The 57,671-nt window shown below is 41.1% G+C and carries 48 protein-coding genes, 1 tRNA gene and 6 pseudogenes (2 of these 55 cut by a window edge); 24 read left to right on the top strand and 31 right to left on the bottom strand.

Annotated features, from left to right (window positions below):
- The 11 genes from NSTCB13_RS12710 to NSTCB13_RS12660 form a co-directional block, all read left to right on the top strand.
- Positions 1-296, top strand: the 3' portion of a protein-coding gene (locus NSTCB13_RS12710; protein ID WP_448272580.1) for a M23 family metallopeptidase. Its footprint begins 526 nt before the window's first position; the window shows 296 of its 822 coding nt (coding positions 527-822); the start codon falls outside the window, past its left edge; the stop codon is at positions 294-296.
- Between the two features lie 2 nt (positions 297-298).
- Positions 299-1,033, top strand: coding sequence for a phage baseplate assembly protein V (locus NSTCB13_RS12705; RefSeq protein WP_448272579.1), 735 nt, complete (start codon positions 299-301; stop codon positions 1,031-1,033).
- A 34-nt stretch (positions 1,034-1,067) separates the two neighbouring features.
- Positions 1,068-1,412 (top strand): hypothetical protein, encoded by a 345-nt coding sequence (locus tag NSTCB13_RS12700; protein WP_448272578.1) that lies wholly within the window; start codon positions 1,068-1,070, stop codon positions 1,410-1,412.
- A 3-nt stretch (positions 1,413-1,415) separates the two neighbouring features.
- Complete coding sequence (locus NSTCB13_RS12695) at positions 1,416-2,600, top strand: baseplate J/gp47 family protein (RefSeq protein WP_448272577.1); 1,185 nt, start codon at positions 1,416-1,418, stop codon at positions 2,598-2,600.
- The gene (locus NSTCB13_RS12690) at positions 2,600-3,154 is read left to right on the top strand and encodes a phage tail protein (RefSeq protein WP_448272576.1); all 555 of its coding nucleotides are present in this window, start codon (positions 2,600-2,602) and stop codon (positions 3,152-3,154) included. Before NSTCB13_RS12695 ends, NSTCB13_RS12690 begins: the two co-directional genes overlap by 1 nt.
- Before the next feature lie 19 nt (positions 3,155-3,173).
- Entirely contained in the window at positions 3,174-4,505 is a 1,332-nt protein-coding gene (locus NSTCB13_RS12685) for a hypothetical protein (protein ID WP_448272575.1), read from the top strand.
- 30 nt (positions 4,506-4,535) lie between these two features.
- Positions 4,536-5,726 carry a phage tail protein gene (locus tag NSTCB13_RS12680; RefSeq protein ID WP_448272574.1) on the top strand — a complete coding sequence of 397 codons (1,191 nt, stop codon included), beginning with the start codon at positions 4,536-4,538 and terminating at the stop codon, positions 5,724-5,726.
- Positions 5,727-5,782: 56 nt separating this feature from the next.
- Positions 5,783-7,522, top strand: a complete 1,740-nt coding sequence (locus NSTCB13_RS12675) for a hypothetical protein (RefSeq protein ID WP_448272573.1) — start codon at positions 5,783-5,785, stop codon at positions 7,520-7,522.
- 4 nt (positions 7,523-7,526) lie between these two features.
- Positions 7,527-9,128, top strand: a complete 1,602-nt coding sequence (locus NSTCB13_RS12670; protein WP_448272572.1) for a fibronectin type III domain-containing protein — start codon at positions 7,527-7,529, stop codon at positions 9,126-9,128.
- Between the two features lie 241 nt (positions 9,129-9,369).
- Positions 9,370-10,992 carry a BNR-4 repeat-containing protein gene (locus tag NSTCB13_RS12665; protein WP_448272571.1) on the top strand — a complete coding sequence of 541 codons (1,623 nt, stop codon included), beginning with the start codon at positions 9,370-9,372 and terminating at the stop codon, positions 10,990-10,992.
- A gap of 67 nt (positions 10,993-11,059) precedes the next feature.
- A complete protein-coding gene (locus NSTCB13_RS12660; RefSeq protein WP_448272570.1) occupies positions 11,060-11,494 on the top strand; it encodes a hypothetical protein in 435 nt (144 codons plus the stop codon).
- Positions 11,495-11,790: 296 nt separating this feature from the next.
- Here the strand turns inward: NSTCB13_RS12660 and NSTCB13_RS12655 are convergent, their stop codons facing one another.
- From NSTCB13_RS12655 to NSTCB13_RS12640, 4 genes are all read right to left on the bottom strand, one after another.
- On the bottom strand, positions 11,791-12,336 hold the full coding sequence (locus NSTCB13_RS12655) for a hypothetical protein (protein ID WP_448272569.1): 546 nt from the start codon (positions 12,334-12,336) through the stop codon (positions 11,791-11,793).
- 92 nt (positions 12,337-12,428) lie between these two features.
- Positions 12,429-12,971, bottom strand: a complete 543-nt coding sequence (locus tag NSTCB13_RS12650; protein ID WP_448272568.1) for a hypothetical protein — start codon at positions 12,969-12,971, stop codon at positions 12,429-12,431.
- A gap of 231 nt (positions 12,972-13,202) precedes the next feature.
- Positions 13,203-13,274, bottom strand: a tRNA-Val gene (locus NSTCB13_RS12645).
- A gap of 324 nt (positions 13,275-13,598) precedes the next feature.
- Positions 13,599-14,087, bottom strand: coding sequence for a DUF1499 domain-containing protein (locus NSTCB13_RS12640; RefSeq protein ID WP_448272567.1), 489 nt, complete (start codon positions 14,085-14,087; stop codon positions 13,599-13,601).
- A 160-nt stretch (positions 14,088-14,247) separates the two neighbouring features.
- Between NSTCB13_RS12640 and NSTCB13_RS12635 the strand changes: the two genes are divergently transcribed.
- The 6 genes and pseudogenes from NSTCB13_RS12635 to opcA all read left to right on the top strand — a co-directional run bounded on the left by NSTCB13_RS12635 (position 14,248) and on the right by opcA (position 21,032).
- The gene (locus tag NSTCB13_RS12635; RefSeq protein ID WP_448272566.1) at positions 14,248-14,379 is read left to right on the top strand and encodes a hypothetical protein; all 132 of its coding nucleotides are present in this window, start codon (positions 14,248-14,250) and stop codon (positions 14,377-14,379) included.
- Positions 14,376-14,639 carry a hypothetical protein gene (locus NSTCB13_RS12630; RefSeq protein WP_322674816.1) on the top strand — a complete coding sequence of 88 codons (264 nt, stop codon included), beginning with the start codon at positions 14,376-14,378 and terminating at the stop codon, positions 14,637-14,639. The genes NSTCB13_RS12635 and NSTCB13_RS12630 overlap by 4 nt, the downstream gene beginning before the upstream one ends.
- A 671-nt stretch (positions 14,640-15,310) precedes the next feature.
- Positions 15,311-16,361, top strand: a pseudogene (gene fbp / locus NSTCB13_RS12625) (class 1 fructose-bisphosphatase).
- Between the two features lie 287 nt (positions 16,362-16,648).
- A complete protein-coding gene (gene tal, locus NSTCB13_RS12620; RefSeq protein ID WP_448272565.1) occupies positions 16,649-17,794 on the top strand; it encodes a transaldolase in 1,146 nt (381 codons plus the stop codon).
- A 154-nt stretch (positions 17,795-17,948) separates the two neighbouring features.
- A pseudogene (gene zwf, locus NSTCB13_RS12615) lies at positions 17,949-19,479 on the top strand (glucose-6-phosphate dehydrogenase).
- A 170-nt stretch (positions 19,480-19,649) separates the two neighbouring features.
- Complete coding sequence (gene opcA / locus NSTCB13_RS12610) at positions 19,650-21,032, top strand: glucose-6-phosphate dehydrogenase assembly protein OpcA (protein WP_445628211.1); 1,383 nt, start codon at positions 19,650-19,652, stop codon at positions 21,030-21,032.
- Between the two features lie 1,148 nt (positions 21,033-22,180).
- On the opposite strand, the gene NSTCB13_RS12605 is transcribed toward opcA, so the two are convergent.
- Positions 22,181-22,816 (bottom strand): glutathione S-transferase family protein, encoded by a 636-nt coding sequence (locus tag NSTCB13_RS12605; protein WP_445628213.1) that lies wholly within the window; start codon positions 22,814-22,816, stop codon positions 22,181-22,183.
- A 238-nt stretch (positions 22,817-23,054) separates the two neighbouring features.
- On the opposite strand from NSTCB13_RS12605, the gene NSTCB13_RS12600 reads away from it, so the two are divergent.
- Entirely contained in the window at positions 23,055-24,734 is a 1,680-nt protein-coding gene (locus NSTCB13_RS12600) for a cobyrinate a,c-diamide synthase (protein ID WP_448272564.1), read from the top strand.
- 117 nt (positions 24,735-24,851) lie between these two features.
- On the opposite strand, the gene NSTCB13_RS12595 is transcribed toward NSTCB13_RS12600, so the two are convergent.
- The 9 genes and pseudogenes from NSTCB13_RS12595 to NSTCB13_RS12555 form a co-directional block, all read right to left on the bottom strand.
- Positions 24,852-25,274 (bottom strand): tellurite resistance TerB family protein, encoded by a 423-nt coding sequence (locus tag NSTCB13_RS12595; RefSeq protein ID WP_194043291.1) that lies wholly within the window; start codon positions 25,272-25,274, stop codon positions 24,852-24,854.
- A 57-nt stretch (positions 25,275-25,331) separates the two neighbouring features.
- Positions 25,332-26,261: pseudogene (gene rsmB / locus NSTCB13_RS12590) on the bottom strand (16S rRNA (cytosine(967)-C(5))-methyltransferase RsmB); the annotation flags it as partial.
- Between the two features lie 300 nt (positions 26,262-26,561).
- Positions 26,562-26,880, bottom strand: a pseudogene (locus tag NSTCB13_RS12585) (transcription antitermination factor NusB); the annotation flags it as partial.
- 140 nt (positions 26,881-27,020) lie between these two features.
- On the bottom strand, positions 27,021-28,472 hold the full coding sequence (locus NSTCB13_RS12580; RefSeq protein ID WP_445632214.1) for a glycoside hydrolase 100 family protein: 1,452 nt from the start codon (positions 28,470-28,472) through the stop codon (positions 27,021-27,023).
- A gap of 663 nt (positions 28,473-29,135) precedes the next feature.
- A pseudogene (locus tag NSTCB13_RS12575) lies at positions 29,136-29,820 on the bottom strand (Uma2 family endonuclease).
- A gap of 57 nt (positions 29,821-29,877) precedes the next feature.
- Entirely contained in the window at positions 29,878-31,617 is a 1,740-nt protein-coding gene (locus NSTCB13_RS12570) for a DnaJ domain-containing protein (protein ID WP_448272563.1), read from the bottom strand.
- Positions 31,601-32,455, bottom strand: a complete 855-nt coding sequence (locus tag NSTCB13_RS12565; protein WP_448272562.1) for a PspA/IM30 family protein — start codon at positions 32,453-32,455, stop codon at positions 31,601-31,603. Before NSTCB13_RS12565 ends, NSTCB13_RS12570 begins: the two co-directional genes overlap by 17 nt.
- A gap of 251 nt (positions 32,456-32,706) precedes the next feature.
- Entirely contained in the window at positions 32,707-32,961 is a 255-nt protein-coding gene (locus tag NSTCB13_RS12560; protein WP_448272561.1) for a ParE family toxin-like protein, read from the bottom strand.
- Entirely contained in the window at positions 32,961-33,161 is a 201-nt protein-coding gene (locus NSTCB13_RS12555) for a hypothetical protein (RefSeq protein ID WP_448265068.1), read from the bottom strand. Before NSTCB13_RS12555 ends, NSTCB13_RS12560 begins: the two co-directional genes overlap by 1 nt.
- 340 nt (positions 33,162-33,501) lie before the next feature.
- Between NSTCB13_RS12555 and NSTCB13_RS12550 the strand changes: the two genes are divergently transcribed.
- Positions 33,502-35,187, top strand: coding sequence for a SulP family inorganic anion transporter (locus NSTCB13_RS12550; protein WP_448265067.1), 1,686 nt, complete (start codon positions 33,502-33,504; stop codon positions 35,185-35,187).
- A 511-nt stretch (positions 35,188-35,698) separates the two neighbouring features.
- Here NSTCB13_RS12550 and NSTCB13_RS12545 read toward each other — a convergent pair.
- Positions 35,699-36,358, bottom strand: a complete 660-nt coding sequence (locus tag NSTCB13_RS12545) for a pentapeptide repeat-containing protein (protein ID WP_448273191.1) — start codon at positions 36,356-36,358, stop codon at positions 35,699-35,701.
- 244 nt (positions 36,359-36,602) lie between these two features.
- On the bottom strand, positions 36,603-37,277 hold the full coding sequence (locus NSTCB13_RS12540) for a cadmium resistance transporter (protein WP_448265065.1): 675 nt from the start codon (positions 37,275-37,277) through the stop codon (positions 36,603-36,605).
- 683 nt (positions 37,278-37,960) lie between these two features.
- Between NSTCB13_RS12540 and NSTCB13_RS12535 the strand changes: the two genes are divergently transcribed.
- Positions 37,961-38,401 (top strand): Crp/Fnr family transcriptional regulator, encoded by a 441-nt coding sequence (locus NSTCB13_RS12535; RefSeq protein ID WP_322696418.1) that lies wholly within the window; start codon positions 37,961-37,963, stop codon positions 38,399-38,401.
- Between the two features lie 127 nt (positions 38,402-38,528).
- Here NSTCB13_RS12535 and psb35 read toward each other — a convergent pair whose 3' ends face one another.
- From psb35 to NSTCB13_RS12490, 9 genes and pseudogenes are all read right to left on the bottom strand, one after another.
- A complete protein-coding gene (gene psb35 / locus NSTCB13_RS12530) occupies positions 38,529-38,756 on the bottom strand; it encodes a photosystem II assembly protein Psb35 (protein WP_322674798.1) in 228 nt (75 codons plus the stop codon).
- Positions 38,757-39,231: 475 nt separating this feature from the next.
- Positions 39,232-40,221, bottom strand: coding sequence for a D-alanine--D-alanine ligase family protein (locus NSTCB13_RS12525; RefSeq protein ID WP_445628223.1), 990 nt, complete (start codon positions 40,219-40,221; stop codon positions 39,232-39,234).
- A 90-nt stretch (positions 40,222-40,311) separates the two neighbouring features.
- The gene (locus NSTCB13_RS12520; RefSeq protein ID WP_445628224.1) at positions 40,312-40,698 is read right to left on the bottom strand and encodes an SET domain-containing protein; all 387 of its coding nucleotides are present in this window, start codon (positions 40,696-40,698) and stop codon (positions 40,312-40,314) included.
- A 112-nt stretch (positions 40,699-40,810) separates the two neighbouring features.
- Positions 40,811-41,965 (bottom strand): KamA family radical SAM protein, encoded by a 1,155-nt coding sequence (locus tag NSTCB13_RS12515; RefSeq protein WP_448265063.1) that lies wholly within the window; start codon positions 41,963-41,965, stop codon positions 40,811-40,813.
- A 579-nt stretch (positions 41,966-42,544) separates the two neighbouring features.
- Positions 42,545-42,850 carry a hypothetical protein gene (locus tag NSTCB13_RS12510; RefSeq protein WP_448265057.1) on the bottom strand — a complete coding sequence of 102 codons (306 nt, stop codon included), beginning with the start codon at positions 42,848-42,850 and terminating at the stop codon, positions 42,545-42,547.
- Positions 42,851-43,218: 368 nt separating this feature from the next.
- On the bottom strand, positions 43,219-43,815 hold the full coding sequence (coaE, locus tag NSTCB13_RS12505; RefSeq protein ID WP_448272560.1) for a dephospho-CoA kinase: 597 nt from the start codon (positions 43,813-43,815) through the stop codon (positions 43,219-43,221).
- 89 nt (positions 43,816-43,904) lie between these two features.
- Positions 43,905-45,495, bottom strand: a pseudogene (gene cobA, locus NSTCB13_RS12500) (uroporphyrinogen-III C-methyltransferase).
- A 118-nt stretch (positions 45,496-45,613) separates the two neighbouring features.
- Complete coding sequence (locus NSTCB13_RS12495; protein WP_448272559.1) at positions 45,614-46,840, bottom strand: tetratricopeptide repeat protein; 1,227 nt, start codon at positions 46,838-46,840, stop codon at positions 45,614-45,616.
- Between the two features lie 441 nt (positions 46,841-47,281).
- Positions 47,282-49,435 (bottom strand): ATP-binding protein, encoded by a 2,154-nt coding sequence (locus tag NSTCB13_RS12490; protein WP_448272558.1) that lies wholly within the window; start codon positions 49,433-49,435, stop codon positions 47,282-47,284.
- Positions 49,436-49,806: 371 nt separating this feature from the next.
- Here NSTCB13_RS12490 and NSTCB13_RS12485 point away from each other — a divergent pair, with 371 nt between their 5' ends.
- Positions 49,807-49,956 carry a hypothetical protein gene (locus tag NSTCB13_RS12485; RefSeq protein WP_448272557.1) on the top strand — a complete coding sequence of 50 codons (150 nt, stop codon included), beginning with the start codon at positions 49,807-49,809 and terminating at the stop codon, positions 49,954-49,956.
- Between the two features lie 43 nt (positions 49,957-49,999).
- Here NSTCB13_RS12485 and NSTCB13_RS12480 read toward each other — a convergent pair whose 3' ends face one another.
- Positions 50,000-50,473, bottom strand: coding sequence for a tetratricopeptide repeat protein (locus tag NSTCB13_RS12480; protein ID WP_448272556.1), 474 nt, complete (start codon positions 50,471-50,473; stop codon positions 50,000-50,002).
- Positions 50,474-50,476: 3 nt separating this feature from the next.
- Positions 50,477-51,514, bottom strand: a complete 1,038-nt coding sequence (locus tag NSTCB13_RS12475; protein ID WP_448272555.1) for a homogentisate phytyltransferase — start codon at positions 51,512-51,514, stop codon at positions 50,477-50,479.
- Between the two features lie 185 nt (positions 51,515-51,699).
- Here NSTCB13_RS12475 and NSTCB13_RS12470 point away from each other — a divergent pair, with 185 nt between their 5' ends.
- From NSTCB13_RS12470 to NSTCB13_RS12460, 3 genes are all read left to right on the top strand, one after another.
- A complete protein-coding gene (locus NSTCB13_RS12470) occupies positions 51,700-51,972 on the top strand; it encodes a glutaredoxin family protein (protein ID WP_445628232.1) in 273 nt (90 codons plus the stop codon).
- Positions 51,973-52,025: 53 nt separating this feature from the next.
- Entirely contained in the window at positions 52,026-53,525 is a 1,500-nt protein-coding gene (locus tag NSTCB13_RS12465; protein WP_448272554.1) for a UDP-N-acetylmuramoyl-L-alanyl-D-glutamate--2,6-diaminopimelate ligase, read from the top strand.
- Positions 53,526-53,752: 227 nt separating this feature from the next.
- Entirely contained in the window at positions 53,753-55,243 is a 1,491-nt protein-coding gene (locus NSTCB13_RS12460) for a DICT sensory domain-containing protein (protein ID WP_448272553.1), read from the top strand.
- Positions 55,244-55,481: 238 nt separating this feature from the next.
- On the opposite strand, the gene NSTCB13_RS12455 is transcribed toward NSTCB13_RS12460, so the two are convergent.
- The 4 genes from NSTCB13_RS12455 to mnmE all read right to left on the bottom strand — a co-directional run.
- Positions 55,482-56,036: a Uma2 family endonuclease gene (locus NSTCB13_RS12455; RefSeq protein ID WP_448272552.1), complete on the bottom strand. Its 555-nt coding sequence runs from the start codon at positions 56,034-56,036 to the stop codon at positions 55,482-55,484.
- A gap of 325 nt (positions 56,037-56,361) precedes the next feature.
- Complete coding sequence (locus NSTCB13_RS12450) at positions 56,362-56,877, bottom strand: GNAT family N-acetyltransferase (RefSeq protein WP_448272551.1); 516 nt, start codon at positions 56,875-56,877, stop codon at positions 56,362-56,364.
- A gap of 287 nt (positions 56,878-57,164) precedes the next feature.
- Entirely contained in the window at positions 57,165-57,389 is a 225-nt protein-coding gene (locus tag NSTCB13_RS12445) for a hypothetical protein (protein WP_448272550.1), read from the bottom strand.
- 70 nt (positions 57,390-57,459) lie between these two features.
- Positions 57,460-57,671 carry the end of a tRNA uridine-5-carboxymethylaminomethyl(34) synthesis GTPase MnmE gene (gene mnmE, locus NSTCB13_RS12440; protein ID WP_448272549.1) on the bottom strand. 1,183 nt of this gene lie beyond the right edge of the window, so 212 of the gene's 1,395 nt are visible here — the last part of the coding sequence; the start codon falls outside the window, past its right edge — the gene reads right to left on this strand; the stop codon is at positions 57,460-57,462.

The raw sequence follows: 57,671 nt of genomic DNA, 5'->3' as shown, positions 1-57,671 counted from the left end.
GAACTCCAATTCAAGCTGCTGCTGATGGAACTGTATCTTCTGTAGGAAATGCAAACGATGGTTATGGTAACAAAGTAATCATTGACCATGCAAATAATGAACAAACTGCTTATGCTCATACTAGTAAAGTTCTAGTTAGTAACGGTCAGCAAGTTAAACAAGGTCAAGTAATTGCATTAATGGGTAACACGGGCCATTCCTTCGGAAACCATTTGCATTGGGAAATTAGAGTAGCAGGTACCCCAATTAATCCAGGCTTGAGAGTAAAACTACCTAAAAAAGGTGATGCAATCTAATTATGAATAATATATTTGAAATCTTAAATCAAGCTCAAAAGGCTAGTCAAATAGCTATTGATCAGCAGGGGAGGATGCCTTACCCAACTTTGGCGATAGTTACCAATAATAAGGATGACCAAAATAAGCGCAGGATAAAAGTCTCCTTTCCATCATCTCCTTCTTTAGAAAGTGATTGGATTAGAAGACTTGTTTTTGCCCCTGAAGTAGATGCTAACTTACCACCTATTAACTCAACAGTATTAATTTTATTTGTAGATGGTTTAGAGTCCAATGCCTATTACCTTCCTATAATTAATGACACTAACCCACCTAAAGACAAAGAAGATATTGTTAATGATTATTACTCCTCCATTCCTGGAAGTAAAAATGTTTCAGTAAATGGGACTGATACTTTAAATGTAAGTGGGGAAGTGGTTATTAACTCTGAAAAAAGTGTAACTTCTGCAGCTACAGAAGATGTTAAAGCTTACTCTAAAAGAAACATTTTTATGCAAGCTTTACAGGCAATTACTTTAAGTGCAGCTCAATATGTACTTCTACAAGCAGGTACTTGGGCATTTAAGTTATACAGTAACGGAACAAGTGAAATGAGTGGTGGGGTATTAACTATTAATTGCGGTGGATTTGGAATTTCCTTCACTAACTGTTCCACTATGTCAATTAATGGTAAGCAGATTGCTACAGTTGATGCTACTGACTCCAGAGGCGATCATATCACAACAAAAGGTTGGTGATGGGACATTTATCTATAATAGATAACAGAAAATTATGATAACTCAAGGTATTAACTTTCCTCTTACTATTGACCCAGTGAGAGGAAATCTTGTTGTGACTAGTGAAGCTGATTTAATCAAAGGACATATCCTTAGCTGGCTTCAAACTGAAATTAATGAAAGAGTAATGGTTCCTAATTATGGGAGAACTGACTCTTTATTTACTAGCATTTCAAATATTAATCTTATCACTTCTGAATTTAAAACAGGGTTAGAAAAATATATTCCTGATGCTGAATTTGAAGTTGATGGAACAATCAATGACCAAGGTGAAGCTGTAATCTTAGTGTATTGGTCGTATGGAGAACTTGAACAAAATCCTATAAAAATAACTATTTAAATTATGGCTGACATTATTCTAGATTCCATTCTACTCGATCCAAAAAATGAAACAGACTTAGTAGAACAGGCTAAATTAAAGGTCTATAATGCCTCTGGGGGACTATTAAATGATTTCACTGAGAATTCCCCTATTGCAGCTTTAATTCAAGGTCAAGCTTTTGCTGGGGCTGAATTACTTTACTATGTAAATCAATTACCTTTAGCTTTAGTAATTGACTTTCTTAAAATTACTGGGGTTACACGCAGTTCTGGAACCAAAGCTAAAACCACCTTAACTTTTAGTATTAGCTCTCCTCAAAGTGTTATATTCACAATCCCTGAAGGGTTTGAAGTAGTTGACAGTCAAGGTAAACTTTCATTCTTCACTGACGCGCCTCTAGTAATTCCTGCTGGATTAGTTTCAGGTAGTGTAACTGCTACTGCTGAGGAAGTAGGTTCTGAGTACAACATCGCAGCATACTCTATTACTGGAATAACTCAACCGTTAACTTACCTTGCTGGTGTCACTAATATTGAAGCTGCATCAGGTGGCTCAGATTTAGAAAGTCAGGCTTCTGCTATTAACAGAGCGCTTACTCAAATTAGACTTAGAAACTTAGTAAGCGTCACTGATTATGAACAGGCTGCTGAAGCTTTATTAGGTGAAGGTTCAGTATGCAAAGCTATAGGTTTACTCGCTGGTGATAAAACCACAAGAGAATTAGGAGCAGTTCATTTATTTCTTCTAAACTCAAATGGTGAACCTGCAAATGATGCTCAAATTACTTATGTTAAATCTGAATTAGCAAAGAGAATTCAGTTAGGCACATCCCTTTATGCTAGTCCTATTGAACTATTACCTATTGTTGCAGAATTACAATATAATTTATCTCCTGGTGTAGACCCAGAAGAAGCCTTTGATATTTTATGGGAAGCGTACCAAGATTATTTAAATCCTAGTTATTATCCATTAAGTAAAGATATATTATTTTTTGAAGTTGGTTATGCCTTAAGGAACACAGGCGTAATTGTAGATGGAGGCACCCTCAGTATAAATGGAACTCCTTCAAATATTCCTATACCTAATGACTATACATTACCTTACCCTTATTCTCTATTCATGCAATTAGTAGATAAAAATGGTGTAGTGTATGAAGCTTTGAGGGGGGAAGGTGAATCTTTCTCTGAGTCTGGGGGATTTGTATAATGCAAACTTCTGAATCCTGGGCTACTAATAAACCTATATATAGTAGATTACCTGAGTGCTACCAGACTAATGAAATTACTGAATGGATTACAGGTTATTTTGATGAGTTATTAGTAGAAACTAAAGCAAAAGTTGATGACCTACCCAGGCAGCTAAATCCTCTCCTTTGCGACCCAGAATGGTTAGATTTCCTAGCACCCTTAACTGGTTTTACAGGAGATTATTGGGATAAAACCTGGGCAACCCAAACTAAAAGATTATTGATATCTAATTCATACACTAATATATGGCCTAATAAAGGATCTAAAGAGGTATTAAGTCTAGTATTAGATTGTTTTGATATAAGACACTTAATCACTTCCAGAGGTAATTTTATCATAGGAACTTCTGCTGTTGGAGATCCATTAGGAACTAGTGCTTGGGAATATATTATCTACTTACCTAATGCATATAAATATGGAGATAAATTTAAATTAACCCAAAAGCTTAATTCCTTATATGGGCCATGTTGGTGCAGTACTGAAATTATATTTAATGACGACTATATTCCTTAATTTTAAATAATATAAATAAATGACCCAAATTCTAGGAACATTAAAAGATTCTGCTGGAAATGGTATTACAGGTAAACTTATTGTTGTATTAGCTGGTAGCTTAATTGACGACTCTACCAATCCAGATACAATCTATCTACCTCAATCATATACATTTACTATAACGGCAGGTGCCCTTGATATAATACTGCCACAATCTGAAACTTCAAGAATTACTTATAATTTTCAATTCTTTAAAACTAATACAGATGGATCGTTAATTGAGCCAGCGTTAATTAATTTTAATGCTCTAGTTCCTAATGTTAGCCCAGTTCAATTTGCATCACTAGTACCTACTGGAATTACAAATGATGTTTTAGATACAGGGGCTTTACGTACTGCTAGGCTTATAGCTAGTACCCCTGCACTTGCTCAGTCAATTGGGGGTCCTTTTCCTCAAGGTGCTTACAATCCCTCTACTACATATAAGTTCAGAGATTTAGTAACTTACCTGAATAGAACTTACATCTCCAAAGACCTAAATCCTATCACAGGAGTAGTACCAACTAATACAACTAGCTGGATGGTTATACCTGTTGAGCCTAATGGTTCACTAATCCTAGCTGATGATACCCCTTATAGTTCTGCTTGGAATGGCTCAGGTAAATCTGCTTCACAAGATGCTGTATATGATGAAATAGAGTCTGTTAAGAGTACTGTTTATACAAAAGCAAATTTAGTTTCTCCCATCTTTTCAGGGGACGTAATTGTACCAAATCAAACATTAGGTGATGCTTCAACAAAAGCAGCTAACACTAATTTTGTTGCAGCAGGTTTGGCACTTAAAGCTAATTTAGCTTCGCCTACTTTTACTGGTACTGTTATTGCCCCAACCCCCACTATTAATGATAAAAGTACTAAGGTAGCTACAACTAGTTTTGTTAGCTCTCAAACTGATAGATATTTTAAAGTTATATTAACAAGTGATTTAATAACTAGTAGTGACTCTGTTATTAGTTGGTCAGCAGTAAATTATATTGCAAACTGTAGTTTTTCTACTACTTATTTTATCGTACCAGAAGACGGTATATATCTGTTTGGAGGTAGTCTCTACTTGTATAATTCAAACTCCTCAACAAGATCATTAGGAGCATTCTTACAAATTAATGGTGTTGATACAATCCGCATTTGTGAGATTCCATTAGGTGCGTCATCTGGTCAACTTACCCCAATATGCCCAATACAACTGAAGTTAACAGCTAGTCAACAAATAAGGCTGAAGATAACTAATTTTGGATCAGGCACCTCATATAAACTTTTTGGAGATCCAGGGGTTACAAATTGGTGGGGTCAAAAAGTAGCTTCTTTCTAAATATTACAAATTATTACTAATTAAAATATAATGAGACCTATTTTACAAAACGGGCAGGTTTTTACTGCTGAAATTGCCAATGCAATGGGCAACCCTATAGCAGATGGTGGTGATTTTATTGGTCATGGTCCAAAGATTTTAGATGACTATTTAGATGACACTCCAGGTCAAATTAAATCAAATTTTTATACTTTTTATAATCGCCTAAAAGTTAGCCATACTTCTGGGTTAACTTTTTCTTATTTAGGTGGAATAGTTTTATTAGCTGATGGCACTTTAGTTAGTATTAGCCCTGGCTCAATTAATTTACCAGATAATGTTACCAGATATATATATGTTGGTTCTGATGGAACTATTCAATCTTCATCTGTTTTACCTAATGAAAGTTTTCCTATGGCTAAAGTTACCACAGCTTCAGGGACACTTTCAGGTAACATAATTGACTTACGAAATAAATTAGTTGATAGAATTAGTCCTGCTAATATTCCTGTTACTCAGTTAATTCCTCCTGGGGCATCAATGGAGTTTTCTGGTTCAACATTACCTTCAGGTTGGTTATGGGAAGATGGTGCTTATTATGCCCCTAGTGCATACCCAGCCCTATTTGCTGCTATTGGTTACACTCATGGGCAGTCTGGTTCTGATTTTAGAGTACCAGATAGCAGAGGTAGAGTAGCTATTGGTGCTGGTTCAGGAGCAGGATTGACTAATCGCACCTTGGGACAAATAGGAGGATTAGAGGGTGTTACTTTGAACCTAGCCCAAACTCCCAGTCACATTCATGGAATTAATGACTCTGGGCACTCTCACTCTGTAAATGAAGCTGCCCACTCACATGGATTAAGTGACCCAGGACATGTTCATGGTGTAGCTGACCCAGGACATTTTCACGCTACTTATGCTAACACCACAGATGGTAATTCAGACCAAAGAGACCAAACAGACGGATTTCTTAGTAAAGCAAACGTCGCTATAACTGGGGAAGATGTTGGGGGTAAAGGATATATAACCACAAATTTAAATGGTGTACAATTAGTATCAACTAGTGGTTCAAATATAGGTATCTATGCTTCAGGTACAGGTATCGGTATTAATGGTAATAAAACTAATGTTAGCCTAAACGCTGCCACTTCTGGTATTACTATTAGTGCCCAAGGTGGTAATGGTTCACATGAAAATATGCAACCCTGGTTAGCAAAGAATAAGATTATTAAATATTAAAAATCTAAGGTTCACTTTAAATGAATAAAGTGAACCTTTTTATTCATAAAATAAATATGCCAACTCAAAGAATTATTAAATCTACATTTATTGGGCTAAATAATGAACCTCTAAGAAATGCTGTTGTTCAAGTAATTCACATGCAGGGTAATACTATTGACAATATAGAATATCCTCAAGTTACTAAAAACTTTGTTACCGATAGAGAAGGTAAAATTAAATTTACTCTCTGGTGTAATGAAGAAGGTGAACGCTCATCTTTTTATAGGTTTGTATTACCAGGTGGAGAGACTTTTGATGCCATTATACCTGTAGGAACCTCTGACTTAGAACTCTCTGTACTGCGTGAAGGCGGGACAGATACTTCTGATCCTAAACATCAATCTTTAATAACTTATATATTAAATGAAATTGGGATCAATTTAGCAACTAATACTCTGGCTGGTAGAGTTAAAACTAATACTACTTCTAGTGACCCAGTTGTTTATCTCAAGTCTGAAGTAGACAACCTTTTAAGCCCTAAAGCTAATCAGTCTACCACTTACACTAAAGCTCAAACAGATGGTTTAGTAAATCCTAAAGCCAATTCTAGTGATGTTTATACTAAATCACAAACTGATAGTTTGATAGCGCCCAAAGCTAACGCTACTGATGTCTATAATAAAACTCAGGTTGACAATTTAGTAACCCCTAAAGCTAACTCTAGTGATGTTTATACTAAAGCTCAAACAGATGCCCTTATAGGGGGCGTGACAGTTGATCTTAGCGGATATTATACTAAGACTCAAACTGATGGTTTAGTAGCCCCTAAAGCCAATTCTAGTGACGTTACAGCAGCTTTATCTTTGAAGGCTAATAGTAGTGATGTAGCTACTTCTTTAGCTACTAAAGCTAATCAGTCTACTACCTATACAAAAGTAGAAGTTGATGGATTAGTAGCTCCTAAAGCTAACTCTGTTGACATATACACTAAGGGTCAAACTGATACTTTAATCTCAAGTGCTACTGCTACTTTAAATTCTCACACTACTAATACTTCAAACCCTCACTCTGTAACTGCTAGTCAAGTTGGGGCAATTCCTACTAGAGATAAAGGAGTTGCTTTAGGGGTAGCTACTTTGGATAGCGGGGGCAAGATTCCTGATACTCAAATACCTGATGCAATCACAAGGGATGCTGAACTTACTGCGGGTTTAGCTACCAAAGCTGATAGCTCAACCACTTATACCAAAACAGAAACTAATACTCTTCTAACGGCTAAAGCTAATCAAAGTACAACTTATACAAAAGTAGAAGTTGATACTTTACTAACTCCTAAAGCTGATACATCTACAACTTATTCTAAAACTCAAACTGACACCTTACTAACTGCTAAAGCTAATCAGTCTTCTACTTACACTAAAACTGAAGTTGATGGATTAGTAAATCCTAAAGCTAATTCTACTGATGTCTACACAAAAACTCAGACTGATACTTTAATTAATGCTAGACCTGATGCTTTAAATGAATTAACTGATACCACTATTACTACTCCTTCTAATGGACAAGCTCTTATTTATAATAATACAACTTCTAAGTGGGAAAATCAAAATTTACCAGTTGGTAGTATTGGGATATCAGTTAATATTAGTTCCGTGAGTTATGACTCACAAAATAGAGTTAGTAGTTACATTATTAACGGAACCAATTATGTAATTACATATAATACTTTGACGACTGTAATTGTAGGTGGGAGTAAAACACGCACCATTACTTATAACTCCACTGGGCAATTAGTAAGCGACATAACAATTTAATAATATGACTAAAAGATTTATTAATACTTTTGTAGGCTCTAATGGAACCACATTTGAAGCTTACAATACTGATGTAACTGCTGATACTGATTGGGCAGCTAGTGCTAATACTACAGCTAGTATCATTTACAATAACTCATTACGTCGCCCTTCTACTCAAAGTACTGTAAGTCATAGAGTAAACTTTTTTACTACCCCATTAAATACTTCTCAAACTCCTAACGTTAATAACTATGAAGTGACTGTTGATATTAGTTTAGTTGGTTATACTACCACTACTTCTAATGTAGGGGTGATAGCTAGAGCTTCTGATACTAATAATAATGGTTACTTCTTTCGTTATAGACCTAACACAGGGTATCAATTATTTAAACAAACTAGTGGATCTTCTACTCAGTTAGGTACCACTAATACTACTGACTTAAATCCTACAGGGATGTCTTTTAGTTCTCCTTTACGTAGGAGATTAAGATTATCTGTAGTAGGGTCAAGTATTAATTGTTATGTTGATACTTATAATAATGGAACTGGTCAGTGGACTGTTGGTACTACACCGTTAATCACTACAACTGATGCTACTTACACCACAGGTAAGTTTGGTTTGTGGTTTGTTTCAGCAGCTACTGATTCAACCACTCCTACAGATGGATTTATAGTTAATGAATACTATATAGATGATTTATATGTTGTTGTAGCTAATGCCCCTACTGGGTTAACTGCGAGTAACATAACTCCTACTACTTTTGATTTGTCTTGGACTGCCCCAAGTAGTTTTGGTGATTACACTTTAACTAACTACGTTGTAGAAAAGACTTCAATTGGAGGTTCTAGTTGGTCTACCGTAGGGACTCCGACAACTACTTCCCTAACTGGAATTACCTTAGACCCCAGTGGAAATGATGTAAGAGTTAGAGCTATTACTGGTGGAGGCTATATAGGTGCTAACTCAAGTACTTTAACAGTCCCTAATAATAGTATCCCTGGGGCTGTTTCTAGTTTTACAGCTAGTAACGTTACCTCTACTGCAGCTACGCTTAATTGGACTGCTCCTAGTACTGGGACAGTTTTAAGCTATAAAGTTGAGTCTAGTGATTTAACTGGAAATGATAACTCAATAGTAGGTTCATGGAGTGCGATCGCTGGTAGCCCATTTAGTGCTGCCACTTTAACAGCAAGTGTGACTTTATCAGCAGGAGTAGGTAATGCCTTTAGAATTATCCCCGTAGGTAGTGGAGGAGATGGTACTTCAACTATTATTAAAATCTCTCGACCTAATCAGGTAGTTGGTTTTGGTAGTTCTGGAGTCACCTTAACTACGGTGAATTTGGCATGGACAGCAGCTACAGCTAACAATACACCTGTTACTGGCTACATTGTAGAATCTACTACCATTGGTGGATCTAGCTGGGCTGCGATCGCTGGTAGTCCTTTCACTGGCACAAGTGTAACTGCAACTGCCTTAAGTGGATCAGGTAATGATTTCAGAGTAAGAGCAACCAGTGTAATAGGGGCAAGTGCAAACGCTACTACTATTTCAGTAACTCCTACTAATGGAACTCCAGGGGCACCTACATCTCTAGCCCTTAGGGTCATTCACCCCCGCTAGAACTGATTCACCACTTAACCTAAGTTATTTTACTTTTACTGATACTGTAAATAACAAGTGCCATCTACAATGGGCAGCCCCTGCTTCTAGTGGTTCAGGTGGCGCAATTACAAGTTATTTAATTGAAAGTAGTGCTAATGGTTCTACTGGGTGGACTACTGTTGTCAACACAGGGAATAATAACCTGGTAGCATATAATATTCCAAAAACCACTGGTACTTTGTATTTTAGAGTAAGTGCTATGAATGCCTCAGGTATTGGAACACCTTCTAATGTTTTGACTGTGGCAGGTTCTACTTCAACTTGTGAAGGTACAATGGTGCGCCAAAATGGGGTATGGACATTCTTTACACACCCTAGAGCAGTTAGCTATCGCGGTAATACATATATTGGGTGGGTTAGTAATGCTGGTATTGTTGGCATTACAAAAGTAAATAACACTACTAAAGAATCTACTCATTTTGAATTAGAAGATGTATCTACTTATGTTGTTCAAAATGGGGGAGCAGAGATAGATGACCATGATAATGCAGCAGTGTTTATTAGACCTGATGGTAGGATAACTTGCTTTTATGGAGCACATAATGATCCAGGTGGAATGCGATCGCGCACCACATTATACCCAGAAGATATCACACAATGGTCAACAGCAATTTTAAGTAGCCCTGCTAATACAGGTTCTTCTCCTAATGTTAACCTACCCACCTGTTATAGCAACCCAAGGTTATTAGAAGATGCTGGGATGATGCTGTATCATTTCCGCACAGGTTCCCCACCTAATGCCCCTCACGCTATTAGATTTGTAAATACTCAAGATACACCAACAGCAGCAGCTTCTTATGGGGTGGGCTTACCTTTAATCCAAAGTACACAAGCACCTTGGTCAACTCAACGCCCCTATGTGCAGTCTGTAGTAAATGGTAAAAATCGTGTAGATTTCTTCTTTACTGATGGGCATCCTGGAGATTCCGGTACTAATGGTGATGGAAATGGAACTTCCCTTTATCACTTCTATGTGTCTTGGGATAAAACATTAAATAAAGCTAGATACTATACCTCTGCTGGAGTAGAAATAGTTAACCCATCAGCTACAGGTAGTCAAATTCCAAGCTTACCAATCAGACCTAAGATATCTGGTGGTGGTAGCGACCCCACTCTTGTGTGGAATGGAGTCAACATTAGGTCATGGGGCTGGGATATTGTAATAGGTTTTGATGGAAATCCTTGTGTACTGTTTACGACTTATGATAATGGGTCAGGAAGCTTTGGCTATACCAATCAACGCTATATGTTTTCTAGGTGGAATGGTACTGCTTGGACCACAGCAGTAGATATAACTGGAGCTAATGTGGTTCCTTCTGCTAAGACTACAGTTAGAGGAGTAGCTGTTTCCTCCCCAGGTATGGGTACTAATGGTGTAAATGGTTTTAATTTAGATGAACCTTGCTATACAGGTGGCTGCTGCTTTGATGCTAATAATCCTAATATTGTTTACCTGGTTAATACTGTAGTTCAGAATCCATCTAACAATTCTGCTTTATCCTCTACAGACCCCACTGGTATAAGGGAACTACAAGAGTGGCAGACAAATGATAATGGATTAACCTGGTCAAAGGTTAGAGACATTACTACAAACTCTTTACCTAATATTATTAATGGTCGCCCTTATAGCCCTAAAAACCATGATGGTAAGATAGCTGTTGTATGGTGGAGAGGCCCTTACTCTGGTTGGGTTAGATGTTTTAACACTAACTTATGGTGCGCTCCGTCCTCAGAAAGCTTAACCACCCCTACTGGACTTGCTCCTCTTAGTGGAAAGATGGCTCTTAGTCGCAGAGGTCAACTAATACCTTATACCTTTTAATCAACTATTGGCTTCCTTAATTGGAAGCCTAACTTTTTTTGTAAATTTATAAAATTATCATAATAATATGTCAGAGCAAATTAATTATTCTACTGTTAATTCTAATACCCCTTCAAAGATAAATGAGGCAACTTTTACTCCTGTTCCTGAAGCTCCCACAGCTAAAACTTATATCAAAATTAATCCAGATACTGAATCTAAAATAGTTGACCAAATATTGACACAATCTTTAGGAGTGGGGCTGGGGATGGTGCTGACTATATTAGGCTTAGTTTTGCTGGCTAAATGGATGGGAGTAAATAAACTTATTGTTAAATGGGTTGAGAAGCTAGAAAGTGATGCGGAATCCTTCAGATCCCTTGCTAATTCTGTTCAAAATATGTCTGGAGATACTAAAGCAAATCACGGTACTTATGTAGCTGACCACAATAAAATTATTGATGAGGTTAGGGAAGTTAGAGAAATTGCAAAAGAAATCTTAATCAAAGTGAATAAACCATAAGCTAAATTTATTGATTGAAAGGAAATAAAAAGAGAAGGTTTGTGGATGACCTTCCCTGTTTAAATTATTTAATTTTCTAGGCAGCTTTTAGTGAGGCAGCAGAGAGATAAGTAGTTTCTATTTCCCTAGCCTGTAGTAGTTGAAGATTGAAGGCTGCTTCTACAGCTTTCATAGGTTCACAATCCCTACCATCTATAAGTCTTGTCGCTAGATTTTCACAGCACTCTAAATCCCTTAAATCAGTGAGAGATAGGAAATCTCTAGGGTTATCTGCACCCAAGATTTCTTTCAGCTTTTTAGCATTGTGATTGAATAGTAGTTTGTAAAGTTTGTCTGTAGCATTCTTGTAAAGCCACTGACCCCTTAGAAGTCTTGCTCAGGTTATGTCTGGTGATGTAATCAGAGATAGCCTCTGTTAAAGTCCTTCTAGTGACTATGGTGGAAGCTCTCAATTGTTGATGCTTCTTATCAGCAGATGTATATCCGGTGATTCCTTGAATGTAAACTCTAATCCCCATAGCTGAGGTGGCAACCAAGTATTTGATGGCTTCTGAATTACCCTGCATAGCATAGTGAGCTATTACAGCAGCGCAAACTAAATCTTTAACAATGGTTGCATTATTCTTAGATGACTTAGTTGTAAGTGTTAAATCCACACCTATAAAGGGTTCTAGCGATTTTGAAGGTGCCTTAGTTGTAAGTGATTTTAGTAATTTATTTACAGCCTGCTGACTAACCCCAGCACATCTAGCTAAACCTGATTCTGACATACCACTTTCACCTGTGGATTTATCAGTATAGAATTCAATATTATCTTGAGTTTCCTTAATTAGATTAGACATAAAATGATAATTAATAATTTTATTTATACTACAATTGTATCAAATTAAATTATTAATTGCCTCTAAATAAGGGTATTAATTAGGTAGATTATTTAATGGATAGGGTTGCTTAGTGAGTTTAAATAATTTATTTCTGCCAACACCTCTGACCACTTAATTAATATATCATCAGCAATTCCAGGAATTATGTTATAGGTAGCATGTATTAATAAAAGAGGAACATAATTTTTTTCTTCAATAGTAAGTTGAATAGGAGAGTCCCTTGCAGTTAAACAACCAATTGCTTTACAAGTAAACTCAATTCCTGTTTTTTTATAAAACGGATACGGAGAAGGACTTGTTTTATAAGCATTTACACACCATAAGCCAAATTCATAAAATATTTTCCATCTCTCATTACGGAACTGTTCTGCTAATTGATTAAACTTATCCCTTGCAATAGTATCTCCCCCCTCCTCTAAAATAAAACTATAATATGCTTCCTTATATAAACTAGTTGTTTGATATACACTAGTTTTATTTACTAAAAACTCATCTGTGTTCAATTTTTCTTCTATTGTATCCCGAAGATTTTCGTACTTTTGCACACTCATGTTATGAAAAAAACTTTCTACAGAGGCTAGATAATAACTCATGGTTACTGTCTCTTATTAATAGTTTGATTGAATAAGATTAGTAAATCTGTTGCTAGGGTTTTGAACAGTTTTCTAAGTTGTATCAAGTTTACTCAGTGAAAACTTTAGTGTCAATATTTACTCAGGGTTTTACATAACTTAATAAAGTCTCCTTTCAGAAAATGGCATAAAATGGCATACTTGACTGAAGGAGATATTAGTTAGTTAGCTGAAACTATTGCTCTATTTGACTGGGCGATACTGGATTTGAACCAGTGACCCCATCCGTGTGAAGGATGTGCGCTACCACTGTGCTAATCGCCCAAGACCTTTTATATTACCATAACTTATTAAAGAGCGACGTAAATTGAAATGCTACGCCTACGCAATTGACGTTATTCTTCATCGTTCCCGTATGTAACGCAAGGACTGTCAATGATGAGTGTTGGCTCAAATGAATTGCAGAAAATGACGCTAGAACAATTAACCCCAAATTCGTCAGGATGAATGCACGTTATCGCTTCTTCCACTAAGGTATGGAAAGCACAATCATTGCAGATAGTCTGACATTTATCCATTAAGTATAAATTTTGTAATGGTATTGCGATCGCACTTCTATTAGTTAAATGAGAACAAGTAGAGACAAAATCAAATGTTTAAATCGCGTAGAGCCAGACGAATTTGCTCGGCTCGTCTGCGGTTGACACCGAGATCGGACTTTCCCACGCGAGATGCCGATCGCAGATGAATTACTGACTCATTAGGAGGTAAATAAAACTCTACATCATCAACAAATTTGAAGATACGGCTTTTAGAAAGAGCGTGGATGTAATTATCTGTTTGTTCTACAATTTCTGTACGCGGAACAACACTGATAACTTTTAGTAAGATTTCTCTAGCTGCATTACGGTCTACATGGTAAGGAATCGGGTCGATGGCGTGTTTTTCATCTGGGTTTTGACTAACAACACAATTGTCTGAAGCCGGACAAGAACTAAGATGACCATTATCAACTCCCAAACTAGAAGCAGCCCAAGTTGCCCCAGGAAGTATTAAACTACTAATCAAAGTTAAAAGTATTGCAAAAGCGACATTCCGTAAGAATCGCTGCCGGAATGCTGTTAGCAGACGGGACATGAGAAATTTACTCCTTTTGTGCGGTTATTTTGAGTGACTACTGCGAATTGCTGGTTCGCTCTACAGATTACCATCTATCCAGCGGCACTCTGAGTTTGGGCAATCGCAATTGCCAATAAGGGAATCAAGCCAAAAAAGTGACCAATAATTCAGATTTCCATTGACTACGAACCCAAAATCATTAGCAGGGGTTGCGATCGCATTCCCTGGTGATTCCAGCTTTGATTCGCTTGAATTGGCTGGTATCGGCTTTGTTGTGGCCAATGTTAGAAAGTTTGATGGTTGTAGATGAACATAGGAATAATCCAGCCTTACAGTAACGGGTTTTTAGAAGTTGTACCAGAGAGCGATTATTGGCAGATTGCAGCTATACACATCAATGGCCAAGCCTACTGTCCTACTCCTCAGCTTTATCGTTCAGAAAAAGTGGCATTAGCAAAAGCAACACAAATTTATGATTGGATAGCTGACCACGAACACCAAATCAGTGATGAGGCTTACTACTGCTCTGAATTGAAACTCATCCTATGGCAGCAACCAAAAGTATCTTAGTACAGCATTTCATTAATTCGTACCGAATTAAATTGGCAATACACGACAATGTTAATGCATAGGCTTGTATTGTTAATGCGGTGGCCGCCTTGTTAATGCATGGGCTTGTATTGTTAATGCGGCGGCCGCCTTGTTAATGCATGGGCTTGTATTGTTAATGCGGCGGCCGCCTTGTTAATGCATGGGCTTGTATTGTTAATGCGGTGGCCGCCTTGTTAATGCATGGGCTTGTATTGTTAATGCGGTGGCCGCCTTGTTAATGCATGGGCTTGTATTGTTAATGCGGTGGCCGCCTTGTTAATGCATGGGTTTGCATTAAAAACGCTACGCTTTTAAGCAAAGCTGTACTTAGTTAACCAGGCAGATTGCTTGCCTTGGGCAAATCTGATACTAGTTTCGTATTAATGTTTCAGAGTAAAGCTATAGTCCCTGCCGCAAATGTGGGGATTTTACAAAGAAAGGCAGAAGGCAGTCCCGCCCGCTTGAGAAATTCATGTTAAGTCGAAGTAGCTAGGATCTTGGTGCAGGGGTCACTGAAGATTCATTTCTTTAGTTTATCTAAAGTCGCATCTAAGTTATCAAATTACCTTTCTAAGATAGAAGCAGCAACTATAAGTTGCTACAGATGACTAAAACCCAATTAACAGCTAGTTGCTGCGGAGAACATAAAAATGACTAAAGCGCCGGAATCTTTAGACTTATCTGCCTACGATGCTACAGACAGAGCTTTAGATCGTGACTGTACAACTTTATCGCGTCACGTCCTCCAACAACTTCAGAGTTTTTCGCCAGATGCACAGGATTTAAGTGCGCTGATGAATCGCATCGCCCTGGCTGGAAAACTGGTGGCTCGTCGGATGAGTCGCGCTGGTTTAATGGAAGGCGTTCTCGGATTTACTGGAGAAGTTAATGTCCAAGGCGAATCCGTCAAAAAGATGGATGTTTATGCCAATGATGTATTTATCTCAGTGTTTAAGCAAAGCGGCTTAGTCTGTCGCCTCGCGTCTGAGGAAATGGAAAATCCTTACTACATCCCGGAAAATTGTCCCATTGGGCGCTATACCCTGCTGTATGACCCAATTGATGGCTCATCCAACACTGATAATAATCTCAGCTTAGGTTCCATTTTCGCCATTCGCCAACAAGAAGGAACTGATAGCGATGGTAAGGCAACTGACCTACTCGCCAACGGACGTAAGCAACTCGCTGCCGGATACATCCTGTATGGGCCCTGCACGATGCTGGTTTATACTATAGGTAAGGGCGTTCATTCCTTTGTTCTCGATCCCAGCTTAGGAGAGTTTATTCTCACAGAAGAAAATATTCGCATTCCTAACCACGGGGTCTGTTTACAGCGTGAATGAAGGTAACTTCTGGCAGTGGGAAGAATCAATTCGAGAATACATTCGCTACGTTCATCGCACAGAAGGCTACAGCGCTCGTTATAGCGGCGCAATGGTGAGCGACATCCATAGAATTTTGGTTCAAGGCGGCGTGTTTCTCTACCCAGGCACAATTCAAAATCCAGAAGGAAAATTACGCTTGCTTTATGAAACGGCTCCTCTCGCCTTTTTGATTGAGCAAGCAGGCGGCCGTGCTACTACAGGACTAGTAAATATTTTGGATGTGGTGCCAAAAAAACTGCATCAGCGCACGCCTTTAATCATTGGTAGCAAAGAGGATGTAGCCAAGGTAGAGTCTTTTATTCAAAACGGACACTAGAAGACAATTCGTAATTCGTAATTACTGTTACGTAAGGATTTTAGACGTTTGATAAGAGTGACTTATTTTCTTTGTGCTGTACTCTTTGGCATTAATTAAAAGTTAATCATGGTGATTTAGGATTAGGAATGCAGAATAGCACTTCTTGAAGATGTATTAAAGATTATCTCAGCTGGCCGATGCAATAAGTGATTGGCAACGCCACAATTCAAAAGTAAGCATCAAATTTTGATCGGTTTTGTCAACTTACTTAGAAACATCACTATACAGGAGTGAAAATTAGAGCTATGTCTACCAATCATCTACTAGAAATTAACCAATACGGTCAAAGTATCTGGATGGATAATTTGACCCGTGACATTATTCAATCAGGGGAACTGAAAGAACTAGTTGAAAATCAAGGAATCTCTGGGATTACCTCTAATCCAGCGATCTTTGAAAAAGCGATCGCTGGTAACGTTATTTATGATGCCGATATCGAAGCCGGAGTTCGGGCTAACTTACCCATAGACAAAATTTACGAATCCCTAGTTTTTGCAGATATCCGTAATGCCTGTGATATTTTACGCCCTGTTTATGAAGCCTCGAATAGATTAGATGGTTATGTGAGTATTGAAGTACCGCCAACCATTGCCCATGATACTGAAGCAACCATAACCGAAGCCCGCCGCTATTTCCAAGAAATTGGGCGGGAAAATCTGATGATTAAAATTCCTGGTACAGAACATGGGTTGCCAGCAGTAGAACAGGTAATATCCGAAGGGATGAATGTTAATATTACGCTGCTGTTTTCTGTAGAAAGCTATGTAAACACAGCAATGGCTTATATTCGGGGCTTAGAAAAACGAGTGGCTGAAGGGAAGGACATCAGTAAAATTGCTTCAGTCGCAAGTTTCTTCCTCAGCCGGATCGATAGCAACATTGACGGCAAAATTGATGCTAAGTTGAAAAAAGGCGTTGATGATATTGCTGTGGAAGCAAAGCTAAGAGCTGTTAAAGGGAAAATAGCGATCGCTAACGCTAAGATTGCGTATCAAGAATACAAGAAAATCATTAGAAGCGAGCGTTGGCAAGAGTTGGCAGCAAAAGGAGCTACACAACAACGGCTACTTTGGGCTAGCACCAGCACCAAAGACCCCAACTACAGAGACGTGATGTATATCGAAGAGTTGATTGGCCATGATACCGTCAACACCGTACCACCAGCGACCATTAAAGCTTGTGCCGATCATTGTAACGTAGGCGATCGCTTAGAAACAGATTTAGATAATGCTTACACGCTGATCGAAAACCTCAAAGATCCCGACATCAACATCGATCTCGATAACGTCATGGATGAACTGTTAGTCGATGGTATTGACAAGTTTATCAAGCCCTTCCAGTCCTTGATGAACTCTTTAGAAGACAAGATCAAGGTATTGTCACCAGTGTAGGGAACAGAAGAGGGGAAAAGGTTAAAGGGTAAAGGGTAAAGGTATAGTTCTTCCCCTTTCCCCCTGCCCCTTATCCTCAGAGGGGGCCCCACCTTCCCCTTTCCCCCTTTCCCTTTCGCCAATCCTAGTACCCAATCTAAAATCCAAAACTTCTATGGTTAGTCTGCTAGAAAATCCCTTGCGCGTTGGTCTGCAACAACAAGGGATGCCCGAACCCCAAATTATAGTTATCTTTGGCGCTTCCGGTGACCTCACTTGGCGCAAACTAGTACCAGCACTTTTCAAATTGCGGCGAGAACGGCGTATTCCCCCAGAAACGACCATTGTTGGTGTGGCACGTCGAGAATGGAGCCATGAGTACTTCCGCGAACAAATGCAAAAGGGGATGGAAGAAGCACATCCTGATGTTGATTTAGGGGAACTCTGGCAAGATTTCTCTCAAGGGTCTGTTCTATAGCCCTGGGGATATAGACAACCCCGAAGGCTACCAGAAACTGAAAAACTTATTGACTGAATTAGACGAAAAACGGGGCACGCGAGGTAATCGCATGTTCTACCTCTCGGTTGCCCCTTCATTCTTCCCTGAAGCGATTAAGCAGCTAGGAAGCGCCGGGATGCTAGAAGATGCCTACAAACATCGTCTAGTAATTGAAAAACCCTTTGGTCGAGACTTGGCTTCTGCCCAGAGTCTTAACCAAGTGGTACAGAAATTTTGTAAAGAAAACCAAGTATACCGCATTGACCATTACTTGGGTAAAGAAACAGTCCAGAATTTGCTGGTGTTTCGCTTTGCCAATGCGATTTTTGAGCCGTTGTGGAATCGTCAATTTGTTGACCACGTGCAAATTACCGTGGCAGAAACCGTGGGAGTGGAAGACCGGGCTGGTTACTATGAAAGCGCCGGCGCACTACGGGATATGTTGCAAAACCATTTAATGCAACTTTACTGTCTAACGGCGATGGAAGCACCCAATGCAATGGATGCTGACAGCATTCGCACAGAAAAAGTGAAGGTACTTCAAGCTACTCGTTTAGCTGATGTTCACAATCTGTCGCGGTCAGCAGTACGCGGTCAGTATAGTGCTGGCTGGATGAAGGGCCAAGAAGTGCCAGGGTATCGGACAGAACCAGGCGTTAATCCCAACTCCACCACACCGACTTATGTCGCTATGAAGTTTTTAGTAGATAACTGGCGCTGGAAAGGTGTTCCTTTCTACTTGCGTACCGGGAAGCGGATGCCGAAAAAAGTCAGTGAGATTTCGATTCACTTCCGCGAAGTTCCGTCTCGGATGTTCCAATCTGCTGCCCAACAGACAAACGCCAATATTTTGACGATGCGGATTCAGCCGAATGAAGGTATTTCCCTGCGTTTTGATGTGAAAATGCCAGGGGCAGAATTCCGTACCCGTTCCGTTGACATGGACTTTAGTTATGGTTCCTTTGGCATCCAAGCCACATCTGATGCCTACGATCGCTTATTCCTTGATTGTATGATGGGCGATCAAACATTGTTCACCCGCGCGGATGAAGTAGAAGCTGCTTGGCAGGTCGTAACGCCAGCCCTTTCCGTTTGGGATGCACCCGCCGACGCCAATACTATTCCCCAGTATGAAGCTGGAACCTGGGAACCAACAGAAGCAGAATTCTTAATTAACCAGGATGGCCGCCGCTGGCGCAGACTCTAACAATTTTAGATTTTAGATTTTAGATTTTAGATTGGGGACGGCAAAATCGGAAATAGATAATAGGGAATATGAAAAACTATTACTAATTACCAAATTACTAGTTCTTAATCCAAAATCCAAAATCTCAAATCTTAAATCCAAAATCCAAAATCCAAAATCTACAATTTCCTATGGCTCCCCAAGCTTCTACAATTTATTCACTTCAGGCGCCAAAAGATATTTCGCTTAACGAAATAGAAGCGGAACTTCATCAAATTTGGCAAAGTTATGGCATTACTGGCGAGGACGGTGGGCTTCCTGCTGCCACCCGCGCCACAACATTTACTTTAGTGGTTTACGAACCCGAAGAAACCCAATATCTTTTGGCTACTTTGGGATTTTACAACGGCCCGCTTGACGGGATTTTAGGGCCTCAGATGGTAGCTGCCTTGCGGCAAGTGCAGACAAAATATGCCTTGCCCGATACGGGAACAGCAACACCTGAAACCCTGGCTATCTTGAGAGAAGAATTCATCAAACGTCAAGGAAACGGTGCTACGGGAGACAATGGTTCTATTGAACTTCCCAGCTTAAGTTTAAATGCCCCAAGCCCCAGAATTGCTGATGAAATCGCCCTCCGCAACCCCTGCCGCATCATCGCGCTATTTCCCATTACTGGCGAAGATGAAGGGGTTAAGGCTCAGGTTTCTGCCTATTGCCCAATCCAAAAGCAATCGTCAAGCACACTAATTTGCTGCGAATACATCACTCTCAGTGGAACTGCTGCTGCCTTAGAACGCATCGGTGGTATGCTTCCAGCATTGTTGATTGGCGGCTTACCAAAGTTTCTCTGGTGGAAAGCAACACCAGACCCCAATAATGCCCTATTCAAGCGGTTGGCAGCCGTTTGCAATAATGTGATTGTGGATTCTTGCCGCTTTAACGAGCCAGAAAGTGACTTACTCCGCCTCCAAGAATTGGTGGAAAGTGGGGTTCCTTTGGCTGACCTCAACTGGCGTCGCCTATCAGCATGGCAGGAATTGACAGCTGAAGCTTACGACTCACCTCATCGTCGGGCCGCCCTTGGGGAAGTTGACCGAGTAACTATTGATTACGAAAAAGGCAACCCCGCACAAGCACTGCTGTTTTTGGGTTGGTTGGCAAGTCGTCTAGGATGGCAGCCAGTTTCCTATAAAAAGGAAACCGGAGATTATGACATCACTCGCATTAACTTTATTGCCCAAGACCAACGCCAAGTAGAAACCGAATTAGCGGGTGTTCCCCTTGCTGATGTGGGTGAAATTGCTGGCGACTTGATTGCTTTGCGCCTCAGTTCGACCAATCCAAAGGCAGACTGTGGTACAGTAATTTGCTCGGAAACTGGTGGTTGTATGCGGATGGAAACCCACGGCGGCGCTCAATCTGCTGGTCTGTTTCAACAGGTGACTTCACTTTCTGAACAAAAGGCGGAAGCATTGCTGAGTCAGCAGGTACAACGCTGGGGTCGCGAGTCACTTTTTGAAGAAAGTCTGGGAGTGAGTGCGAATATTTTCAAATTGGAAACAAATAGTTAGTTGCGCCTGGAAACAATAAAAGTTACCAAAATTGCGAAAATCAAACACAAACTCTTCAGATTTTTGGATATTTCAATAATCTGGAGGGTTTTTCTATTTTCCTTGGTGTTAAATCAACGTGAGTTCGATGAACCTCTCCCCAACCCCTCTTGGAGGCGGAGAGGGGCAGAAATATTCTTAGTTGACAACGAAAAAATTAGGGTTTCAAAGCCTCTCGAAGAGTGGGGGAGAGGAATGGAAATGGGGTTTTTAGAGCCGTCGAACTCACGTTAAATCAATACTGTTCGGTTAAGGCAAGAGACGCGATGAATCGCCGTCTCTACAATAATTAATCTTTTGTCTTGACGGCGTATCGCGTCTTTGGCGAGCCATAATTTTTATCACAAAATCTTAACCGAACCAGTATTGTCCCAACTTTCTCCCAAGCTTGGGCTACGCTGTACACATAAGTCTTTTAGAGTTGCTGTGTAATACCAATTCAATTAATGATTGCAACACATCCTTGGTTGAAGACGCGATAAATCGCGTCTCTACAAATGATCTATTTGTCGCATTCTTTTTTCAAATTGGTATAACTTCTGACTTTTCACGGTATCTGGAAAACCTCTCTTCTATTTCTCTCTTCCTTTTAGGAGAGACACTTGGAATTTTCCCCCTTCCCTGCGAGGGAAGGGGGTTAGGGGGTTAGGTCAATCGTTAGCTTTTCCACATAAAGTGAAAAGTCAGGTGTAATACCATTTCACTAAATTTTTGATACAAATCACGTTTCTTGCCTCCCCTACTCCTTCTGCTTCCCCTGCTTGCCATCTTTATCAAATTTATGGTGAAACGGTATAACTTAGGGTGGGCTAATCTTTGCAGGTCGATGCATTAACATAGCAAGTCGATGCATTGGCATAACAAGTCGATGTATTAACATAGCAGGTCGATGTATTGGCATAGCAGGTCGATGTATTGGCATAACAGGTCGATGTATTAACATAACAAGTCGATGTATTAACATAGCAGGTCGATGCATTGGCATAACAAGCCGATGCATTAGCATTGCAGGTCAAGACGTAGGACAGCTTTAGAAGACTTTTGTGTACACCGTAGCCTTGCTTGGGAGAGGGATTTAGGGTGAAAGCTAATTGATTCATCCAAGAAGTCTATTGAAAGGATAACTCGTATTTACCTCCACGCTCTAGGGCGCGTTTGTAAGCAGGTCGTTCATGAATGCGCTCGACAAATTCTTTCAGCTTTGGCCGGTTCTCGACCTCTTCGGGGAGTGCAGCGATTACTTCTAGGGGAAAGCTCATTTGGATATCGGCAGCGGTAAATTCATTGCCTACAAACCACGTATTTTTACGGAGTTCATCTTCTATGTAGTCAAAGTGAAGTTTGATCTGGGGCGCGACGAATCCGCTAACCGCGCTGCTATCGCCTGCCCCGAAATTGTTCAATATCAGCCGCATTACCAACAGTGGCATTGCCGAACCTTCGGCGTAATGCAGCCAATACTTGTAGCGCAGATACTCTGGCGTACCGGATGCTGGCACTAACTGACCATTACCGTAGCGCTCGACTAGGTATTCGATAATTGCACCCGATTCAGCAAGCGTCAAGTCTGCATCTGTGATTACTGGTGATTTGCCGAGGGGATGGACTTGGCGTAGCGATTCCGGTGCCATCATCGTTTTGGCATCGCGTTCATAGAATTTGATGTCGTATTCGATACCTAATTCTTCAAGCAGCCACAGCACCCGCTGCGATCGCGAGTTGTTAAGATGATGCACTGTTATCATAAAACTTTCCTCTTTTGCTAGCTGATTATTATCCGCTCTCGGCTAATCTCCAACTGTATTATTAAACAGACGTTTTCAACCTAACTCCCCTAATTGGGTAGTTTTCTAGTTTCTAATTGGTATAAGTTTGAGTTAGCTGGTTGGAGAAACTGGTGCATCTGCTTTTGCATAAAGCGACGATAGACGCACAGCCAATAGTCAAAATAGTTGCTGTATAAAAACCTAATTTGTTTCATTTATGGCTTTAGTCATTGCTGGGGAACGTAGTGGGGTGGGTAAGACAACAGTCACGCTCACCCTTTTAGCATCTTTACGCCGTCGCGATCGCTTGGTACAATCTTTTAAGGTGGGGCCAGACTACATCGACCCGATGTTTCATCAACACGTAACTGGTCGTGCTTGTCGCAATTTAGACCCAGTATTGACTTCTGAAGCCTACGTTCAGCAATGTTTTGCTCGTCATAGTCAACTGAGTGAATATGCCCTAGTAGAAGGGGTGATGGGGTTGTTTGATGGAATTGGGCATCGGGACAAGGGAAACAAGGGAAACAAGGGGACAAGGGGACAAGGGGACAAGGGGACAAGGGGACAAGGGGACAAGGGGACAAGGGGACAAGGGGACAAGGGGACAAGGGGACAAGGGGACAAGGGGACAAGGGGACAAGGGGACAAGGGGACAAGGGGACAAGGGGACAAGGGGACAAGGGGACAAGGGGACAAGGGGACAAGGGGACAAGGGGACAAGGGGACAAGGGGACAAGGGGACAAGGGGACAAGGGGACAAGGGGACAAGGAGAATAATCATGCCCAATGCTCAATGCCCCATGCCCAATCCCCCACTGATTTTGCGAGTACCGCACACATCGCACGGCTGTTAGATTTACCTGTGGTGTTGGTCATTGATTGCAGTCGTTTATCTGGTTCTGTGGCTGCGATCGCGCACGGCTATCGATCTTTTGATTCCCGAATTAAAATAGCTGGGGTGGTATTAAATCGCGTCGGGAGCGATCGCCATCTCTGTTTGCTCAAAGATTCCCTAGAACCCTTACAATTACCCATTCTCGGCGTAATGCGCCGTCAAGATAATATCACAATTCCCGATCGCCATTTGGGTTTAGTACCCACAGCCGAACTTCCCGAACTCAATGCTTTAATCGCTCGCCTCGCCGATTTAGGAGATACTTGCTTTGACTGGCAACGCTTATTACCTTTGTTAAAATCAGAACCCCTTTCTGGCTTTGCTTCATCTTCCTTATCTGCCTCATTCCCAGTTAGGATTGCAGTAGCCCGCGATCGCGCTTTTAATTTTTACTACCAAGACAATCTCGATTTGCTGCAACAACTTGGTGCAGAATTGGTTTTCTGGAGTCCTTTAGAAGATGCTGGTATACCAAAAGATATCCAGGGAATGTATTTTGGTGGTGGTTTCCCGGAAGTTTTTGCCCAGGAACTCGCAGAAAATTCTGGCGTTCGTGATGGAGTGAAAACGGCAATACTTAAAGGAATGCCTACGGTTGCCGAATGCGGAGGATTAATGTATTTGTGCGAGCAAATTATCGATTTTGAAGGTAAATCTTGGTCAATGGCGGGAGTGCTACCAACATCTGCTGTGATGAGTGGACGTTTAACTTTGGGTTATCGTCGTGCAGTCGCTTTGCAAGATAATTTGTTAGTTAAGGCAAATACAACTGTTTACGGACATGAGTTTCATCGTTCCCATTTAACCTTAACTCCCACTCAACCCCTATTTGAAACCTCTCGCTACGATTGTGACGAAAATATGGGATGCGAAGGATGGGGTTTACCTGCAAATATTCATGCTTCTTATGTTCATCAGCATTGGGGAGAAAGTAGAGAAATTCCCCAGCAGTTTCTTAAAGAATGTCTAAAAGTAGCATCTTCAAAAACGTGGATTTAAGCCAATACAGTTGAGATAACCCAAAGCCTTCATGTAGAGACGCGATTTATCGCGTCTTACACAAAAAGGCAGTGAGATAATTCACCGCCTCCTCTTGGATCAACTCATAGTTCCATGTTAGTTTTGGACTTCAACCCAACGGCGGTAAAGCTTTTGAATTTGTTTGAGAAGCGCAGTGTGAGCTGGTTGATTTGACTCATTCGGCTTCGCCATATCTTGCAATTGCGTCAGGAGTCTAGCTTCTTCGACGGCAACTTCACCATCGCTATAAATTAAACCACTGATGGCTTCAATCAGATTTTCGCAATCTTCAAGACTGGGGCGATCGCCTAGATACTCCCGCACCCAGTCGTAGCATTCTTTTGGCTGTACAGGAACTAATTCGTACAGCCAAGGCTTAATTTCTGGGTCGTTAGCTAAACCTTTGGCTTGAGCTATTTCGCGGAGATATTGCCGTTCTTCTGGCTGGATTCTGCCATCGATCCAGGCAGCTCCAATCAGGATTTTAACTAAATTTTTTACATTGGAAGGGGAAACCATTGCTGCCTCCTCTGGTAGATTCAGGCCTCCACCAAATCGTACAATCCTAAACAGTATTCATTCGGAATTATTGGTTTTTCTTAAGCGCACCATAAAAAAACCATCTATGTCCTGTCGATGGGGCCAAAGTTTAAACCAACCTTGAGGCGTAATATCGGTAGAATCAGGTAACTCAACGCCAATAGGAGACTCAATTTGCCAATCAGGTGACTCAGCTAAAAACGCCGAAATCACTTGTTCATTTTCCGCCGGATGCAATGTACAGGTGGCATAAACTAATACACCACCAGATTTGACAAAAGTTGATGTATGTGTCAACAATTCTCGTTGCAGCACCGAAAGTTCTCGGACGGATTCTGGTGTCTGTCGCCAACGCGCATCAGCATGACGGTGCATAGTTCCCAAACCAGAACATGGAGCATCAAGTAATACGCGGTCTGCGGTGTTTTGAAATTGCTTGAAGTGGCGGCTGTCGCCAGTGTAAATTTGAATAGATTGTAAATTTAGCCGTTGAGAATTTTCTTGGAGTTTGCGAAGACGAGAAGGAGTGCGATCGCAAGCCCAAATTTTACCCTCATCTGCCATTAATTCAGCGATGTGGGTTGTTTTCCCCCCTGGTGCAGCACAGGCATCAATTACTACCTCACCTGGTTGGGGGTCGAGCAAATGACTTACTAATTGAGCGCTAGCATCTTGTACAGTCCACCAACCTTCTTTAAAACCCGGTAGTTTTTGAATTGACCCGGTATTACCAATAAATCGTAAAGCTTGGGGTAAATGAGGAATCCGTCTTACCAAAACACCAGCAGATTGCAAAGCCGCCTCAACTTCCTCAATGGAAGCGCGAAGTGGGTTGATGCGTAAGTCAATCGTTGGTGATTGGTTCATCCATTCACACAGTTGTTCTGTCTCAGCCAAACCCAGTTGTTCTAACCAAACTTGAATAATCCAATCAGGAAAGCTGTGTAAAATACCCAAGCGTTCCACCTGACTTTTCACATTATTTGGAATTAACGCGAAACCTAACCCCCCAGCCCCCTTCCCTACTAGGGAAGGGGGAGAATTCAAAGCCTCTCCCTTCTCTACTAGGGAAGGGGGAGAATTCAAAGCCTCTCCCCTTGTAGGGGAGAGGTTTGGAGAGAGGTTTTGCAGATCCGGTGAAAAGTCAGAGAATTCTACTGGATTTTCTGGAAGCTGTAACGGATCGCCCTTTATCTTCTCTGCAAGGCGGATGTATTGTCGTAATAAACCGTTAACAAAACCCGTGAGTCCAGAAAAACCGTTTTCTTTCGCGAGTTGGACTGTGGTATTAACAGCAGCTGAAGCAGGAATACGCTCTTGATAACGCAGTTGATAAAAGCCCAGATGTAAGATGGTGCGGAGGGTCTGGTGGTTGTTGATGAGATTTCTTTTTAGCGAGTCGATCGATGAGAGTATCGAGAGTGCGTTGCCTTCTGACGCTCCCATAAACCAATTCTGTCACTAAGCGGCGATCGCAATCAGGCAAATTAACTTTTTGCAGCACTCTATCTAGGGCAACATCAGCATAAGCCCCCTTATGAACATCTCGTAGGGCGATAAAAGCTAATTGACGGGGGTTTGTCATGAAAACACGATTCAGGAGTCAGGAGGCTTTTGTATTCTAACTCCCAACTCTGCCAATTTTAGATTTTGAATTTTGGATTTTGGATTGAAGTAAAAATCTAAAATCTAAAATCCAAAATTAAATAACTCCCAACTCACCTATTAAGACATATAGGGGTCTACACTGGCAATTTCAAACTCACACGCTCTAGAAACCTGTTCTGCTGGCAATTTTCCAAAGCTGATTAATGGTAAAGAAGTGGGGTCTGCTATCAGTTCTTTTGCTAATAAGAACCCAGTGATTGTCCAAGTTTGATATTTCCTAGCTTGTTTTCCAATCAGTCGCCCTTTTTTGCCATCGTAATACTCTGGCCATTCATCTGTACTGAGGCGTCCTTGGGCAGTTTCAATCGCCTTTTGTGCGAGATTTGTTCTATTAGTTTTTACAGCCGCCGCTGCCAACATCCACATTAAAACTGGCCAACTACCAGCATTATGATAAGACCAGGGGATATTTTTGGGGTCACATCCAGTTACAATTCTGTATTCTTCATGTTCCAAAGCTGGGAAACAAATTTTCATTGGCATATCTCCCACCAAATCATCCCAGCGTTCCTCAATCAGAGTCATAATTGCTTGTGACTGTTCTTCGGTGGCTAAGTCTGAAATGATTGCCATTAAATTTCCCAGTGAAAAGAAGCGAGTATCTAGCTGCGACGGGCCAACATTACCTGCTAGATAACCACCTTTTCTTGGTAGCCACTTGTCCAATTCATAATAAGGAACAGAATCTACATATATGTTGAATAGATTAACAGCAGCTTTGCCATATTCTTCACTTTTGAAGCGATAAATTGCATTCAGACGATTAATATCTATCCAATAATGCTGGCGAATATGAGCGCATAAAAGAGGCAAACGGTTATCAATGGCTTCAACAATATCAGAATTACCTTGACAAATTAGTAGTTCGCGAGATGCACGCAATGCCGTGTAAAAGAGGACTTGTAATTCTAAAGGATGCCCATAAATGCCCATACGACGGTCAATCATACAAGCGCCATCTGGAACCAATAGCGTTGGGTACATATCAAAACGATTCGCCAAGCAGATTTCCATGATTAACCTGATCCCATTTTGGAATTCAGGTTGATAAGCGAGAGAAAAATCTTTTGTGGCGACTATATAAGCGCGCAACAAAATAATCCACCATAAGCAAGAATCTACAGGTGTAACTCTAGCGATCGCATGTTCGCCAAAGTCGGCTTCTAAATATTCTTGCCCATTTTCTGATACCACTTTAAAGCTAGCCGGGATTAATCCTCTTCCTGGCTTATAAGCATCTAATGCCCTTTCTTTAGGCTGTAACTTTAAAGTTTCTTCTAAGAAATTACGAACAATATCTGTTCTACCTTTAATCAGAAAAATTAGAGCTGAAGAGACAAAATCTCGAATAAAGCACTGATCGTAATTGAGTGCCTCTACAGAAACATCATAAGCGGCTACTGTCCCAACAGGGCGACCTTGATAATAGAGAATTGATTTTTCTAGTGCTAGCCATGCTTCTTCCACTTCTTTTAAATTTTCAGTAGTTTCCAATTCGTTTAAGTGCATTGCCAAAATAACTCCATAAGTATTGTGAATTTGTGGTAGATGGTCTTCATTTATTATTTTTGCTCTTCTCAGCATAACAAAAAATATTCTTTGAATAGCAAAAATAATTGAGCAAAAAATAATCAACTAACAAGGAATAAAATTGCTGACCTTTTTGCAAATTTATTGTTAGTTAATTGCTTGTAATCTATTACTGTTTTGGTGAATTATAGCTGTTGTTTTCCACCGCAAATAGTAAGATAATTCCTAAAAACAGTCACATAAGATATACTTTTAGATTATTTATTGTTCTGTTGTCTGTTCAGAATCTTTGCTTTACCAAACAAAAACATATCTTTAGTGCTGTTTATGAGTTGTGTGAAGTTAAAACTGGTTGCAGTATATTTACTTGAGCAAGATTAGTTTTTGACATTAAGAAGTCGATTATTCCCCTATTATCTAATAATTTATAACGTTTTTTCTGAATATGCAAGATGAAGGCTAGAAAATTTTAATATGTCAATACTTCTCAAGGGTTAAATATCTTACCCTACTGACAGATGAAACTGGGAGTTTATGGAAGTATGGCTAAAAACAATGAAGAGTACTGAGTCGAAAGACCACTCACAATGGATGGGTATGTAGCAAGTATATAAGTACGGAGTATTAGCAAAGTGATGTTCTTTACTGTTCTCCCGAAGCAGCCTTAAACACTTGTTCGGCAGTTAGATTTAGCTCAGTTAAAGTTGGTGATTGAATGCGATTGTTACCACAAAACTGAGTTACTTGGTACTCGCCTTCCACTAATGTATAAACTGATATTGTCGGTTGCTTGAGATTGCCGATAAACCGTTTTCCACCAAGAGCAGCATAGTCAACAATCCAATATTCTGAAATCCCAATTTCTTCTCTTCTCTACGAGAGGCTTCGCCCTAAGCGTAGCTATGCCGCAGGCTTTACAAGACGCTACGCGAACATATTCAGCGAATTTGAGAAAGTAATCATCTCGCCAATTTGTACTCACAACTTCTACTACCAATGGAATTGATGGGGCTTGAGTAACTGTTGATGATTTTTTCCAAAGTGGTTCATTAATTAAGTTAGGGATATTCAATACCAGCACATCTGGAAAATAACCAGATTTTTGATCGACAGATTTGATTAATGCTTGAGCAGGAATCGAATAAGCTAGATTAAATCTCCGAATCTCAAAATTGAGTTCTCTAATTAGAAATGCTCTGACTAACTCATGTTCCCCTGTCGGCTGCATTTAAACTATTATTCTTTTATGTAATTCATATCTGCCATTCTCCGGTTTCCATTCGACAAATTCTTCAAAATTTATGGCTTCGACTAAATTTTGAACCATAAGACTATTTCCTCAGATATTATTCATATTTTGATTAGCATCGATAAACTACTAACTTTATGTTACCTGCTGCTGAAATTCTTTATAAGCTCGATTAATTGCTTGCATTGAGGCTTTGGCAATTGTAGAACTATTAACATCAGGATGATACAATCTTGCTAATCGACGGTAGGCAAGTTTAACAACATTGGGGCGATCGCTCTGATTTACGCCCAAGACTTCCCACCATTCCCCCGATAATTCAGAGTCAAGAGTAAATTGACTCCAAATCTTGATGCTTCCGCCATTACCGCCGCTTACCAGCGTTTTACCATCAGGGCTGAAAGCAACGGGATTACACCCAAAAAGATTTTGTAGTAGTTCCCTAGTGGGGAGCTTCCAAAGTTTGATTGTACCGTCTCTGCTGGCACTGGCGAGGGTTTTTCCATCGGGGCTGATGGCAACAGACAAAACCGCCGTTGAGTGTCCAGTCAAAGTAGAAATTAATTCTCCAGTTTGGAGATTCCACAGCTTAATTGTGGCGTCTGTGCTACCACTAATAAGAGTTTGACTATTAGGACTGATAGCAACTGTATTCACCGCTCCCAAATGTTCAGTAAGAATATAGCGCTGTTCCCAAGTTTTGACATCCCAAAGCCTAATAGTTTTATCGGCGCTACCACTTGCAAGGATTTTACCATCGGGACTAATGGCGACAGATAAAACTGCATCTGAGTGTCCATTCAAGGTGCGTTTTACGGTTCCCGTGTAGCGTCCCCAAATTCTAATTGTCTTATCAGCAGCACCACTAGCAAGAATTGCCCCATCAGGACTGTAGGCAATCGAGTTAACAAAACCATTATGACTATAGGCTGAGTTTAAATAAAAGAATGTCTGGAGAAATTTTTTTGTGTCCATCTGCCAAGTGCTGATTTTGCAATCGACACTACCACTTGCAATCTGCTGTCCATCAGGACTGATAGCAACACATAAAACTGCCTCGGCTTGTCCAGAGAATGTATAAAGCCATTTTCCGGTTTTCAAGTTCCACAAATTAACTTGTCTGTCATCACTGCCACTAATTAAGGTAGTACCATCAGGACTGATTGCGATCGCATTAACTGCCGCTAAGTGTCCTTTGAGTGTGCGTACACATTTCCAAGTTTCAGGTAGCTGGGTTGTCGGAGATATTTTTTCTGCTTCAATATTGGGAGTAGAAGCTTTAGGCGTAGCAAATTCTGATTTTTTCTTTAATTCAGTTTTAAGCGCTTGTAACTCATCTTCAACTTCCAAACCAGGAAATTTTTGGTTGAGATCCTCACCAGATAAAAATGCTTCTAATTCCATCACTGCTTCAGAATAGTAGCCCATCTGTAAAACTTTCTCTTCCATCCGCGCAAAAAGCTGTGCTGGAGTTTCGCTAATTTCCGATTCGTCTAACAGTTTGGCAATACCATAGGCGGCGAGTCCCACTACAGCACCAATTCCTGCCATCGGTGCTGCACCAATCCCGAATGCTAGCCCTACTTTCGGTGCGACTAAACCCATACCACCGACGACGCTATAAACACCAGCACCGCCGACTGCGCCAATTCCCATTGTAGCGAAGGCAGCTGCATCTCCTTGTGCTATGGCTTTAAAAGCGCCATAAGCAGCTGCACCAGCCACAGCGCCAGCACCAACGACAGGAGTTGTACCAATTCCAACAGCGCCAAATCCGCCTGCTAGTCCCATCCCGCCTACAGTTGCGGAAACACCAACACCTGCAAGGGTTCCGCCTGCAATAAATGCTGCGCCTGTTTTAGAGTTTTGTGTCATTGCCTAATGTTTTCTTGAAATTTTCTAGGGCAATCAGGTTTTTTCCAAGTAGAATCACTGTTGCTTCGTGCTGCTGAAGCTGAGTTTGAAGAGTAAGCACAATTTTACTGTGAACTATTTTACTGAGTATGGCTTCAAGGGCTAGATTATCATCATGATTTTTAAGAGCTATATAAGCTTTATCCTTCCAATATTTAGCTTCTTCTTGAGCTTTTTCATAAATTTCTTGAATGCATTCTTGATTCAAGATAGCACTTTGTATCGCTTCTTTTGTTTCACCAATAGCTTCTAATAAAATTACTTTACTGTCTTTTTTATCTATAGCAATATTTTGAGGTTTACGTGGCAGCAACATTTCTTTCTTAAGTTGCTGTAATTCCTCATCAACATCTTCAGAATTGATTAATATGTCCGAAACCTCTTGTGCATAAAGTTCTATCTCTAAAAATTTATTTTTTATAAACTCAAAATCGCTAATACTACCATTTATTTGAGGCTTGCTGCATAATACTTCTTTCTCTGCTTCTGAAACCTTTTGATCCCAAGATGCCAAACTACTTTGAATTGCATCTACTTGTATTTGTTGCTCCTTTACCAAGGTTTTTAGCCTACCAGCAATTGCTTGATATCGTTCCTTTTGAAATTTTGCTTGACTAATTAAATCCTGATTACTTCCTTGCACAGCAAGCTGATATTCTTGTTCCCATTTATCAGCTTCGGCTTGAGCTTTTGCATAGTCTTGTTGAGCAATTTCTTGGGCTACTCTGGAGTGGCTTGCTCCTTCGCGTAATTTTCGTAGCGCATCCTGTGATAATTGATTTTGGTCGTAAAGTCCCATAAATTTATCTGAGTAGACTTATGACTCAGAGCGTAGACTGATTAATACTGTTGCGTCCTCGTAAAAATTACTTAAGCCTTGACTTTTGCTTTTAATGCTACTTCAGGAAAGTCTCAGTACAATATTTAATTAATTCTTAGCGAAATAAATTAGGCAAAACTCTGCGTTACTTTGCGTTTACTTTAAGTCCCTCTGTGTTTAAAAATATGATTATTTTACGCATTCATTACCAAATAAGCGGATCGCTGTAACTACATATCAATAAGCTTGTTGTACTCTGCGTGAGTCCCGATCCAAAACCACAAAATACCATCTTTAACTTCTACACCCAATGCCCTATAGTTTCGCCCTGCGCGGACTGACCAGTATTTACCAACCTTCTTAAAATGCAATGATGGATGGGAGGGATCAGACTTGAGTAGTTCGTAACACTGATCGGCTATTTGCTGAACCTCTTCAGGCAGAACATTGTAACGTTCCCAAAATCGACGAGTTGTGTAATGCATCAAATTGTTCGATAGTTCCCTGCCTCGAACTCAGCAATCGCTTCTTGTGCAAAAGCTTCCAGTTTGCCATCAGCAATGTCTTTCTCCAATTGTTCATCCCACCGTTGATTGTCTAAATCAGCAAACCATTGAATGAGCTTTTCATACTCGTTGGGTGGCAGTTGAAGAATCGCAGACTCAATTTGCTCAAGCGTCAGCATAAGGATACATCACCTTTACTCCAAGCAAATTATAGCTTTCTCGACTAATGATCTCGACCGTGCTTGTATGCTTTGCATCCCGATCTTAAATTCGCCTGTGTTTCGATTAAGGTATCTCTGTAACTGAGACTTTAGGTAGCGATCGCACACCATGCATTACACACTATACCCAATATGTCAAGCAAACCTGCGCTTTTATTAATCAGCAAATAGGCGAACTTGAACCAAAACCCATACACAATTGCGGGATTTTCGACAACCCTGATGAAATCTACCGAAAAGATGGAATAACATTTGTGTGTGCTTCAACAAATTGTGTATAAGAATTGAAAATGACGATATGGCAACATCTAATATCTTCAAAGAACCACAGCTTTTACGTCTGAATCGCTTGTTTGGTGGACTGCGTGGCGACTTTACGGGAGGACTAACAGCAGCAGTGGTAGCATTGCCTTTAGCTTTAGCCTTTGCGGTAGCCAGTGGTGTGGAACCAAAGGCGGGACTTTACACCGCGATTGTGGCGGGAATTGTCGCTGCAATTTTTGGTGGTTCGTCAGTACAGATTACAGGCCCAACAGGTGCAATGGCTGTAGTTTTGGTGGGAATTGTCGCCAAGTACGGGCTTGAGAAAGTTTGGATTGCTGGGGTGATGGCTGGAATTATCCAAATTGCCTTGGGGGTTGCCAAACTTGGACAGTTAGTAAAGTTTATTCCTTATCCGGTAACGGCAGGTTTTACTAATGGTATTGCCGTGATTATTTTTTGTGGTCAGTTAAATAATTTCTTTGGTTTAAAATTACCGCGTAGCGAACATTTTTTACCCGGACTTTGGCAAAGTCTAACTCATGTAGAAGCTCTAAATTGGGCAGCAGTTGCCTTGGCAGTTGTAGTGATTGCCACCAATCTTTTGTGGCCGAGGATTAATACAACAATACCAGGTTCTTTAGTAGGACTGGTGTTAGCAACAGCGATCGCTTCTGCTTTCCATCTGAATGTACCAACAATTGGCACGATTCCCCAATCTTTGCCGATGCCTCAAGGTATTCCCCACTGGAATGATTTTAGTCTGATTCGAGAACTAATTAACCCGGCTTTAGCTTTAGCTGCACTGGGGAGTATTGAATCGTTGCTATCGGCGGTAGTAGCTGATGGGATGACAGTCAGCGAGAAACATAATAGCGATCGCGAATTAATTGGTCAAGGTTTGGCTAATATGATTGTGCCATTTTTTGGTGGTATTCCTGCCACAGGTGCGATCGCTCGAACTGCTGTGAATGTCCGTTCTGGCGGCAAAACCCGACTCTCTGGGGTAATTCACGGTGTTGCCTTAGCCATCATCGTTTTAACTTTAGCACCCCTAGCAGCACAGATACCTTTAGCAGCACTGGCTGGGATTCTGATGGTAGTTAGCCTGCGGATGGTTGAGTGGGAAGCCATTGGTTTATTAATGCGTGCTACCTACTCAGATTTTGCTGTAATGATTCTCACCTGGCTAGTGACAATATTGTTTGACTTAGTTCTCGCTGTCGAAGTGGGATTGATTGCAGCCGGAGCCTTGTTCATCAAACGGATGAGCGAATTGAGCCTAGCCAAAATACCTGAAACCGAAGTATTTCCCCCTGGTACGCCTCTAGAATTAGGTAAGGAAATTGCCGTTTATCGGGTAGATGGCCCTGTATTTTTTGGTGCTGCTGAACGGTTTGCTACTTTCCTCCGCGATGAACCAGAAGTGAAATATTTAATTCTGCGGTTGCGGTTTGTACCAAATATGGACACAACTGGATTAGTAGCCTTAGAAGATATTTATCATGACTTGGAACGGCACAATTGCCGCTTAATTCTCACAGGTTTGCAACCTGAAGTCCAACAACTACTAGAACGTACAGGATTGTTAAATACAATTGGGTTGTCAAATTGTTTTGAAACAACCACAGAGGCAATTTGCTCTATCTCTCCTCAGATTGCATGTTCTCAACCTGTAGCAGCCGATTTGAAAACAAAAGAATTACTGGAATTAATTGACTGAAAATATTTTGCCATTCAGAGAATGTTTGAAAAGTCACAAAATATCCTAGAAAGCCCTCTCGAAACCTCTTTCCTTCTGAGAAAAGGGTTTGATGTTACCAAAAAAACTTTTTAAACATCCTCTCTATTTCTCCTCTCTCTGCGTTCTCTGCGTCTCTGTACTAACCAACGGCAAGCCCCTTTGCATCTACATTAGACCTCTTGCAAAAGTAACTTTTGCAAGAGGCGGGAAAAGGGGAAAGGTTAAAGGGGAAAGGTTTTTTATCGTAAGTTCAAGGGTTTAAATCCCCGTCTGAAATGTCTTTAATTTTGAATTTTGAATACTTCGACAAGCTCAGTACAAGTTTTAAATTTTGAATTGTTAATCCTTTTCCCTTTCCCCCAAACCCAATTCCCTACAAATGCCAAGAAGTCTATTTATTACGAATTACGAATTAATTAAAGCCTGTATTCATTGCTGAATCAGGCTTTTGATATTTTTTATTCAACTCGCACGGAGAACTTCAGTTTAATTACCGAATAGCAAATCCTTCCGGTCTGATTGCATCTTCCAAATCAACGCCCATCAGGTTAGCTCCCTGGATGTTTGCATTTGTCAGATTTGTCTTCTCAAAGTCTGCGTTTTGTAGGTTAGCGGTTTGCAGGTTTGCTCCCAGTAGGTTGGCTTTCTCTAAGTCTGCATCAAATAGGTTTGCTCCCGCCAGGTTTGCTCCCCAAAGGTTTACCTTGCCTAAATCTGCTCCTTGAAAGTTAGCCCCTTGTAAGTTTGTTTGCTGCAAGTTAGCTCTTTCTAAGTCTGCATTTTGTAAGTTAGCACCTTCCAAGTTTGCTGCTTGCAGGTTTACATCCTTTAAGATTGCTCCAGCAAGGTTACAACCGACACATTCATTGGTTTGTAATAAATGTCTAACGTTATCTGCTACAGACACTATTGGCGGTACAACCGGAGATATTACTGGTGGTGTTACAGGCTCCATTGGTGATACAGCTGGTGCTGTTACAGGCTCCATTGGTGATTCAACTGGAGCTAGTTCAGATTCCGTAGGTATGGATGGAGCTAGTGTTTGTGCTCTAGCGCTGGGCTGGATAAGTAAAGTAAATCCCGCTACAACTACCAGAAACACTGCTTTTACGAGCCACTGAGTTAATTTTTTAGAGTTGGATTGATTCATTGGGAACTTCATAATCTGATTCCTATTGGTGGACTTGCTTTTATAAGAGCCATCGATAATGTGCTTTATTCTCACTTTAGATAAGTTGAATGATAAGAGCAAATATTATTGTTATTCATATTGATAAATTCAAGTGATTAAAAAATCTTTTTGGATGGGAAACGATCGCTGATTTGTTTGCTGACATCATCAAGAATTGCGATCGCGTGGAGCGTCCACTCAAGGGGAAGCGATCGCCTGATACCTAATTCCCAAGCATTGCCAGACTAGGTAAAAGACGATATGTTTCACTTTTAATTAAGATAGACAGTCCCAAGTAAATTAAGATAAAGGGGAAGATTTTGCGACCATAGCGAGTTAAAACGGGAGTCATCAGAGGATTACGAGTCAAGTTGTAAGAGAGTAAACACCACATCCCAACACTGCAATAACAAACACACAGAATTACGCCCAAACTTGGAAGATTGCTACTAGCAAATAACGGTACATAAATTCCAATGTTATTTCCTCCATTGGCAATGGTGACAGCAGAAACACGGTAAGTTTGAGGATCGCGGATGGTTGCTAATAGTGATTTCTTCTGGCGTCCAGATTTTACCGGAGAGTTTAAGTCAACTGACACCGCTTGCACTGTCTCTCCTTCCTCTTCGCGACTGATGAGATTACTGATACCAATGACGACGGGAAGCAAACCTAGCAAACCAATCCAGGTGGTTGGAATAATCAGACCGCCAAAGAAACCAGGGAGACTAGCAAACACTAAGGTAGTAAATCCCAGGAATTCACCGATAACAATATGCTTAGGACGAAAATTACGATTGACTTTCCCGAAAAAAGCTGTCAAATATAAGTTGTCATCAAAGGTAGTTGCAAAAGCGGCAGAAATTCCAATCAATAATGTACTAATTAGCCAAGCCATAATTGTTGCTCACAGTAATTCTAATGCTGTTTGTCTTAATCCTCTCTGCTTCTCGATGTGAGGGCAGGTTAGGAGATTTTGTGACTGTTTTTCTAACGACAACCGAGCGATATTCGTTATTTATCAGCCAATGACCCAATTTTTAGAGGCATTGCCTCCAATCAAATTGGTGATTTTTTTCTCAGCAAGGTACCTTGGGAGCTCATGAAGTCAATATTATGGCTTGCAGCCAAATAAGAGCAAATACTCTTGTTTTTTAAAATGATAAATAAAAGTGATTGACAAAATTACTAGATGTTTCGGGCTTTGTACCCATTGACACTCATGAGAGAAAAACGGAAAGAAAAACCTCTAATACCAATTTGAAAAATGATTGCGACAGATGGATTCACATCAAGCCAGACGTACCAAGGCAATTCCCAATCCAAAATCCAAAATCTAAAATGGTATAACCTTTTCCCTAAACTAAATCTGAGTTCAAAATGCACAAAACGAGTAGTATTGAATACTGAGCTATTGTTTGAGAAACTTCTATGCAATCGCTCTGATTGAAGAGAACCCTTGTCAGATGATAAAGGCTCGGATATCCTTGACGGCTAGCATTCAACATCGGTAATATGACTAATCGCCCTCTGACTTCAGTTTTGAGATGTTCAGTAATGTTGAATTTTTAACTTGTAATTATGCTAACCAGTGTTGACCGTTTATTATTTGTCCGGCGAGTCCCGATTTTTAAGGAATTGCGGGATGATTTTATTGTGCGGCTCACTTCAGTGATGAACGAATTGTCATTCCCAGCTAATTACACCATCTTTCGACAAGGAGAAGAAGGGCGATCGCTCTATATTGTCGTCTCCGGTCGAGTTAAAGTTCACATTGGGAATAAACAGTTGGCAGAGGTGGAACAGGGAAAATATTTTGGTGAGATGGCAGTATTCGATACTCAACCTCGATCTGCCACTGCCACGACTCTAGAACCTTGTGAATTTTTAGAACTGACGCAAGAGCAACTATATGATGCGATCGAAGAAACTCCCGAAATTGCGGTGAATATCATTCGTGAGTTATCCCGTTTGATTCGCAGATTGAACGACGATATGAATGTAAGCTCTTTGCGGAGTTAATAGGCAAATGTAGAGATGTAGCACTGCTACGTCTCTACAAGGCTTCTGAATAATCTAAAAATGTGGTTCAAAATAAATGAAAACTGCTGTAAGTTTGATTATTAAACTCAGCACTCATCACTGCTTATTATTTAGGTTCACCCACACCCGGAGTTTCTTCTTTATCAACTTTAGGCACAAAATCAGGACGTTCTTTGCTTTCCCAACCTGCGGGGCGTTTCGAGTTGTACCAAGCTATTGAGCCAATGGTGACAGCAGCAACAAAACCAACGACATACACCAAGGTAAAAGCAACAGGAAAATGAGGGGCAGCATCTATAGCTGGTGCTGCTGTTTGCATAAATAATAAATTCATGAGTATATTCTCCACAGTCAGGTAACACTATTGAACACCCTATAAGATGAGCGTATCACCTAACATCCCTCTGTAGTTTAGTTTGAGCAACTTCATATTGCATAAAAAAGGCAGAGGGGAGGGGGAAGTCGCTGACAGGTGTAGGCAATGCTTTTCGGTTAAGGGGGAAAGGGGAAAGGGAAAGGGTTTGAATTTACCTTTTCCCCTTTGCCCTTTAACCTTTTCCCAGACCAAAAGAGAGATTGTTAGGCTTATCCGAAAAGTATTGCAGGTGTAGGTTTGTTGCACCTAGTGGTCTGCCAACCCAAAAATGCGCTTGTGAGGGCTGGGGAAAGGTGAAAGGGAATTCATGGTAAGGGATTTCCGCGTTCCCCCGCCCCTTATCCCTAGAGCGAACCCACCTTCCCCTTTTTCTTGCCAAGTTCACGAGAGCGAACTACTAGTTGTACCTGTCAGCCTTTCCCCTGCCTTTTGTTCAACATTTATATCTTTGCCATGCAGACTCGACTATTTCAGCAATGATTTCTGTATATGTCATACCACCCAAACGTCCTATCATTGGCAAGTCTGAGCGGATATGATGTAGCCCTGGTAATGGGTTAACCTCCATAAACTGCAACACACCGCTAGGATCGCAGCGTAGATCCACGCGGGCAGCATCACGGCAACCAAGAGTATGGTAAGCATCCAGCGCCAGTTGCCTTGCCTGTGCTGCCAGTGGTTCGGGATCTATGAGCAAACGATAAGATACCCGTTCCAAATACTCATCTTTATTGAGGGTGGTGTAGGCGAAAGCTTCCACTTGACCTGTAAAAATTACTTCCATTACACCTACTACCCGTGAGTTGCTATCGTTGCCAATAATGCCTACTGTTACTTCTCTACCAGGAAGAAAGGTTTCCACGAGTATTGGTTGCTCAAAAAGTTCGTGTAACACTTGATAAGCATTTACTAGCTCCTGATGTTCTTTGACAAGAGAACGCCCAGTTACCCCTTTAGAACTGCCTTCCGCCATAGGTTTAAGGAAAAGTGGCATTGGCAGCGACACAGCCGTTGCCTCTGCGGTAGTATTCACGACCTGAAAGGGGGCTGTCGGCAAACCGCGATCGCGCACTACTCTCTTAGTTAGTGCCTTGTCTAACGTCAGGGCGCAGGTAAGCGGATCGGAAAAGGTGTAAGCTTGAGCGAATAATTCGCAGATTGCCGGGACTTGAGCTTCGCGAGAACGACCCTTTAAACCCTCAGCAATATTGAAAACCAGATCCCAGCGATCGCCTTTTGCTAAACGCCGAGCAAGTTCTTTACCATTACCGACACGTTCAACCTGATGACCTAACTGCAATAGTGCAGTTTCCAGCCCGATGATAGTTTCTTCATCGTCGAACTCCATCACCTCAGAAGCATTGAAACCAGCCTGAAGGTAATCTGCCTTCAGGTCATAACACAGACCAATGAATAACCCCATAGCCCGATAATTCCCAGTGAGAAAACTTTCTCTGTTAGCTTTAACGTACAAATCAAATATCTTAATTAAGGAATTCCGATTATTAAATCCTTAATTAAGTGAAAATATCTCATCAACAACATCAAACCATATAGGAGATTTATCATCAGGAGAACCGTTGTAGTTAGCAGTAATTTCTTCTCCCACTTCTATATCTCGGTAGGCAATCAGATCCAACTCTCGGTCAGCGAATTTTTTCACATAATAAGTATTGGGATTGTAGGAATGGTTGATTAAGGAAGATAAACCTAGAGCGATCGCCGCAGCTTTATCTTCCCAATCGTAGTAATAGTTGCCCAAAATTGTTTTATCTAGGAATTCAACCTGTTCTGCGGGTATAACCACAACTGGCACTCTCTCAATGAGTTCTCCTTTCAAAAAGTGCTTCTGTGCGAAGACACCTCGACCTTTTAGGTTTGTATTACCAACAATCAACATTCCAACTAATCTCCTGCAATTACTTAGTTTTTTGGTTTGCCAAGAACTCAACAGAACCTATTCCAACTGACCCTTTTTAATGATGGCAAGCAACTTCTATATAAGGTTAAACCTACTTTACTGGATCTACATAGGTGTACGTTTTACCTGCCCAATTTTGCACTGTAGCTGTACCATTCTCATAAGCAACTAGAGTCTCAGCTTGAATTGGGACTTTGCCACCACCACCAGGGGCATCAATTACATAAGTTGGTACAGCGTAACCAGTAGTATGACCGCGTAATTTAGAAATTAAATCAAGCCCAGTTTGCACACTCGTTCGCAGATGTGCAGTACCAACAACTGGGTCGCATTGATAAAGATAATAAGGTCGCACACGCAGCTTGAGAAGACCGTGAAACAGATTCTTCAGGGCTTTTTCAGAATCATTCACACCTTTTAACAGCACGGTTTGACTACCTAAAGGAATGCCGCCATCAGCGAGGCGATCGCAAGCTTGTGCCACTTCTGGGGTAAGTTCCTGCACATGACAAAAGTGCAAAGATAGCCACACACGATGTTTACGTAGCAAGGCAACCAGTTCTGGTGTAATTCGCTGCGGTAAAAAACTCGGCACGCGGGAACCAATGCGGATAAATTCAATATGCTTAATAGCACGCAGCCGCCTCAGCAAATTGTCTAAAGGTTCATCAGCCATCAATAGAGGATCGCCACCGGAAATTAGCACATCACGGATCTCGGTGTGTTCCTCCAGGTAAGCGGCGATCGCATCCAACCGCCGCGTTACTGGGTACATCTCACCTTGGCTCACCAAACGAGAGCGGGTGCAGTAACGACAATAAGCAGCGCAGCTGTCTAAGGCAAGCAGCAATACTCGGTCAGGATAGCGGTGTACGAGTCCTGGTACTGGAGTGTCGCCATCCTCACCGCATGGATCTACCATGTCTGCTGGACTAACTATTAGTTCTTCTTGCCGTGGTATCACTTGTAACCGTAGTGGACAAAGGGGATCTTCTGGATCGAGTAGTGATGCAAAATATGGAGTTACGGCTACAGCAAACTTCTCTGGTGCAATTAAAAGTCCCTGTTCTTCGGTAGCACTAAGCCTGAATAACTTCTGAAAGTGTTCTAACTTAGTCAACCGATGCCGCATTTGCCAGCGCCAATCGTTCCAGCGTTCCTGGTTGTAAGTCTCTCCCAAAATCTGACAAATTTCTTCACACCGAATATCAGTTACTAGAGGATCTAGAGTAATGTTTTTGATCATAATTAGACCGAAATTAAGCTGAGAATAATAAACCAATCACAGCCTAATAGAGTGCGGCGCAAATCCAGCTACCATCTCAATTAAGCAAGCAGACAAGTAAGGGCAATTCATGAATTTCCCCTACTCAAGTCCCTTGTTAAAGGTAAGCAAATTTATCTCACAGTGTATTAGTATGTTTACTTAGATTTTTAGATAAAATAAAAAAAATTACTTTCAAGTTCACAATAAGTATTATTATATACTAAGTATATTGCTGCTGCGATCGCTACGATCGCTCAATCTACAACTTGTGTAGATCGTGCAGCCAGCTACGTCACATTTGATTACTGTTGGGCGATCGCGATTGTGCCAAGAAGATAATATAGAAATCCGGTTTGATTCGGAGAATTTACTTGTGTGGTGCGCGTTCGCAAAGCGTCTCGCAGAGAAGCGCAGCGCAAGCGCGATAGGCAGGGAACAGGGAAGAAAGCTTTCTAAGGTGTACTGAGTTTTTTCACCCAATCAAATATGAGTCCTATATACTCGAAATTCTGAACTGTATTGAAGTCTAGAATTGAAGCAATCGGTTAACTTTAATATTTAGTCATTCGGTATTTGCTTGAGTAAAGCTATCCACATATCAGATGGAGCGGAGTAATAATCAATTTCTTCAACTTGATATTGATAAGATTCACAACCTTCTCGTAAAATAATGCGATCGCAAGCTTTAACGCTTTTCCCTACTCCAGTCATGTAGCCGATTGTTCCTTCATTGAGACGCTCAAATATGTAGTCGCCTCCACAAACTTGTTGTCTGTAATCATGGATTTTATTCTTTTGTTTTAATTCTGTTACTGGAGAGATAACCAGAGCTAATTTATTAAAAAAACTAGAACTTAAATTCATACCTGTTATGATTGAAGAGAAGGCACTTAAAAACATTTCAAAAATAGAACTTATAATTTATTGAAAAGCCATTTTTTTAAATTTACAGTACTATTAACCGCAGATCCAACTGTAAAATCACCTAACTGTTGGACAATATTTGGTGAAATATAAGAATCCGATTTGATTAATGAACATATTTGCGTAGGGAGGGAACAGGAAATAGGGAACGGGGAACAGGAAAAAAGGGATTTAGGGGTGTACTGAGTTTTTTCAGAAATCAAATATGAGTCCTATATAAGTTTTTTGCTTAACTATCTAGTATTAATTAATAAGCTTTTTATGTCTTGAAAATGTCATATATGTATATATTTTAATATTAATCTAATTTAGTCACTACTTGTCGTAGCTAGAGCTACATCTATCTGCTTCAGTAGTACTTCTAGGGTAGAAGAGTTATCTAAAACGACATCTGCATGAGCCACTTTTTCTTCAATGGATAATTGGCTGTTAATCCTAGCTCGTGCCTCTTCTGTATTTAAATGGTTTCGTTGTCTCAATCTTTGTAGTTGTTGCTCTTGAGAACAACGTACTACCCAGATTTCTGTTACCAAATCAGTCATCCCAGCTTCAAATAATAGAGGCACTACTAACACCAGTATTTGTGACGAAGACTGAGCAATGGCTTTGAGGAAGCGATCGCGTACATCAGGATGAATCAAATTGTCTATCCAGTTGCGTTCATCTTGACGATTAAAGATAATTTCACCTAGCTTTTGGCGGTTGAGGCTGCCATCTGGTAGTAAAATTTGTTCGCCATAACGCCCGGCGATCGCACCCAAAATCGGCGAACCTAAAGATACTGCCTCTCTAGCATAAATATCTGCATCCAAAATCGGCAAGTTATAAGTGCTAGCTAAATAATTAGTGACAGTGGTTTTGCCTGTGGCAATACCACCAGTTAAGCCGATTATACGTTTTGTCATTAGTCATTAGTCATTAGTCATTTGTCATTAGTTATTCTCTCCCTGCCCCCTGCCCCCTGCCCCCTGCCCCCTGCCCCCTGCTTCCTCATCTACGAATTTGTCGCCCATGCGATCAGTGCTTGGGTTAAACCATCTAAAGTGTATTCTTCGGCTTCTACATCCACACGTCCGAATAAATCATGGCAAGTTTTAGAGGTTTGGGGCCCGATAGAGGCAATACAAACTCCCTCTAATAATTGGCTAGCATTAGAGTTGTTGGAAAATATACTATTAGTAAGTTGACAGAAAAATTGTACAGTTTTAGAACTGGCAAAGGTGATTGCATCTACCTTGCGGTTTTGGAGAGCTAACTTTGCCGCAGGTGGAATACTACTAGGACAACAAGATTGATATGCCGCAACTTCTATCACCTTTGCTCCCTTGAGAGTTAATTCCTTAACTAAAACTTCTCTGCCGCCGCTTTCAACTCTGGGAAATAACACTTTTTTACCATCTAATTGATCTGGGAAGTTTTCCACTAAAGAATCGGCAACAAAGTTGGGGGGAATAAAATCTGCTTGCAGAGAGCGTTGTTTGAGACTTTGGGCTGTTTTCTCACCAACGACGGCAATTTTAATGCCAGCTAAGGCACGGCTATCTTTACCTTGGGTAGTTAGCCTTTCAAAGAAGTAGTCTATGCCATTGGTAGAAGTAAGAATTAACCAGTCGAAGTCAGATAAATGAGCGATCGCATTATCCAAAGCTTCCCAACTAGAGGGGGGACCCGATTTCTAAGGTAGGCATTTCGATGACTGTTGCACCTGATGCAATGAGGCGATCGCTAAATTGACTCGATTGCCCAATTGAGCGTGTTACCAAGATCATTTTACCAGTAAGGGGAGATAGGGGGAAATTGCTTGACATAGCAGGGGGGCTAAAAGTTTTGGCTAAAGTTGAATCTTGACAATCTATTTTCTCAGGTTGTAAGTACTTGCGTAGCCCAACAACTTCGCCAATCACAATTACCGCTGGAGAAAGGGATAATCCAGCGGTAAGTTCTAGAATTTTGCCTAGTTGCGCCGTCCAAATTTGTTGTTCGGGAGTTCCTGCCCAACGGATGATGGCAATGGGTGTTAAGTGCGATCGCCCATGCTGCACCAGTCGATCTACAATCTCTCGTAGATGTCGCCCTCCCATCAAAATTACCAGTGTCTCTAAGCGTGAGTGCGCTTCCCAATCTAAAACCTCTGGTTCGTGAGCTGTAAGTACTGCAAAAGTGCGGCTTAACACCGGATCTGTTAGGGGAATTCCTGCCAATAAAGGTGCGGCGAGGGCTGAGGAAATTCCTGGTACTAGTTCAAAATCACAACCGGATGCTTTCAACGCTTCAATTTCGGAACTACAACGCCCAAAAATCAACGGATCGCCTGATTTTAGCCGTATAACTTGTTTTCCTAAGAGACAGTGTTTTACCAGTAACTTGTTAATCTGGGCTTGGCTTGTACTGGGTTTGCCACCGCGTTTACCGACATCCAATTTCAGGCAATCATCTGGTACGCACTGCAATAATTGAGCATCTACTAAAGCATCGTAAACTAACACCTGAGCAGCAGCTAAGAGATTGTAAGCTTTTACTGTCAGGTATGCTACATCCCCAGGCCCAGCACCTACGAGGTAGACTTTGCCTCTATCATTTGTCATTTGTCATTTGTCATTTGTCAGTAGTTATTCTCCCCTGCTCCCCTGCTCCCCTGCTCCCCTGCTCCCCTTCTCCTTTCCTAGTCCCCAGTCCCCAGTCCCCAGTCCCCAATCCCTTTATTCAATTCGTCTGGGTATTAATTTTTTGGATTAGCCGATCGACTTGCTCAACCATCTCCTGGTTTTTCTCAGCTTGAAATAATTCTCTGGCTTTTTTGAGATTTACGATCGCTTCTTTTGACTGTTGTTGTCTTCCCAAAGTGATTCCCAAATTATAGTAAGTGAATGCATCGTTGGGGACGAGGCTAATGGCTTTTTTGTAATGTGCGATCGCTTCTTGAGGTTTACCTCGATCGTCCATCGCATTTCCCAAACCTGTGTAAGCTTGTGCGTGTTTGGGATCGAGACGAATCGCTTCGGTATAGCCAGCGATTGCTTCTGTGAGCTTGCCTTGAGCGTAAAAAGCACTTGCTAAATTATAGTGAGCGTCTGCATAGTTGGGAGCGAAGCTGATGGCTTTTTGGTAATGTGCGATCGCTTCTTCTAGTTTGCCTTGAGCGTACAGAGTATTTCCCAAGGCATTATAACCTGCTGGATTTTTCGGAGCTAGGCGAATGGCTTCGGTATAGTTGGCGATTGCTTCTGCTGGCTTTCCTTGAGCGTATAAGGCGTTTCCTAAGTAATAGTGAGCGTCTGCATAGTTAGGATCGAAGCTAATAGATTTTTTATACTGAGTAACTGCCTCTGCTAGCTCACCTCGATCGTAGAGAACATTTCCTAAACGGGTGTAAGTCGGCGCATAGTCTGGTTTGAGGCGAATAGCTGCTGTATATTCGGTAACTGCTTCTTTTAGCTTGCCTTGAGCGTAGAGAGCATTTCCTAAGTTATAGTGAGCTTCGGCATACTTGGGTTCAAGGCTGATGGCTTTCTGATATTGGGCGATCGCAGCTTCTAATTGATTGAGTCTTGCTAAAGTCAAACCCAGGTTAAAATATGCTCCAGAGTCTTGAGGATTGAGACTAATGGCTTTATTGTATTGAGCGATCGCTTCTTGTGGTTTACCTCGATCGTCGAGAGTATTTCCCAAGGCAATATAAGCTTGTGCAAAATTGGGTTCGAGTTCAATTGCCTTCCGAAAAGCCGCCTCTGCTCCTTTTAAATCTCCCTGTTTATAGAGATTGCTTCCTTGCTCAAAGTTAGCAACTGCGTTTTTGTTCCGAATGACTGCGGACTGAGTATTTTGAATTTTTGCTAAAATAACGCCAACATTTTGACCAAAGGCAGTATTCCCATTACTCAAACACAAGCAGATAATAGCTGCTACCAGTAGATTCTTGTTTTTCAGCATTTTTCTTACCTTACCTGCTTGGTTTACATCTAATATCAAGTTCGGTTAATTGCCATCATAAAAATACCCCATCTCAGCCCTTCCTTACTTGCTATTCGGGGAGCAAAAGCGTAGCTTTGGCGAGGTGATAGCTGGAATTATAAGTGATTAAGCTAACTTGATACAAGTGTAATCTCATATAAATGACTATTTGTACACAATAGACATCTTGCAAAAGTAATACCAATTTGAAAAATGATTGCGATAGATGGAAAACTGAAACATTTATCCAATGGATGTTTCACAATCCAAAATCTAAAATCTAAAATCCAAAATGGTAGAACAAATGCCAAGATGTTGGGGTGCGTGTTAAAAAGTAAGGGAAAATTTCATACCTTTACCCTTTAACCCTTACCCTTTTCCCACTATAGATAGTGCTTTATTAAAACTAAAAAGTCGTTTTTAAGTAATTGTTGACACCTTTGTTCCCATCAATTTAACAATCGCTGCAATTAATTTTTCTGGGTTAAGAGGTTTGGATAAATGCATCTGAAACCCAGCTTTTAAAGCTTTTTCACGGTCATCGTTTCTCGCAAAGGCAGTCAAGGCAATTGCTGGAATTTGCCCACCTTGTTCTGGTGCCCAAGTTCTCACTTCATGTATTAACATATAGCCATCCATATCGGGCATACTAATATCGCTTACCAACACATCTAGCTTGACCTCTGCTAAAGTTTGTAATGCTTCTTCAGCGGAAGATACTGCCATCACAAAAGCCCCATCTTGCTCTAATACAAAAGCAACAAAATCTCGTGAATCAGTATCATCATCGACAACTAAAACCTTGATGCCATTCAGAGGTAAGGAGTTAGAAGCTAAGAATGCAGGGTAATTTTGTCCATCCGTCAGGCTTGAACTTTCATCTGGCAGAAGCGGTAAGCTAACAGTAAATATTGCCCCTTGACCTTCACCGTGGCTATCTGCTTTGATGACGCCGCCATGCATTTCGATGATATTACGTACAATTGCTAACCCCAGTCCTAATCCACCAAAATTTCTCGTAGAGGTGCTATCTGCTTGGCGGAAGTAATCAAACACGAATGGCAAAAAGTCAGCGCTAATTCCCTTACCCGTATCGCTAACGATTATTTGAGCATAGCCATCAGTCTCTTGGAGTCGCACTTCTACCTTTCCTCCTCTGGGTGTAAATTTGATTGCGTTAGAAAGGAGATTCCAGACGACTTGCTGCAAACGAGTCGGGTCGCCCATGATTTGTCCCACACCAGGTTCAAATACTGTATTCACCTCAATCAACTTTGTTTCTGCTGCTAACTGCATTGTCTGTAGTGCCGACAATACCGTGGATTTGAGATTAATTTTCGTGATATTCAGCGTCAGTTTACCTTGTAAAATTCTGGAAATATCCAGCAAGTCCTCAATCAGTTGAACCTGTAAGGTAGCATTTCGCTCGATTGTGGCTAGGGCTTCAGATGTCTTTGTTTGGTCTAATCTGCGGGTTTGCAACAACCTTGACCAGCCAAGAATTGCGTTGAGTGGAGTGCGTAGTTCGTGAGAGAGGACGGCTAAAAATTCATCTTTAATTCGATTGGCTGTTTCTGCTTTTGCTCGTGCTACTTGTTCTAATTCCAGTAGGTGCGCTCGTTCTTCAAGTATTTGTTTTTGTTCGTGAATATCTGTACAGGTTCCAAACCATTTGACTACAAAACCTTGCTCATCTTTGAGTGGTAAACCTCGCGCTAGCTGCCAACGATAAGAGCCATCAACAGCTCGTTTAAAGCGATATTCATTGTTATATATAGTGCTATTTTTGACAGCATCAGACCATACTTTATCAGCTCTTTGCACATCATCTGGATGCAATGCAGCCAACCAACCAGAACCCAAAGATTGTTCTAACGTTAGCCCAGTGTATTCGCACCAATTTTGATTAAAATAATCGCATTCACCGTTAGGTTTAGTTGTCCAAACAAGTTGAGGAATTGCCTCAGCCAAGTAACGGTAACGTTCTTCGCTTTGTCGGAGAATTTCTAAGATGCGTTGGCGTTCAAGAATTTCTTGTTGTAATTGTTCGTTAGTCCGAGTAATTTCATTGGTGCGAACAGTAACCATTTCTTCAAGATGATTCTGGTATTTTCGCAGTTCCTCCTCTACCCATAAGCGTTCGCTTATTTGTGTTTGAAGTTCTTGATTTGCTTGTTCTAATTGAGTAGGGCTAGGAAGTGCCAATGCTTGAGGAACTAAAGGCACAAGCTTTAACGCGGTAATTACAGATATTGTGGCAGTTACTGCTTTGAGAAACCCCGACACCCAATAAGTTGGATGCCAAAGTGTCCAAATCTCCATTAAATGAGTAGTGCCGCAAGCTACGATAAATGCACTAAATAGTAGAAAAATCCAGTCAAAGGGCAAATCTTGTCGCTTGCGGACAAAGTAGAAGAGTGTAGCTGGAATCGAGTAATAAGCTAGTGCAATGAATGCGTCAGATAATATGTGTAACCAAACTAAATTCGTTTGCCATAGATAACAATGTCCATGTGGAATATATGATTCTGATGTAAAAAAGTTAGTCCACAGTTCTGATATTATATTTGACATAAAGACTGGAATTTTTAATTTATTAAAATTTACTACTAAATATCTACCCTTGCTTAATACTATTTTAGTAAGTAGGTAGACATAATTAAATATAAAATAAACTTCTATTTTGTAATGAGTGATTTATCGCTCAGAGCAAGGATTATTAAGACTAAAGTCCTTCCTACAAACTTTGAATTTATTATGCCTAGATACTTACTCAAATATTAGCGATCCAGTGTATCTAATTTCTGCACTGCTTAAGGTAAGGAGACTACAATATGTCTTTAGAAAACAAAAAGGCTGTTAGTATCATCGCTGTTTTGCAAAAATCAATCATTTAAAATTACTAATATTTTCTCTTATAAAGCCTAAATGAATTAATTGTGGTTATGGAGCTTGAAGCGCATCCGATCGCAATTGCAACGGCTATGGAGAGAGCGGTCAAACTTGTGGAAATTGCAGACATAATTATGGTATACAACAGGGAATTACCAAATAAAAACCATTCTCACCATAATGATGGGAATGGCAAAAATTAGGAGACACAACAGTAAAACTTAATATCTGCAATTCTCATTAAACTTAAGATTCGCTTGACTTAGCACTCATTTTATCTAACAGTTGAGTGATTTTTTGAGCTTTTTCAGGTTGGCGCTGTTTTTGTAATAAATCTTTAGCTTGTTGCAGGTTAGTTTTAGCTTCTTCTTCCCGCTCTTGCTGCATGAGGATATTCGCCAGACGCAAGTAAGCATCAGGATTTTTCGGACTGCGGCGAATTACTTCCCGAAATAATTCTGTTGCTTCTTCTACTTGTCCTTGCTGGTTTAAAACATCTCCCAAAAACAAGCGCACTACGTCATTAGTAGAGTTGATGGAAATTACTTTGCGAAAGGCCGCTTCTGCACCTTGGTAATCTTTTGCTTGGGCAAGATTGATACCTTTTTGAAACAAGTCTGAGGTAATCAAAGTTTTCCAGGCAAAATAGCCAAGGATGGACAGACTCAGAACAACTACAACAGCAGCGATAATCGAACTAGTGGGAAAGGTTTCTAGCATTGTTTAAGCCAAAAGACAGGCGATAGGAAAAATCAGATATTCCATAAAAAAGAGTTTCCAGATAAATTGATAGAATTGAGCGATCGCACTTTTTTCTTGTAAGTCTACCGTCAAACTCCGCAACCACAGCCAAGCCAACAGCCCCAAATGAGTAACTACCAGGAATATGGCGTTAACTGAGGCGACGTTTAGCACCCCAACCAGAATTATTCCCAGATAGCAGGCAGTTATTACCCAAAGAGACAGATTGAACACAGCTTGTGGTCCGAGTTTGATGGTGAAAGTAGTAATATTGTAGAGGCGATCGCCTTCCATATCGGGGATATCTTTAAAGATAGCGATCGCAAAGGTAAACACCAAAATAAATAACGTCAGCACCCACACCACAGGCGGAATTGTTTGGCTTTGTTGCAACGCCCAACTGTAATGCAGATATAAACCTAAGTTAACAATCGTACCGCGCACCGAAAAAATACACAGCGCCGCCCAAATGGGAAACTGTTTTAAGCGAATTGGTGGTAAAGAATAAGCAGTACCAATGGCCAAACTAATTGCTACCATGCCCAATAAAAACGGGCCAGTTAGCCACGCCACCACCAGCGCCAAAATCCCAGTAGAAGCGACAATTAATTGCCCAGTTTGCTGGGAAAACTCACCAGACGCTAAGGGTAAATGAGGCTTATTAATCTTGTCAATTTCTACATCTTCTAATTGATTAAGCCCCACAATATAAACATTGCCACACAGACAACCAATCCATGCACCAAAAACAGGGAATAGGGAATACGTAGAGACAAGATTCATCACGTTTGTAGAGACGCGATTCATCGCGTCTGTAGAGACAAGATTCATCGCGTCTGTAGAGATATGATTCATCGCGTCTCTACTGATGGCAATAGCAATTAAATATAAACCCAAAACACTCAGACTTGTACCAATAATCGTATGAGGGCGAGAGAATTTCCAGAAGGCGTATAACCACTGGAAATATGATTGAGCAGGTTTGCCTGGTAAAGGGCTGTTTTGAGAACTTTGGCTCATGAGTAGCTTAAATACAGTATTCTGGTTGGTTGTTAATCATTGTCACAGAATTTGGTCATGAGACTTCTTTCATGAATCAAAGAGCTTTCACCCTTCTCCTTTGTGCCCTCTTCGGTAGCCTGCGACAAGGCGAAGCGTCTACGTTATTCTAAACTTATAACTTCTTGCGCCAACTCATATCAAGAATGCGATTAATTTTATACAGTAAACCCGGCTGTCATTTATGTGAAGGCTTGCAAGAAAAGCTAGAACAAATCCAAAATCTCAGTTTCGAGTTGGAAGTTAGGGATATTACAACTCGTGAAGATTGGTTTGCTGCGTATGAGTATGAAGTGCCGGTGCTTTATTTATCGAACCACAGAGACGCAGAGGGAAGTGAGAAACCATTGCCGCGTCCTTCTCCTCGTGCTAGCGTGCAGCAGTTAGAGCAAATGTTGCGTAAATATTTAGCCAATTAGAAAAAAATAATGCAGAATAAGCGCAAGATCGAGAACGTGACGAGGTTCACAAAATGAAATTGCGGGAATTACTAACAGCAGTAGACAGTGTTGAGCAATTGCCTAGTTATCCAATAGAGGATGTGGAAGTTAGGGGTTTAAAGACGAATTCTCATGCTTGTCGTGTGGGTGATTTGTTTATTGGGATGCCAGGAACGCGGGTTGATGGTGGGGAATTTTGGCAAAGTGCGATCGCATCGGGGGCTGTAGCGGCGATCGTTTCTCCCGAAGCTGCCCAAAAAAATCCTCCCACAAATCAGGCTGTGGTCATTAGTGCAAGTAACATTACTCAAGCTTGTGCCCAGATAGCCAGCGCTTTTTATGGTTATCCAGGGCGAAAACTCAAGTTGGTAGGCGTGACTGGTACAAATGGCAAAACTACAACTACTCATCTGATTGAATTTCTCCTCACCAAAGCTAATTTAGCTACAGCTTTGATGGGAACTCTCTACACTCGTTGGGCAGGTTTTGAGCAAACTGCTGCCCACACTACCCCTTTTGCAGTGGAACTGCAACAGCAGCTAGCAGAGGCAGTAAAGGCTGGGAGTGAGTTCGGGGTGATGGAAGTCAGTTCTCACGCTTTAGCCCAAGGTAGAGTGTTGGGTTGTGAATTTGAGGTGGCGGTATTTAGTAATCTTACTCAAGACCATCTCGACTATCACAGCGATATGGAAGATTACTTTGCTGCCAAAGCGTTATTGTTTAGTCCTAATTATCTCAAGGGACGGGCAATAATTAATGCTGATGATTCCTACGGGAAGCGGTTAATTGCCTCGTTAGATTCCGAACGGGTTTGGAGTTACAGCGTCAACGACAACAGCGCTGATTTATGGATGAGCGATTTAAGTTACCAGCCAAATGGTGTGAGTGGGATATTACACACACCAAAAGGTGACGTGGCTTTTCGATCGCCCCTAGTCGGACAATATAATTTAGAAAATCTTTTAGCAGCCGTAGGAGCAGTTTTGCACTTAGGGCTAGATTTGCAGTTAGTGGCAAATGTAATACCTGAATTTCCCGGAGTTCCCGGACGGATGGAACGCGTACAAATTAATGCCGAGCAAGATATTAGCGTGATTGTGGATTATGCCCACACACCCGATAGCTTGGAAAATTTATTAAAAGCTGCGCGTCCGTTTATACCAGGGAAAGTGATTTGTGTATTTGGTTGTGGAGGCGATCGCGATCGCACCAAGCGCCCAAAAATGGGTAAAATCGCTGCTGAGTTAGCTGATGTAGCAGTGGTGACATCGGATAATCCCCGGACTGAAGATCCAGAAAGGATATTGCAAGATATTTTGGCGGGAATCGCTGACACAGTGCAGCCAACAGTAATTTGCGATCGGGCGATCGCAATTCGTACCGCTATTTTACAAGCACAACCCGGTGATGGAGTATTGCTTGCTGGTAAAGGTCACGAAGATTACCAAATTCTCGGCACCGAAAAAATCCATTTTGACGACCGAGAACACGCCCGCGACGCTTTACACGAAAGACTTAACGTCCAAGCTTAATTTGGGCATTGGGCATTGGGTATGGAGAAGGAGACAAGGTAGACAAGGAAGAGACTTGTCCTGTTGTCTCCCTTGTCCCCTTGTCCTTTTGTCCCCCCTGCCCCCTCGTGGGTGGATTTTTGTATAGTTAATGTTTCTTTCCGTGGTGATTTTGTAAAAAATGCACATATAAAGGTGAAAATCGAAGACAGAATTATTTCTTGCTTCATCCAAGTTGTGCTTAACTCATGAATGTTTCTCTGGTTAAGGATCTGTCTGTTTATCAACTGGTTATGGGAGTGCAAACGCCTCCTAAACCATTGTCCCTCAGTCCTGCTACTCTGCTATCACTGGTGAGAGCGCAAATTGACTTACTCATTGAGCAGCAAATTGCAGCCACTCTCTGGGTGAAGCTACCACCAGATAAAATTTGGCAATCAGAATTAGCGCGTTATCAATCCTCGGTAGGTGCGTCTAGTCTGATTTATAGTTGCCAGATTGACGAGGGTAGGAAAAAGCAAGCAGGGGAAGCAGGGGAAGCAGGGGGAGACAAGGGAGAGGAAAAAGTAAATACCTCCTTGTCCCCCTTGTCCCCCTCATCCTCCTTGTCCCCCTATCACATTCCCGTTCACCTACCACCAGATAGCCAAATGCGACGGGAAAACTTTCTGATGGTGTTATCGCCACAGTTTTGCAGTTTAATTTTGGCTCATCGACCACTTAAAAAACGTAAAAATAAGACATCGGGGAAGGTAAATACTAATAAAAACCAGCCGTTGCTGATTATAACTACTGTTGAGGGGAGAGTAATTCAGCAAGTATTAAATAGTATCCAACAAGCGATCGCACCAGAATCATCTTCAATACCTGCTGATTTTATTTGTCCAACCGTGCCCCAACCTATACTAATGAATCAACTGTTGGCAAAACAACTCCTCCGACAAGATGAAATTAATCGTCAAATCATCACAGTACGCACTAATAAGTTGGAGCAACAAAATCAAGAACTGCACAACAAAGAGCAACTCAAAGATGAATACCTGAAAAATGTCTGTCAAGAACTGCGTATACCTTTGACGCACATGAAAACAGCACTTTCATTATTAAATTCTCCTAATCTTAAACCTCCACAACGGCAACGTTATTTACAGATGTTAAATACCCAATGCGATCGGCAAAACTCCCTGATTACTGGTTTTTTGGAACTGGTGCAGCTAGAACAAAATTTGGAGGGGACGACTTTGGAGTTGGTGCGTCTCTCAGATATAGTACCTGGAGTAGTCAGTACCTACCAACCTGTAGCCCAAGAAAAAGGAATTATGCTAGCCTACACCGTACCGACTGAACTCCCATCTGTTTGGTGTATGACTGGTAAGCTAAGACAAATTGTAATTAATCTGTTGCACAACAGTCTTAAGTTTACTCCTAATGGAGGTCAAGTATGGGTGCGTGCCCGTAATCAAGGCGATTATGTCCAATTAGAATTCCGGGACACAGGTATCGGTATTGCGGAAAACGAAATTCCCAAAATCTTCGATCGCTTTTACCGGGTGCGTACAGGAGCAACCGAAGATTATGGTGGTGCTGGGTTAGGGTTAACGATAGTACAGCAATTGCTGCTGCGCTGTGGTGGATCTATTTCTGTAAAAAGTAAATTATCTGAAGGTTCTACCTTTACAGTGCAACTGGCAACTGCTGGTAATATGCCAAGAGCGATCGCAACAGAAAATGAGTTATGAGTTATAAGTTATGAGTTATGAGCGATCGATTTATAATTCATAACTTATAACTCCTACGCCCTTTCCATAATAGACCTCTTGCAAAAGTGCTTTTTGCACTCTTGGGGAAAAGGGTAAAGGTTAAAGGGAAAAGGGACTTTTGCAGTACCTTTTTCCCCTTCCCCTCGCCCCTTATCCCTTTCTTGGGACCCCACCTTCCCCTTTTCCCGACAAATGCCAAGAAGTCTAATACGCTGTACTAGGTCTTACTTATAAGGCGCTCAACTCGGACGGATACATCAGGAAAGGCTAGGGGTGAAATAGTACCTGTAGTTAGTGTCAGTTCGGTTTTGTATTCCCCATCTTCTAGGTCACGAAATACTTTTAACTGCGGAGTCTTCAGGTTAACAACCCAATATTCAACAATACCAGCCTCAGCGTAGATGTCTTTTTTGTCACCTAAATCTCTGCTCAGGGTGGCTTTGGAGAATTCAATAACCCAGAAGATATCTTCTGGGTAAGGATGGTGTTCTAAATAAACCTCACCTAAAGGTTTGACAATCGCAACATCGGGAGCAGGTTCTGAATTGTTGGGTAAGGTAACGGGTTTTGCATCGCGGATTTTTACCCGTTCACCGAGCAGTGTGCGAAGATAATCAGCTACTTCTGTGTTGTAGTAGGCGTGAGATTCTCGTTCTGGGGGCATAACAATGAGGTCGCCGCGCAATAGTTCAATGGGCTGGTCGTCAAAAATACCTGCCTCTATTGCTTGGTGATAACGTTTAATTGTCCATTTATAGGTAGTTACGGTCATAATCCTTATGTAGCCTTTTTTCTACCACTTATACCGTTTCACTTTAAGATTGATACAAATAGGCAGCAGGGGAGCAGGGAGCAGGGGGAAAGAATTAGAGATTAATTATTTGTATCAGACATTTCGTGAAATGGTATTAGACAAGAGGTTTACTTTGATTTTAGAATGAAGCACCGGCTAGCTCATCAGACATTAGACCTCTTGCAAAAGTAAATTTTGCACTCTTGGGGGAAAGGGAAAAGGTTAAAGGGAAAAGGGTTTTTATTAGCCCTTTCCCCTTTACCGCTTACCCTTTTCCCCACAAATGCCAAGAAGTCTATTGTTTTTAGGACTTACGCATTTTATACATTGGAGGTATTTGATATTCGTAGCGAGAGACAAAATAAGCACCAACTTGTTTGTCACTGTGATGACGGAAACCAAAACTTTCATATACTGCTCTAAGGCGTGGGCGTGAAGCGTCGCAATCTAAACGTAAATAATGTTTACCAAGTTTTTGTGCTTGTTCAACAGCCCAAGCTAGAAGTGCTAAAGAGACTTTACCGCCAGAGTAATGCCGTCGAACTGCAAGACGATGTACAAATGCTGACTCTTCCTGAGAAATGTCAGACCAGAACAGTAAATCTTCTAGTTGAAACTTGATTGTACCAGCTGGTTCACCCGCCCAGTCAGCAATAAAAAATAAGCCGTTAGCAACATCTTTAGAGATACTTTCTCGCGAAACCTCATTCTCATGCCACAGAGTCCTACCACTCTGCTGGAGCCACAAAGCTGCTTCTAATAACACATCCGAAACGATCGCTGTATCTTGTATACTTGCTTGACGAATTGAGATATCCATTTATTTATCAATAAATATTAAATAAAAGTAAACCTTAAATTGTAGGGTGCGTTATAGCAACGCTTAACGCACCATGTTTCTTGGTGCCCTGCGGCTGATTCTTACTCTTTTAAACTCTCAAATTCTTGCACAGCCGCAACACAGCGCCAGTTGCTTTATGCCGGGAAACCCGTCCACCGCACTGGCTCCCCTACCTTAATATTTACTTTATAAATAGGCTCTTACCTGGATTGGGTTTTAAAATTAATCCGTTTACAGAATTAATCTTATTGATAAAAGACATAATGTTATTTGGATAAATCTTTTGGCAACACCTGTGTAAACTCTCCACTTTGTTTATTGCGAACTACTATAAATTCATTATTTGGCATTCGTAGCTCTACTGGAATTATTTCAGTTGGTAACTCCAGTAGTAACCCACCATCTAACATTCCTGCACCGGGAAAGGCTATAACCGTGATTATGCCTGGTCTAAGACAACCAAGAACTCGAACTGGGATTGTATCAAGCATTATATTATAACAATTAACAATTCAACATAAATATTACGATTTTTTATTTTTTTATTGATATTTGTCTAGATTATTTACCAATACAAAATCTGCTAAAAATTCTCTCTAAAACTGATTCTGTTACTTCTTCTCCAGTAATTTCTCCTAAAGCTTGAATCGCACCTCGTAAGTCAATTGTCCAAAAATCAAGAGGTAACTGCTGGGTAATTGTTGCTTGCACTTGTTCTAAAGATATTTTAGCTTGAGTTAAGGCTGCTGCCTGTCTTTGGTTTATGGCTAAAT

The organism is Nostoc sp. DSM 114160, from assembly GCF_053470305.1.
Note: the sequence above shows the minus strand (reverse complement) of the source record. Positions and strands in the feature narration are given on the sequence as shown.

Bases quoted from the DNA above. Each gene is read 5' to 3' on its own strand.
- NSTCB13_RS12490 (WP_448272558.1), bottom strand. From the start codon at position 49,435: ATGTCAAATATAATATCAGAACTGTGGACTAACTTTTTTACATCAGAA.
- NSTCB13_RS12695 (WP_448272577.1), top strand. From the start codon at position 1,416: ATGGCTGACATTATTCTAGATTCCATTCTACTCGATCCAAAAAATGAA.
- NSTCB13_RS12445 (WP_448272550.1), bottom strand. From the start codon at position 57,389: ATGCTTGATACAATCCCAGTTCGAGTTCTTGGTTGTCTTAGACCAGGC.
- NSTCB13_RS12675 (WP_448272573.1), top strand. From the start codon at position 5,783: ATGCCAACTCAAAGAATTATTAAATCTACATTTATTGGGCTAAATAAT.
- NSTCB13_RS12525 (WP_445628223.1), bottom strand. From the start codon at position 40,221: ATGGGGTTATTCATTGGTCTGTGTTATGACCTGAAGGCAGATTACCTT.
- NSTCB13_RS12540 (WP_448265065.1), bottom strand. From the start codon at position 37,277: ATGGCTTGGCTAATTAGTACATTATTGATTGGAATTTCTGCCGCTTTT.
- NSTCB13_RS12550 (WP_448265067.1), top strand. From the start codon at position 33,502: ATGGCAACATCTAATATCTTCAAAGAACCACAGCTTTTACGTCTGAAT.
- NSTCB13_RS12705 (WP_448272579.1), top strand. From the start codon at position 299: ATGAATAATATATTTGAAATCTTAAATCAAGCTCAAAAGGCTAGTCAA.
- tal (WP_448272565.1), top strand. From the start codon at position 16,649: ATGTCTACCAATCATCTACTAGAAATTAACCAATACGGTCAAAGTATC.
- NSTCB13_RS12465 (WP_448272554.1), top strand. From the start codon at position 52,026: ATGAAATTGCGGGAATTACTAACAGCAGTAGACAGTGTTGAGCAATTG.
- NSTCB13_RS12470 (WP_445628232.1), top strand. From the start codon at position 51,700: ATGCGATTAATTTTATACAGTAAACCCGGCTGTCATTTATGTGAAGGC.
- NSTCB13_RS12630 (WP_322674816.1), top strand. From the start codon at position 14,376: ATGAACATAGGAATAATCCAGCCTTACAGTAACGGGTTTTTAGAAGTT.
- NSTCB13_RS12680 (WP_448272574.1), top strand. From the start codon at position 4,536: ATGAGACCTATTTTACAAAACGGGCAGGTTTTTACTGCTGAAATTGCC.
- NSTCB13_RS12650 (WP_448272568.1), bottom strand. From the start codon at position 12,971: ATGAGTTATTATCTAGCCTCTGTAGAAAGTTTTTTTCATAACATGAGT.
- NSTCB13_RS12460 (WP_448272553.1), top strand. From the start codon at position 53,753: ATGAATGTTTCTCTGGTTAAGGATCTGTCTGTTTATCAACTGGTTATG.
- NSTCB13_RS12660 (WP_448272570.1), top strand. From the start codon at position 11,060: ATGTCAGAGCAAATTAATTATTCTACTGTTAATTCTAATACCCCTTCA.
- NSTCB13_RS12485 (WP_448272557.1), top strand. From the start codon at position 49,807: ATGGAGCTTGAAGCGCATCCGATCGCAATTGCAACGGCTATGGAGAGA.
- opcA (WP_445628211.1), top strand. From the start codon at position 19,650: ATGGCTCCCCAAGCTTCTACAATTTATTCACTTCAGGCGCCAAAAGAT.
- NSTCB13_RS12640 (WP_448272567.1), bottom strand. From the start codon at position 14,087: ATGTCCCGTCTGCTAACAGCATTCCGGCAGCGATTCTTACGGAATGTC.
- NSTCB13_RS12560 (WP_448272561.1), bottom strand. From the start codon at position 32,961: ATGCATTACACAACTCGTCGATTTTGGGAACGTTACAATGTTCTGCCT.
- NSTCB13_RS12580 (WP_445632214.1), bottom strand. From the start codon at position 28,472: ATGCACTTAAACGAATTGGAAACTACTGAAAATTTAAAAGAAGTGGAA.
- psb35 (WP_322674798.1), bottom strand. From the start codon at position 38,756: ATGAATTTATTATTTATGCAAACAGCAGCACCAGCTATAGATGCTGCC.
- coaE (WP_448272560.1), bottom strand. From the start codon at position 43,815: ATGACAAAACGTATAATCGGCTTAACTGGTGGTATTGCCACAGGCAAA.
- NSTCB13_RS12515 (WP_448265063.1), bottom strand. From the start codon at position 41,965: ATGATCAAAAACATTACTCTAGATCCTCTAGTAACTGATATTCGGTGT.
- NSTCB13_RS12475 (WP_448272555.1), bottom strand. From the start codon at position 51,514: ATGAGCCAAAGTTCTCAAAACAGCCCTTTACCAGGCAAACCTGCTCAA.
- NSTCB13_RS12565 (WP_448272562.1), bottom strand. From the start codon at position 32,455: ATGGGACTTTACGACCAAAATCAATTATCACAGGATGCGCTACGAAAA.
- NSTCB13_RS12605 (WP_445628213.1), bottom strand. From the start codon at position 22,816: ATGATAACAGTGCATCATCTTAACAACTCGCGATCGCAGCGGGTGCTG.
- NSTCB13_RS12600 (WP_448272564.1), top strand. From the start codon at position 23,055: ATGGCTTTAGTCATTGCTGGGGAACGTAGTGGGGTGGGTAAGACAACA.
- NSTCB13_RS12450 (WP_448272551.1), bottom strand. From the start codon at position 56,877: ATGGATATCTCAATTCGTCAAGCAAGTATACAAGATACAGCGATCGTT.
- NSTCB13_RS12670 (WP_448272572.1), top strand. From the start codon at position 7,527: ATGACTAAAAGATTTATTAATACTTTTGTAGGCTCTAATGGAACCACA.
- NSTCB13_RS12535 (WP_322696418.1), top strand. From the start codon at position 37,961: ATGCTAACCAGTGTTGACCGTTTATTATTTGTCCGGCGAGTCCCGATT.
- NSTCB13_RS12495 (WP_448272559.1), bottom strand. From the start codon at position 46,840: ATGCTGAAAAACAAGAATCTACTGGTAGCAGCTATTATCTGCTTGTGT.
- NSTCB13_RS12690 (WP_448272576.1), top strand. From the start codon at position 2,600: ATGCAAACTTCTGAATCCTGGGCTACTAATAAACCTATATATAGTAGA.
- NSTCB13_RS12510 (WP_448265057.1), bottom strand. From the start codon at position 42,850: ATGAATTTAAGTTCTAGTTTTTTTAATAAATTAGCTCTGGTTATCTCT.
- NSTCB13_RS12595 (WP_194043291.1), bottom strand. From the start codon at position 25,274: ATGGTTTCCCCTTCCAATGTAAAAAATTTAGTTAAAATCCTGATTGGA.
- NSTCB13_RS12480 (WP_448272556.1), bottom strand. From the start codon at position 50,473: ATGCTAGAAACCTTTCCCACTAGTTCGATTATCGCTGCTGTTGTAGTT.
- NSTCB13_RS12685 (WP_448272575.1), top strand. From the start codon at position 3,174: ATGACCCAAATTCTAGGAACATTAAAAGATTCTGCTGGAAATGGTATT.
- NSTCB13_RS12545 (WP_448273191.1), bottom strand. From the start codon at position 36,358: ATGAATCAATCCAACTCTAAAAAATTAACTCAGTGGCTCGTAAAAGCA.
- NSTCB13_RS12700 (WP_448272578.1), top strand. From the start codon at position 1,068: ATGATAACTCAAGGTATTAACTTTCCTCTTACTATTGACCCAGTGAGA.
- NSTCB13_RS12570 (WP_448272563.1), bottom strand. From the start codon at position 31,617: ATGACACAAAACTCTAAAACAGGCGCAGCATTTATTGCAGGCGGAACC.
- NSTCB13_RS12555 (WP_448265068.1), bottom strand. From the start codon at position 33,161: ATGCTGACGCTTGAGCAAATTGAGTCTGCGATTCTTCAACTGCCACCC.
- NSTCB13_RS12665 (WP_448272571.1), top strand. From the start codon at position 9,370: ATGAATGCCTCAGGTATTGGAACACCTTCTAATGTTTTGACTGTGGCA.
- NSTCB13_RS12655 (WP_448272569.1), bottom strand. From the start codon at position 12,336: ATGTCTAATCTAATTAAGGAAACTCAAGATAATATTGAATTCTATACT.
- NSTCB13_RS12455 (WP_448272552.1), bottom strand. From the start codon at position 56,036: ATGACCGTAACTACCTATAAATGGACAATTAAACGTTATCACCAAGCA.
- NSTCB13_RS12520 (WP_445628224.1), bottom strand. From the start codon at position 40,698: ATGTTGATTGTTGGTAATACAAACCTAAAAGGTCGAGGTGTCTTCGCA.